The sequence below is a fragment of the Micromonospora sp. S4605 genome, assembly GCF_003176715.1.
Lineage (GTDB): Bacteria > Actinomycetota > Actinomycetes > Mycobacteriales > Micromonosporaceae > Micromonospora > Micromonospora echinaurantiaca.
Genome location: NZ_QGSW01000215.1, coordinates 1 through 55,496, shown reverse-complemented (window position 1 = coordinate 55,496; position 55,496 = coordinate 1). Strand labels below are relative to the sequence as shown.

Sequence of the window (55,496 nt, the reverse complement as noted above, 5' to 3'; positions counted from 1 at the left end):
GCCCCGCACGCCGCGCACGCCTGGTCGACGTCGTCGACCATCTCTTCCAGGGCGGCGGCGCGCAGCTCGGCCGCCGCCCGGCGCTGCTCCCGCTCAGTGCGGCTACGCCAGCACGGAATGCAGAGCGGGTCCGAGCCCTCGCCATCGCGGGGCAGGCCCTGCGTGTCCCGGCCAGCGGCGGCGCAGGACACGCACGGCTCCTGCACACCGGTGGGGTAGATCGGCCGGCGACGGGCACCGGCCGGCGCGACAAGGCGGGTCTGACCGGTGCGGGTCGTCTCCACCAGCAGCAGCGGCCGGGCCAGGTGCACCGAGCACCGGTCACGGCCCGGAGCGGCGAGCACGGCCCGGCCGACCGCGGCGCAGACCGGGCAGTGTCCGGCGGCGACCACCCGGTCCGAGGCCAGCGCATTGCGGTGCGGTGCCGTGATCATCGCGGCACCGTCGCAGACCGGACGGGCTTACGTCCCGAGCCAAGATCATCCGCAGCAATTGCGGCGGCAAAGGGGGATGGGACTGGGCGCGAACAGGCATCGCCGCGACACGCGGATAAGGTGTCGAGAGACAAGAGTGCACCCAGCCCGGAGGTGGGTGCTATGGTGTCCTCCGAGCTTGTTGGAGCCTCAGACCCTGGTATCCGCCGCCAAGCAAACACAGGGTGTGGGGCTCTCTTGCTGTCTGCAGTTAGGGGTTGAGCGCGGGCGCTCCCTCTCAAGATCAAATCAGGCGTATGACCCGTGGATCTTACGGTGAGTTTCGCGTCGGTAGGGGTACCAACACGCTCGGGATCATCTTGTCCTGTGTGGACTCCTACCCAATTTGCATACATATCGGGATGAGCCGGGCACCCTTGCGCAGCAAGGCTTTTCGGTCGCGAGCATGGTGACGGGCGGCCCGGCATGCTGGGCCGCACGTACGCGGCGTGGGGGAGGGTCACGCGGGCAGGTGGATGGTGTCGCAGTACAGGGCGGTGCCGTCGCCGTCGTGGACGTACAGCTCCCCGAACCGGTCGTCCGGGCCCTCGACGGCGGCGAGCAGCTTCTGCGCCTGGTCGGCGGCGGCGTCGGCGTCGCGGGCGGTGAAGTAGACGATCGTTGCGGGGTTGTCGACGTCGGGGTCGGTGACGACGTCGAGGCGGTACTCGTCGCTGGTGCCGACGACGAAGGTCTCGAACGGGCGGCGGCGGGTCACTGGGTCACCGCCTGCGGATCGTGGGGTGCGTAGCCGGTGGTGAAGGGCCCGTCGGCGTACGAGACGGTCCAGCGCAGCCGGCGGCTGGTGAGCCAGGAGCCGGCGCGGCCGGCGAGGTCGCGGTGCCAGCGGCGGATGCCCGGGTCGCCACCGCCGTCGCTGGTGAAGGCCAGCAGGGCGTAGCCGCCGGGGATGCCGGCGTCGGGCTCGCCGGGGTGCCGGCGGCCGTCGACGGGGAAGTGCACGCTGGCGAGGGCGGGCATGCCCTGCTCGGGCAGGGTCTGCAGCATGTGGACGCGCCCGTGGTCGACCAGGTGCCAGCGGCCGTCAAGCGGCAGGCCGAGCACGGTGCGGGCGGCAGCGAACAGCTCGTAGGCGTCGACGCGGTCCTGCACGACGATCGTGGTGGTCACCATGCCGATCACCGGCCCCAGATCGCCAGGGCGGCGGTGACGGCCGCGCCGGCGTACCCGGCGAGCAGCAGCGGCACGGCGCGGGCGATGGCCCGGTACTTGGCGCGTACGGCGCGGGAGAGCGACCACAGCTCCCGGGCCCGGGTCAGCGGGGTCATCTGCGCGACGTGCTCGGCGTCGCCTTCGGCGAGGCGGGTCAGCACGGTCTGCGGGTCGTCGGCGTCGGCGTAGGCCATGAAGCCGTAGCCGCCGGCCAGGCGGGGCCGGGAGGCCAGCAGCAGCAGGACCACGGCGGCGAGGACCACCGCGGCGGTGACCGCGCCGGCGAGCACCGCGGTAGCGGGCAGGTGGCCGCCGGCTCCGGCGCCGCCGAGCACGGCCAGGCCGGCGCCGAGCAGCACCCCGGCCATCTGCAGGTAGCCCGACGCCTTGGGGTCGACGCGCAGCATCTCGGCGCGGACGGTGGCGATCTCGGCGTCCAGGGCGGCGGTGACGGTGCCCCGCCCGCAGGCCGAGGCGTGGGCGCCGGCGCGGGCGAGGATCTCCAGCTCCGAGAAGTCGCGGTCGGTGGTGCCGCAGCCGGTGCACCGGGAGGTGCTGTCGGTGAGGCTGGTGGAGATCTCCACGAGCACGGCGTGGGCGCCGGCGGTGGGGATCTGGAAGTGGCGACGGTGGCCGCGCGGGTCGTAGGTGCTGGCGTACGGGGCGCCGAGCTGGGCCGAGTTCGCGGAATCAGGCACCATGGGTGGTGCTCCTCTCATCTGATGCGGATGGACAGGGGTGTGGCGGGCGGCCCCGGCGTTGGAAGGCAGGGGGCCGCCCGCGCCGCGTTAGCGGCCGGTGCGCGGGAAGGGCACCACGTTGGTGGGGTGTTCGCCGCCAGCCGGCGGCGTGCCGCCCAGGGCGGCGAGCAGGTCGGGCAGTTCGTCGGGGCGCAGCAGGACCTCGCGGGCCTTGGATCCCTCGGCCGGACCGACCACGCGCAGCTGGTGCAGGGCGTCCATGAGGCGGCCTGCCTTGGCGAACCCGACGCGCAGCTTGCGCTGCAGCATCGAGGTGGAGCCGAACTGGCTGGTGACGATCAGCTCGGCCGCCTCGCGCAGCAGCTCCCGGTCGGCGTCGTCCAGGTCGGCCGCGCCGCCGTCGACGGCGGCCGCGGTGACGCTGGCGGCCGGGCCGGCGGTGACCGTGGGGTCGTAGGCGGGGGCAGCCTGGCGACGCCAGTGCTCCACGACGGCGCTCACTTCGGCGTCGGACACCCACGCGCCCTGGATCCGCGCCGGCCGGTCAGCGCCCATGGGCAGGAACAGCCCGTCGCCCTTGCCGAGCAGCTTCTCCGCGCCGGGCTCGTCGAGGATCACCCGCGAGTCGGTCAGCGAGCTGGTGGCGAAGGCGAGCCGGGACGGCACGTTGGCCTTGATCAGCCCGGTCACCACGTCCACGCTGGGACGCTGGGTGGCCAGCACGAGGTGGATGCCAGCGGCCCGGGCGAGCTGGGTGATCCGCACGATCGAGTCCTCGACGTCGCGGGGGGCGACCATCATCAGGTCGGCCAGCTCGTCGACCACGACCACCAGGTACGGGTACGGCTTCAACCTGCGCTCGCTGCCGGCCGGGGCGGTGATCTCACCGGTGCGAACCTTACGGTTGAAGTCGTCGACGTGGCGTACCCCGTGGGCGGCCAGGTCGTCGTAGCGCATGTCCATCTCCCGCACGACCCACTCCAGGGCGTCGGCGGCCTTACGCGCGTTGGTGACGACCGGGGTGACCAGGTGAGGCACGCCCTCGTAGGCGGTCAGCTCGACCCGCTTGGGGTCGATCAGCAGCAGCCGCACCTCGTCCGGGGTGGCGCGGGTCAGCAGCGACACGAGCAGGGTGTTCAGGCAGCCCGACTTGCCCGAGCCGGTGGCTCCACCGATCAGCACGTGGGGCAGGGCGGCGAGGTTGGCGGTGATCGCCTTGCCGTCGATGTCCTTGCCCAGGGCCACGAGCAGCCGGTGCTGGTCGCGGGCGGCACGGGAGCGGATGACGTCGCCCAGGGTCACCGTCTCGCGGTGCTCGTTGGGCACCTCCACGCCGATGGCGCTCTTGCCCGGGATGGTGCCGAGCATCCGGACGTTATCGGTGCCCAGGGCGTAGCCGAAGGTCTTGGCCAGGCCGGTGATCCGCTCGACCTTCACGCCGGGACCGATGCTGATCTCGTGGCGGGTGACGGCGGGACCGCGCCGGTGGCCGCTGACGCGGGCGTCGAGCTTGAAGTCGGTCAACACGCCCTGCAGGGCCTTGGCCGCCGCGGCCGTGGTGGCCGCGTGGTCCTTGGGCCGCACACCGGCGGCGAGCAGGTCCAGCGGCGGCAGCTGGTACCGCGACCCGGTGCCGGCCGCCGACGGTGCCTCGGCCGGCCGGGTGGCCGCCGAGGTAGGCGCGGCGGGAGAGACCGGCCGCACGGCCTGCGCGGTCCGGACGGCCACTGGCGCGGGCGCCGGGTCGACGACCTCCCCCTCGATGGCCTCGCCGACGTCGACCTTGAGGTCGTCGGCGTCGGCGATCAGGTCGTCGGGGTCGACGTCGGGGTCGTCGTCGGCGTGGCGGGTCAGAGTGGGCCGGCGGGCGCCGGCCGGGGCGAGGCCGACGATGCGGGTGCGCAGCGTGTGCCTGGTGACGCCAGCGGCGAGCAGCAGCCCGCCGACCGCGGCGGCCAGCAGCAGCGGCACCGCGGCCCAGCCGGTGATCCCGGCGGCCAGAAGCCGCCCGGCGACGCGGCCGAGCAGCCCACCGGCCTCGCCGAGCGCGGCGTCGGGGATGCGGGCGGACACGGCCAGGTCGAGCAGGCCGGTCACACCGACGGCGGCCAGCAGGCCACCGCCGACTCCTCGGCGCAGCCGGTCCCCGCGCGGGTGCCGGAACGCCAGCACCGCGAGCACCGCGAGCAGGGCCGGCATCACCCAGGTGGCCAGGCCGACAAACAGCGCGCACAGGTCGGCCAGCACGCCGGGCACCGCGCCGGCCCACCCGCCGGGCCGCCACCACGCCCCGATCCCGAGCCCGACGGCGGTGACCGTCAGGGCCAGGCCGGTGCCGTCGCGGTAGCCGGACGGGGCGTCGACGGCCGGCTCGGCCACGCGGCGTACCAGCCAGCCGGCCCCGCCGGCGGCGCCCATCCAGCTGATCGCGGTGGCCTTGCCGGTGGCCTTCATGACGTTGGTCTTCTTCCGCCGGGCGGGCCGGCGGGCCGGGCGGCGGGTGCTGGTGGTGCGCCGGGCTCCGGCGCGGGTGGCGGTCACCGGGCCACCTCGGCGGCGGCGAGCCACCACTGGCCGTGGGTGACGGTGCGAGACACCAGGCTGGCCAGCCGGTCCCCGGGGTTGCGTCCGCGGCGCAGCTGGTGGTGCTCGATCTGAATCGTGTTCTCGGCCGAGACGCGGTTGGTGCTGGGCTCGATGGTGAAGGTGCCGTCGGGCCAGTCGTAGCGGACCGCGTACTCATCCCCGGGGCTCTCGGAGCGCCACGGCCCGAAGGTGACCTCCCGGTAGACCAGGTGGGCGCTGTCAGGCCGGGCACCGTTGTGCGACCGCACCGCGTTGTCGGCGGCGGTCTGGCTGGGGGAGGGCTCGCAGGTGCTCGCCCCGGACGGCAGGGTGATCAGCGCACCCCACTGCAGGGCGCTGGTGGTCTCGCCGGTCATGGTCAAGTCCTCTCGGGTGTCGGGTCAGCGGGCGGGGGTGGCCGATTCCGCGGAATCCGCGCCGGTCGGGCGGGTGATGACGACGGTGGTGTGCCGGGGAGCGGCGGCCTGGAAGGGTCCGCGGGCAAAGGCGGGCACGGCCAGCAGCGACCACACGGCCGCGGTGACGGCCACCGCGAGTTCGCGGTTGTCGGCCGGGCTGGCGGACCACACCATCGCCGCGGTGCTCACGCCGTGCAGGCACCAGCCGATGCGGGCGCCCCGGGCGCCGAAGCTGGCGGCGGTGAGCAGCACCACGCCGGTGATGAGCCAGCCCCACCGAAGCTGCTCGGCGGTGGCGGGCAGGCCTGCGGCGTGGCTGTCGAGGTAGGCGTGCACCGGGGCGGTGATGGTGCGGGTGATCGGGCCGGTGGCCACCCAGTTGGCGGCGGCGTGCCCGGCGTCGCCGGCGATCTCGCCGCCGGCGTCGAGGGCGGCGAGGATGCCGGTGAGCAGCTTCCACAGCAGCCACAGCGCTCCGGCGGCGAGGGCCGCCGCGACGGTGAGGACGCCGGCGACAAACCAGGTGTCGGACCTGGTGACCCACGCCGGCATCCGGCGGCGGGTGGTCGGGGTGGGGGAGGTGTCGGCGGGGGAGTCGATGCCGGCGTCGAACTGCGGGTCCACGAGGTTCTCCTTCGCGGTCGGTCGGGGAGGTCGGTCGGGGTAGGCGGGTCGGTGGGTTCAGGCGTCGATGTCGGCAAGGGCCTTGTCGAGCTGGTCGGCGGTGACGAGCACGGTGGGGGTTCCGTCGGGGCCGGCGGGGCCGAGGACGTCGGTCTCAGTCATGCGGTCGAGCAGCCAGGTGGCCTGCTCGGTGGTGACGTTCAGGCGGCGGGCGAGCATCGCCGGGGTGGGGATGCCGGTGGTGACCACGAGGGCGACGGCTTGGCGCAGCAGCTCGTCGACGGCGATGTCGGCGGCGTCGGTGGCGGGCTGGTCGCCGGCGAGGGCGTAGTGGCCGTGGCGGGCCTTGACGACATCGCCGCGGGCCATGAGTTCCGACAGGGCCTTGATGACGCCGCTGTCGGACAGGCCGGTGGCGGTGACGATGTCGCCCTTGCGGGTGGTGCCGGCCTTGATGGCCTGGAAGACGTCTCGCGCGGCGGGGGTCAGCCCGGCCGGCTCCGCGACCGTGGCCGGCGCGGGCACCGCAGCGGCCGGGGTGCCGGCGGCGGGGGCTTGCAGGTTGAGGGCACCGGGGAACGCGACGACCTTGCCGTAGCCGGCGGCCTGCCCGGCGTCGACCGGCGTCGTCTTGGGGTTGGCGAACTCGACGGCGTCGATGCGGCCGGCGATGAGGTCGTCGAGCTGGCCGCTCAGTTCGGCGCGGGCGGCCTCGACGGCGACGTTGCGCTCCGCGTACGGGGTGCCCAGCGCGCGCAGGGCGACCGGGTCGCCGTCGAGGGGCGCGTCGGGGTGGCGGGCGAGCCACCAGTGGGAGGTGCCCTCGCGGGGGTTGGCGCCGGCGTGCACGTCCTCGAGTTCGTCGTCGGTGAGCTCGTCGAGGTAGTACGACCGGAAGGGGGCGGTGCGCTCGGTGGTGCCGATCGCGGCGACGGTGTAGCCGTAGCCGGGCAGGTCGGGCAGCAGCGTCGGGTCGAAGTCGAGCTTGAGGACGCTGGCGGTCTGGGTGTTGGTGGTGCGCAGCACCACGGTGTTGCCCCGGCGGACTGCGTTGCGCAGCGCGTTGCTGCCGCCGAAGGTGGGCAGGTCGCCCTCCTGCGAGGCCAGGACGAGGGCGATGCCGAGCTTGCGGCCGACCCGGCCGATGCGCTCGCAGATGGCGGTGGCCTCGTCGCCGTGGACCTCGTCGCCGAGGATCATGTGGCACTCGTCGATCACCGCGACCACACCCGGGCGGGTCGGGCGCGGGGTGAAGCCGGAGCGGCCCTTGGCGGAGTTCTCGATGCCGCGCCAGTAGACGAGGCGGTCCAGGCCACGCAGCATGGCCATGATCTGCTCGTTGCCGCGGGCGGCCCAGGTGGCGTTGCTGGCCAGGGCGTCCGACGACGTGCCGCCTTGGGGGTCACCGTAGAAGGTGGTGACCAGCCCGGAGGCGCGCATGGAGCACAGCAGCGCCTCCAGCAGCCGGGACTTGCCCGAGCCGATGCCGCCGACGACCACGCCACCCCAGATGGAGTTGTGGCTGAACAGCTTCCACGGGGCCAGGCCCTCGCCGTCGGCGTAGGGGCCGAGGAACACGGTGCCGATGCCGGTGGCCGGGTCGTAGGCCAGCTGCGGGCCCCGGTAGGGCTGCGAGATCTTGATGGGGGACTTGCGGACCACGGTCAGCGCGACGCGCGAGGCGTCACCGGAGTCGTGGCGCTCCAGGACGATGTCCTCCTGGGCGACGTGCAGGCCGGAGGCGATCAGCGTCAGCGCGGACATCGCGGTGGCGATCGACTGGCGGCCGGCGCGCAGCTGCACGTTGTAGCGCTCCTTGGTGGCGCTGATCTCCGGATCGGTCAGGTACGACTCGGGCAGCGGGCCGCCCCTGGAGGCGACGTTGGCCGCCCACAGGGCGGGCACGCTGTCCAGGTCGAACGCCGGGGTCGGGGCGGTGGCCGGGGTGACGTTGGGGATGCGGTGCTCCCGCCACCAGGGAAGGGCCAGGCCGTAGCCGATGCCGGCCAGGGCGGCGGTCATGGTCCAGTCGACGCCGTTGCCGGCGGCGACGGTCAGCCAGGTCACGGCGGCGGCCAGGCACGTGTAGAGCCAGGTGCGGACCCGGCGGGTACGGCCGCGGCGCAGCACCATGGCGACGATGACGGCGGCCAGGCCGGCGGTGCCGGCGGTCGCGGCGGCCACGGCTTCGGCGTCGCCGGTGAGCCACACCGCGGCGCGGGCCAGCCACGCGGCGGACCACATGGCCACGAGGACTTTGTGCGGGGCGGTCTGGCGGCGCAGGCGGTAGCGCATCCGGTCGCGGCGGCGGGCCTCGACGTCGGCGCGGATCTGCTCGACGGTGCGCCCCATCGGCGCGGGTGCCGGGGGTGCGGTCATGGCCTCGACGGCGGTCAGGCCGGGCTTGGTGTGGACCATCGTGGACACTCCGGTTCTCGACGGGGCCTTGCGGGGGTTGCGGTGGGTCGCCGCCGCCCGGCCGGGCAGGTGCCCGGCCGGGCGGCCGGCAGGGTTACTCCTTGGTCATCCAGTCCTTGTCACCGGCGTCCTTGTTGGCCTGGTACGCCTCGCCGACGGCGTCGTGCTTGGCCAGGACGGAGTGCGCGGCCCGCAGCTCGGCGGCCATCGCGGTGGCCGACTCCTGCGCCTTGGCCAGGTGGCCGAGCGCCGGGCCACCGACCTTCCCGGCGGTCATCGAGGCGATGGTCTGCTCCAGGCTGGTGACCGCCGCGGTGGCGGCCTTGGCCATCGCGTCGGCGTAGTTCTTCGCGGACGCGTGCCCGCTGACCTCGGGGGTGTTGGAAACGGCCATCGGTGACTCCTCCTTGCTGGTGGGGGCCGCCGGCCCGGTCGGGCTGGCGGGGTTGGGCACGGAGGGGCGGGCGAACATCGCCGCCAGTTCCTCCGGGGTCGGCGTCGGGATCGACGCCGGGTCCTTGACGGCCGTGGCCGTGCCGGCCGGGGCCGGCTGTGCCTCGGCCGGACCGGCCACCGGGGCGGGGCCGGGGGTGGAGCGGTGGAGCTGGGTGCGCTGCTCGGCGGCGGCGGCGAGGGCGGCGTCGCGGGCGGCGACCTGCTCGGCGCGGGCCGCCTCGTACGCGGCACGTTCGTCGTCGACCCGGTCGGCGCGCTTGGTGTTGGCGTTGGACCACGCATCCGCCCAGGAGTCGAACAGGTAGCGGCGCAGCGGACCGCGGCTCCAGAAGCCGGTGGCCTTCGGACGCGGCTTGCCGGTGCGCTTCTCCCGGGCGGTCCACCGCTTGTCCCAGAACTCACGGCGCGGGCTGTTCTGGCCCTTCGAGGCGTGCATGACGTCCTCGACTGCGTTCTTGAGCACCCACACCAGGGCGATGACGAGCAGCAGTGGCAGGAACACGTCCATCACCACGCCGTCACGAGCGCGCTGGCCACGTCGGCGGCGCCCTCACCGACGGCGTTCATCGCGCCGTCGCCGGCGCCGGCCCACACCCCGCCGGCGACGGCCAGCAGCGTGGGAAAGGACAGGGCCAGCCAGGGCAGCGCCTTGGACGCCTTGGATGACTTGGTCGGCCACAGGTCGTGGCACAGCCAGAGGAACACGCCGAAGGCGATCGCACCGGGGACCGCCAAGCCGAAAGCCTTCGCGGTTCCGGCGGACGCGCCGCTGCCAATCAGCTCGCCGCCCTTACGCATGAAGTCGCCAGCCCAGCCGGCCGCGCCGGCGATGCCGCCGCCTGCGATGAGCATCAGCCAGCCGGTGAGCTTCGGGGTCTTCTTGCGCTTCCACTGGACCAGGCCAGCGACCAGGCAGAACACGGCGAGGGTGATCGCGGCCGACTTCAGCTCGGTCGAGTTGTCGTCCTTGGGTGCCGCCGCGGCCAAGAGGGTGAGAGTGGACATCAAGTGCCTCCCTTCGAGGCAGGTAGGTGGAACAGGGAATTCCGTGGAATGCGAGCGGGAGTGCTACAGCCAGCCGGGCCAGGGCAGCAAGGCACCGGGCGGGGTGTGGGCCAGCAGCCCGTACAGGACGGTGACGGTGGCGAGCCGGCCGGGGCGCTGCACGATCCAGGCCGCGTAGTACAGGACCGTGGACGCGGCGACCGCGAGCCACGAGTAGCCGATCCCGAGTGCGCGCACCGGCCCGATGCCCGCGCTGGTCCACTCGCCGGTGCGGGCGTAGGCGATCAGCTCCAGCAGCGTCGCCGGCGGATCCGCGACCACCGACGGGGGCCGCCAGTACTCCGCCAGACGCGCCTTGAGGCCGTCCCAGACCCCCGGCGAACCCGCCGGCTCGTGACCTTGCGTGAGTACGGTTTCCGGGGCTACCCTCGCGCGCGCACCCGCGCGCGCTGCGCTATTGGTCGCCTCGGCGGCCGGTCCTGCGGAGTGCGGAGTGGGGAGTGCGGTTTCACGCTCCGTCACGGGTACGGGCGAGGGACGACGCCGGGCCGGCGTGGCCTGCTCGCTGGTCGTGGTGCTCATGCCGATGCCTCCTTCAGCAGTTGCTCGGCGAGGTTCTTGAGCTGGTCGACGGTGTGGGCGGCGACCTGGTCGGCCCGCGCGGCGGGCAGCTCGGCCAGGGCGCTGGCCAGGAACGACGCGGCGGCGGACACCTTCTGACCAGGGGTTTTCGCGGCGGCGATCCGGATGCCGAACGCGGCCCGCTTGCGCTGCGGCCGGGACTCCGAACGCTTCGGCGCCGCCGGCAGCTCACCGACCACCGACCGGGCCGCGTCCCGCACGCGGCGCCGGCCGTCCCGGCTCTGACCTGCGGAAACACCGACGATTCGTTCGGCGGCGCGGGTCTTGCGATAGCCCGCCATCACACCTCCTAGTTGATCTTGTGGGGGAGAGGAGTTGTTGATCTTGCGGGTGGCCCGGCCGGAGCAGCCGGGCCACCCGGTCATGCGGTGAGTTCGAGGACCTGGCCGACGATTTCCGCCGGCACCGTGTTGAGGACCTTGCGGATGGTGCGGTCGGAAATCCCGGTGATCGCCGCCAGTTCGGTCTGCTTCGCGTCCGGGTTTTCCGCCCGAGCGATGAGGACCAGCGCGACCGTTTCCGGTCGGACCTTGTCCACCTCGGGCAGGTTGTCCGGCAACTGCGCCGGAACAGCGGCCAGGGATTTCCGGGCGGCGGGCCGCACGATTTCCGGCTGCCGACCGGAACTGGTTTCCGCCTTCTCCTGCGCCCTGGCGAGGGCTCGGCGGGTGCGCTCCAGCTCGTTGACGAGACCGTCGCGGGCGTCCTTGATCGCCTGCGCCTCCTGCTCCGCGAGGGCCCGAGCGGTGGACTGGCGCTCGGCGAAACGCTGTGCCTCGTCGAGCTGCGCGCGCAGTGCCCGGACCGTCTCGTCCAGCTCGCTGGCCCGGTCCTGGGCGGCCTGGGCGGTGTAGCGGGCCTCGGCCAGAGCCTGCTGGTAGTCGCGTTCGGCCTGCTCAGCGGCCTCGGTCAGAATCCGCACCTGCTCGCCTGCGGTCTGCTCCGCGAGCGTCCGGGCGGCGGCGGCCCGGTCAGCGGCGTCGCGGGCCTCGGCGAGCCGACCCTCGGCCAGGCGGGCCGCCTCGACCGCGGCGCCAGCTCGCTGCTCGGCGACCCGGACGGCCTCCCGGGCCTCAGAGGCGGCCTGGGCGTGGGCGGCGATTTCCGCCTCCGTGGCGGCCTCGATTTCCGCCCGCTTCTCCGCCTGCGCCTGTGCGGCCATTTCCGCTTCGGCCGCGCGGGTTTCCGCCTCGATGCGGGCGGCGGCTTCCGCCTCGGCTCGCGCCGTTTCCGCCCGCGCCGACCTTTCCGCTTCCGCCTGCGCCGCCCGCGCGGCGGCGGTTTCCGCCCGCGCCGCCCGGACCTCTTCCGCCCGCCGGGCCGCCTCCTCCGCCGCCGCGATCTCCTTTCCGGTGCGGCCGGTGAGGATCTTGACCCTGACGACCACGATCGGGGCGATGCAGGCGACCGCGACCACCAGGCCCCACGGCGTCTCCTCGCCCTCGGTGATGTAGACGGGGAGAAGGTGCACCGCGATCTGGCAGAAGATCATCAGCAGCATGCCGATGACCATGTCCTTCCACCTGCGACGGTGGAACGCGGTGATCACGTACACGTCGATCATCACCGGGAACATCCAGGCGATCCACGGCGAGAAGTGCGCCAGCACCGCCAGGTCGAACTCACCCTTGGCCGTGAGGATCACCGCGGCCACCATCGCGATCCACGGACCCCACGACACGGCGGCGAGCTTCTCCTTCACTGCGGGCCTCCCGCCGTCGCCAGAGCCCCGTGGATCGTCTGCGCCGGTGCGGGAACCCGCTCGTCGGCGATCAGGGCCTGCCCGGTGCCGAGCAGCTCCCGGGCGATCTCGTCCTCGGCGCACGACTGGTGGCACGCCGCGCCCTTGGCGTCGCGCATCTTCGTGGCGGTATCGCAGACCCGGCAGGGCAGCGACTTGTCGCGGTCGTAGTGGCCCGGACCGGTCCAGTCCAGGTGCACCCGCACCACCAGCAGCGCGGCCATCAGCACACCTCCCCGCGCGCCTGCCGCGCCGCCCGCACCCGGGCGAGCAGCTCCAGGCCGTACGGGTCGAGGTCGGCCTCGTCGATGTCGACAGCCAAGGGGTGCCGGCGGTCGTCGATCCACCGCGCGAGGCGGCCACCGCCGACTACGGCCGCGACCAGGCCGAGCACGACGGCCGGGGAGTACAGCAGGGCCTGCGGCACCTGGTCGGCGTACTCGGTGAGGGTTCTGCCGGCGAGCGCTGCGGCTGGGGCACCGGCGACCGCCGTACCGGCGACCGCGAGGGTCACCCGCGACCGGGCAGCCGGCGGAACCGGCTGGCGCGCGGCCTGCCGGCGCTCCCGCTCCGCGTCGACCAGGTGGCGCAGCTCGCCAGCGAGCCGGCCGGGCAGGGCCGCGACCGTCACCGCGCGGCGCTCCAGCTCCACGTCCGTCACGTCCCGCAGGCCGGCCTTGTACTGGTCCAGCAACGCGGTCATGTCCAGGGTGGTCGTCATGCCGGCCCCCCCCAGCGCGTTGGTCAGGGCGTTCAGCTCCCGCAGCCGCAGCAGCGGGCGCTGCTCGACCTCGGGCAGCGCGGTGAGCACGTCGTGCTCGACCAGGCCGTCACCGCCACGGGCCTTGGCCTCGTACGCGGCGGCGTCGGCCGCCGCCATGGCCCGAGCCCGGTCCTCACCGGCGGTCGCGTGGATCGCGCCGACGCTGGCCGTCACCGTCACCGTGACGCCGGCGGCTACCTCGATCGGCGCGGCCAGGGCCTGGATGACCTCCGCGCCGAGGTAGTGCGCCAGCGGCGCCGGCGACGGGCACGCGAGTACGAACTCGTCACCACCGATCCGGGCGACCACCGCGCCGTCGATCCCGTCCAGGCGGGCGCGCAGGCGGCGGGCGATCTCCACCAGCAGCCGGTCGCCGGCGGCGTGGCCATGGGTGTCGTTGACCGGCTTGAACTTGTCCAGGTCGACCAGGACCAGGTCGTAGGACTCGCCATCCAGGTCATCCAGCGCCCGGGCCAGGCCAGCCCGGTTCGCCAGGCCGGTCAGCGGATCGGTGGTCGCGTCCCGGCGGGCCTGCGCCAGCCGGGATCGCTGCGACCGGGCCATCTGCGCGGCCCACACGTGTCCGGCCAGCGACAGCGCCGCAGCGGCCGGGAGCAGCATCTTCAGCGCCTTCACCGGGTCACCTCCGACCCGGTCGCTGCCGCCCACGCCTGGACGACATTCCGCGGAATTCGGCCACGCTCGCGCACGGCGTAGCCGTTGGCCTGGGCCCACTGGCGGATCGCGGCGCGGTGCGCGGCGGCCTCCGGTCCGGTCCCCATCTTCTGCCGCAGCGCGGCGAGCTCGGCGGTGAGCCTGGCCTCCTTCTCGGCCAGCTCACGGCGACGAGCCTCGGCGGCCTGCTCGGCCTCCACCCGGCTGGTCAACTCCTGAACCAGGCTCGTGATCTTGTCAGCGAGCTGCCTGGTACGGCTGGCCTCGCTGCCCTTGGCCAGGGCCAGCAACTGCTCCAGCGACTGAGAGGCCGGGCGAGCCGGGATCTCCTGCGCGGTGTCGGCCGGCATGGGAACGGTCGGAGCCGTTGTGGTGCCGGGACCGGTGATGACCTTGATGCCCATCGGCATCCCCAGGGCCGGAGCGGCCGGGGTGCCCTTCGAGGCGCGCAGCAGCGCGGCCCGGTCGGTGCCGTTGGACGGGGTGATCGTCGGGGTGCTCATGCCGGCATCACCACCCCGACGGGCAGCAGACCACGCAGGGCCCGAAGGGCCTTGTGCTGGATGGCCTTGATCGCCGCCGGGGTCTTGCCCATCGCCTGGGCGGTCTCGTCGATCGACAGCTCCCGCAGGTACCGCAGCACGATGCACTGCCGCTGCGGCGCGCTGAGCTGGTCGACCCCGGCGATCAGGGCGGCGCGAGTCAGCCGCTCCACGGTCACCTGCTCAGGGCTTGCCACCCGATCCGGCTCGGCCCGGTCGCGGACCTCGGCCATCGGCACCTCGAAGCGGTTCCGGTGCAACGTCTGGTGGTTGATGATCAGGTTCCGGGCGATGTTGGTGATCCAGGCGCCGAAGTCCCCGCCCGGGCGGCGGAAGGCGTCGAGGTTCCGCAGCGCCCGCAGGAACGCCTCCGAGGTCAAGTCCTCGGCAGTCTGGCGGTCGCGCACCCGGCGCGACACGAAACCGAACACCTGGTCGACGTACCGGTCGTAGACCAGACCGAACGCCTCCGCGTCCCCGGCCTGCGCCCGCGCCACCAGCGCCGACACCTCGCCGGCCGTCGATCGCGAAGGAGCCTGCGCCGGATCGGCCGGGGCAGGGCTTACCCTCATTGCTGGCATCTGAGCCTCCTTGGGGTGGGATGCCGCAGGGCGTCGACGGGCCGCAATCCCGTCGACGCCCCCTGTGTTTTAGGCCCCTTTTCGCGCTTGTTTAGGGGGGTGGACTTAGGACACCACAGCCTTTACCTTCGGTCAAGCCCCCTTAATCAAGTCGTCTTGATAGCCCCCTAAACCGACCGTTGCTTGGCGGCCCGGCTGACCAACTACGCTCTTGTTAGCCCCCTCACCCGGAGTGGAGTACGCCGTGCCCGAACCAGAGGAAGCGGCGGCAGCGCAAGATCCGCTTGAGCGCGCCCGCCAGATCAACGCCCTCATCGATGACCACCAGCTGGCCATCGCCGACCTGTCGCGCGAACGGCGCGAGCTCTTCGAGGGGCTTCTGCACAACGGAATGACCCAGCTGCAGATCGCTGAGGCGCTGGGGATGTCTCGCTCGCGCGTCTCTCAGCTCCTGTCCGCCGGCGTACGGCCCGAACGGGCACTCCTTGGAACGGGGCGGCTGACTGTCGCGATCGGCGGCAAGCACGAGACGGGCCGGGCGGACGGGCAGCCGTTGGCGGTGCTTTCCGCCGAAGCTCTAGCCGCATACGACCGCATTGCCGAGTTGGCCAGGTCTGTCGGCCTCAGCGCGGATCACGAAATCGTGCCGCCGCCTGGCATGGTCAAGCTGAACCGGCCGAACTTGATCGTCCTCACCAGCCCGCGGCTGCTGCCTTTCGTCGGCCAGGTCCTGGAGTCTGACGAGCACCTTGGGTTCGCTGTTGACGAGCGCGGTTGGTACCTGGTCGACAAGAATGCGGGCAAGGAGTATCGATCACCCAGCGACAGCGGCGAGCCCGCGGACTACGCCTACATCGGCCGGCTCCCACGTCCCGACGGCAAGGGAACGTTCTTGTACCTCGCTGGTATTCATGGCCCCGGAACAGCGGGAGCGGCGCACTACCTGGAGGGCCATCTGTCCGAGATTTACCGCGAGGTCCGCGGGCGACGATGGTCAGCACTAGTCACCTGCAACTTCGACCCGGCTACACGACAAATCGTCACCAGCGACTTACTCACGCCGATCTATCGGCATGAAGGTGCATGACCGTATGCGGGTGCTAGCCACCAGCGATCCCGGCAGCAATGACCGTGCGAACGAAGACTGGTTCCACGCTGACGAAAACCTGCTGGCCGTTCTGGATGGCGCCACCGCTCGTACTGATACAGGTTGCCTTCACGGAGTGACCTGGTACGCCCACCGGCTGGGCGAGAACACCGTTGAGCTGGCGCGTGATCGATCCACGCCCCTGTCGAAAGTGCTTGCTGATGCAATCAGCCGGGTTGCCGGTGAGCATCGCAGCACATGCGATCTAGGGCACCCGGGTACGCCATCGGCCGGTATTGGCTTGGTGCGTTTTCGGCCCGGCGGACTCGATTACCTGGTCCTCGGAGACGTCTCGCTGGTGATCGATCAAGCCGACCGGTTGATTGTGGTCACCGACGACCGAGTGAGCCACACGGCTACTGAAGAGCGGGCGAAAGCGGACCGATATCCGATCGGTTCACCAGACAAGGCCGCCGCTTTGCTCGCCATGAAGCACGCCGAGTTGGCTGCTCGAAACATGCCCGGCGGGTACTGGATCGCCGAGGCTGATCCGGCGGCCGCGCAACATGCCCTGACCGGCTCTGCCCCCGTCGATGATCGAACGAAGGTGGCGATCCTTAGCGATGGCGCTGCTCGCGCTGTCACTCTCGGGCTACTCGACTGGCCTGGTGCTATGGCCCTTCTGCGCTCCGAAGGGCCGCAAGGGCTGATCGCCCGCGTCCGGCAGGCTGAGGCTAACGACCCGCACGGGACTCGTTGGCGACGCAACAAGCGCTCCGACGACGCGACCGCCGTCTACGTCGATGGCCTCGATTCAGTTGCAGGCTGACGTGGCCCCTAATGGCACGGTGTGGCTATTCCGGCATGTAGATGACGGGTAGGTCCCCGTCGCCGTACCGGTTCTCTCGGGTGAGGATTGAGGCGTCGTGCTCGAAGCTGGCCATGATCGTGGTAGCCAGGTCGGCGCGGCCGATGTAGCCGCGCCAGTAGGCCAGCTCGTGCCAGGTGTGACCGTCGGTAGACAGCACTAGACAGGCGTCGAGAGCCAGGAGCCGGTGGAGGGTGGCGCGGTCTTTCGGGTCATCGATGGCGGCCAGGGCTTCGGCGGCGGTGACGGCGGTGACGCCGAAGCGGTTGCGGTCGGCGATGACCTCGTGCAGCGGTTCGGCGACGTGGACGGAGCCGGCGACGTAGGCGAGCAGTGCGGACCGGTCCAACAGCAGCCGCACCGGTCGATCGTCGGTGCTCACGCGGCCGGCTGGTCGAGTGCGCCGGCGATCTCCTCCTGCATGTGCTGGCGGATCCGCTCGCGGACGGCTTGGCGGCGCTCGGCTGGCCATTCGGCTTCGACGGCGGCGCGGCGGGCGCGGGCGGCGGCTACGCCTTGCTCGGTGATCTGGATGCCGGCGTGGGCCAGCTCGGCGTCGAGGGCGTCCAGGCGCATCCGGTCGCGGACGGCCTGGGTGATGTAGGCACTGGCGTTGGGCTCCTGCTCCAGCCGCTCGGCGACGTCAGGGGGGACGGAGATCGACAGTTTCCTCACTGGCCTGGTCATACCCAGGAGGATACGCCAGTAGCACCCAGGCGGTCAGTGGCGAGGGCTGCCGGTGAGGTGCTGCGCGGCGGCGAAGATCGCGTCGGGGATGTGGTAGCCGATCCCGGCGGGGTGCTGGGCCAGGCGGCGGGCGGCGGCGCGAAGGATGACGGCTGGGCCGAACGTGCCGGTGGTGAACGGGCAGGTCGGGTCGCACGGGTCGCCGGGGCCTGCGGTTCCGCAGCCGATGCACTCGTTGTTGTGGTCGAACTCGGCGGGCGGGATGGCGTGCCGCTGGGCGGCCTCGTACTCGCGGATCAGGGTGTCGAGCACGTCGCGGACGTCGGGAGCCTTCCCGTTGGCCGTGCGGCAGTCCGCCGCGTACCGAGCCAGGTCCCACATGTCGAACCACTGCGTGCCGGCCGGAGTGAAGGTCACGTTGCGGTTGATGTACCCGATGAGGTGCTCACCGAGCATCAGCCGGCCCGGGTGCCGCCCGCTCCGGGAACGGGCCGCACGTCGGTGACACGCAGCTTGGTGTGGGGGACGACGAGGCCAGTGTGGGGCAGGGTGACCGGCTCGCTCGTCAGGCCCGCGTTGATCAGCTCGATGGGCCGTGGCTGGGTCCGCAGGCAGGTGCCGCAGTCGATGGGCTCCGTCACGGCCTCACCCGCGCGGACGTTGTCGCCGCTGCCGCTGGCTCCGCACCATGCGGCGACGTAGCGGGGGCTGCCGTCAGGGCCGGTGATGCTGCTCAGGCTGCCCAGGTGTACGGCCTTGCCGCGGCCGACGCGGGCGGGGGCGAGCTGGACGGGGCGGCTGGGGATCATGGTGGTTCTCCTTCTGCGCGCCCACCCGCGCACCGTGAGGCACGGGTGGGTTTTGCGCGGCCGATTGGCGTGGTGGCGGCCCGTCCGCCACGCTTTTCGGCGCCGTCACGGCCCCCGAGGCTCGCGGTCAAGGGGCGTAGAGCAAAAGATCTTGGCGTTCCTCAGCCAAGATCTTTTGCGTCCCCTTGACCGGGAGTGGGGCCGTGGCAAGCTGAGGCCGCGCCTCAGCCAGAGCAGGCGCGTAGCGCCTTCCTTATCGCCGGCTTGCCGGCAGCCTTTCAGCCCGTAGGGCTGTCGGAAACCCGCGAGCCCGGATGCGGCAAATGGGGTGTCGGCTCAGGTCGTGGCCCGGATCTCCCTCGACGCTTCGTGCCGGGCCTGACTACCGTGGGCGGGGAGTCGATCACTACGGGGGCACGATGACCGACGAATCCGCGCAGCCTGAGCCACTGCGGACTGTGGACAGCACGATCGCGGGCTTGCAGGACCAGATCGACCAGCTCACGTCCACGTTGGAGTACCACCAGCGGCTGTTCGAGCGGCTGCGTGCCCAGGGAGTGCTGGCAGCGGGTGAGCCCGACGACGAGCGGGCGTCATGACCACGCCCGGGCAGCCCGGCGACCTGGTCGCGGCTGAGACCGCCGAGCGCGTCGACGCGGCCCGTGATCGGGCGGCGGCGTTGGCGCTGCGGGCGGCGTCGCTGCACGCCCAGGTCACGCCGCACCCCTCCGCGGACCCTCTCGTGAGTTCAGCGGAGCGGGAGCGGCTGCTGGCGGCGCAGGAGGTGGCGGCCCGCTTCTACTGGGCGCAGCTTGACGGGCCGGACGGCGCTGGGCCACGCCGGTGGCTGGCCGGGCAGGGAGTGCCGGTCGACGGTCGGTGGGTGCTCGGATACGCGCCGGGCCGCCCGACGGCGCTGGTCAACGAGCTGCGCCGGGCTGGCTTCACCGACACCGAGATCCTGGCCTCGGGGCTGGCCTCGACGGGCCGGGGTGGGCTGCTGGTCGACCGGTTCCAGGACCGTGTGATGGTCGGGGTGCGTGAGCACCGGGCGCCGCACGCGGTGGTGAGCTTTGTCGGCTACGCCCCGCCGGGTGCCGACGAGTCGGTGCCGCCGGTGCTGCACGGCCCGGCCACCGCGATCCACCGGCCGGCTGACGTGCTGGTCGGACTCGCCGAGCAGCCGGACCGGGCCGGCCGGCCAGTGGTCGTGGCCGCCACAGCGTTGGAGGCGATCGCCCGGTCCGCGGCGGCCGGAGAGGACGTCCCGGTGGTCGTCGCGCCGTGCGGGCCGACGCTGACACCGGGCCAGGTCGCCGTGCTGACCGAGCAGACCGACGTCGCCGCGGGCGTGACGGTGGCCATCGGCGCCGGAGACGCCGGCCGACGTGCGGCGGAGCGGGCGTATCACCTGCTCGCCCCTGCCGTGCAGGCTCACCCGACGGCCGGCGGGGCGCTGCGGGCGGTCGGCCCCCGGCCGCAGGACCGCGTACGGCCGTTGCTGGAGGCCGTGGTCACCGCCCGGGTGGACTGGGCGACGCGCACCTACCAGACCCCCGCCGGCCGGGCCGGCGTCGCCCGGTCGGCGCGGTCGATGCTGCGCTACCAGGTCGGCGCGAGCGGGGTGGACATCGCCGCGTTGGAGGCGTACGTCGCCCAGCGCCTGGACCCGGTTCCCGGCCCCGAGGTCCAGCCGGCACCGCCCGTGGTCGACGTGCCGGCTCCCGCGCCTGCCGTCCTGGGCGGCGCGGCCACGGCGCACGCGCCGCCGGTGGTCGACGCGGATGGGGCGGCGACCGCCGCCCCGTCCGTCGACCGTGACCAGGACGGCCCGGCCGATGCGGAGGAGACGGATGAACCACTACGGGGCGCAGGCCCAGCGGCACTGGCAGACGTACCTGCCCCAGCGGTACGCAACCATCGAGGACCCGAACAGCTTCTTCTCGACTTTGGGGGAGCAGGCGGCTCAGCAGATCGAGCAGCGGACGCGGGAGCTGGCCGGTCCGGATCAGCCGGGCGAGGGGTACCTCGGCAAGCTGGGCCGGCTGAACGCGGCGAAGCAGATGGCGGAGGAGGAGATCCTCCCCGAGCTGATCCTGATCGACCCGGAGATCGACAGCCCGACGGACGAGACGTCGAGCGCGCCGACGACGGCGGACCCGGCGTGGACGCCGCTGGTGGAGGACCCGACCGACCCGTGGTGGCAACGGGTCGCGGAGGAAGAGGACGACGAGGACGATCCGGCGACGCCGGCCCGGTAGCCGCCCCGGCCGATGACGCCGGCGCGACCGAGCCCAGCGAGACCGGGCCGGCCACCGCGGTGGCGCAGCCCGATGCCGTGGAATCCGACGCCGCGGTGGTTGATGCCGCGGAATCGTTCCGGCCGGGCGGCCAGCAGGATCTCGCGCCCGCCGGCGAGATGGCCAAGCTCCGCGCGAACCTGGCGGCGCTGCGGACCCTGCGGGCGGTGCAGGCCGCCGGGCGGCCGGCCACCGTCCAGGAGCAGGCCGTGCTGGCGCGGTGGGCGAGCTGGGGTGCGGTGCCCGGGGTGTTCGAGTCGCGTACCAACCACCCCGATTACGCCCGGTTCGCCGAGCAGCGCGCCGAGCTGCGGGACCTGCTGTCGCCGGCGGAGTACGCCGCAGCGGAGTTGACCACCCTCAACGCCCACTACACCGACGCGGCCTACGTCCAGGCGATCTGGAGCGCGGTGCGGGAGCTGGGCTTCGACGGCGGGATGGTGCTGGAACCGGGCTGCGGGTCGGGCAACTTCATGGGCCTGGCCCCGCCCTCCGCGCGGATGGTCGGGGTGGAGCTGGACCCGGTGACCGCTGGCATCGCTGCGGCCCTGTACCCGCACGCGGAGATCCGCGCGGAGAGCTTCGCCGACACCCGGGCTCCGTCCGGCGCGTTCGACCTGACGGTGGGCAACGTGCCCTTCGCGAACGTGCGACTGACCGACCGGCGGCACAACGCCGGCCGGCACGCGCTGCACAACCACTTCATCATCAAGTCGCTGCACCTGACCCGGCCCGGCGGGCTGGTCGCGGTGCTGACGTCCCGCTTCACGATGGACGCGGCGAACCCGGCTGCCCGGCGGGAGATGGCGGCGCTGGCTGACCTGGTCGCGGCGGTGCGCCTTCCGTCCGGGGCGCACCAGGTCGCCGCCGGCACGCAGGCCATCACCGATCTGCTGATCCTGCGGCGCCGCGAGCCGGGCCGGGAGCCCGGGCCCGTTGCCTGGGAGCAGACCCGCCTTCTGGACCTGGACATAGCCGCTGAGCAGGCCGACCAGGTCAACGAATACTTCGCTGACCGGCCGGAGCGGGTGCTCGGCGAGATGACGCTCGGGCGGGGCATGAACCGCGACGGCGAGCTGATCGTGCGGTCGACCGGCGACACCGGCGAGGCCCTGGCGCGGGTGCTGCGCGACGTCGTCGACGAGGCCCGCCGTGAGGGCCTGACCATGACGCCGCGCGTCGACGGCGACCGGCCGGCCGAGCCGGTGGCGGTGCTCGCGTCGACCGACCGCGCCGAGGGGCACATCGAGGCCCTGGATGATGGCACCTTCTCCACCGTCGCTGACGGTCAGGTGGTGCCGCACGAGGTGCCCGCGACGCAGGCTGATGAGCTGCGGGCGCTGCTCGGGCTGCGGGACACCGTGACCGCGCTGCTGTCGGCGGAGGCGGCCACCGTTGACGACGGCGACGAGCACGGCGGCGCGGCCGCGCAGGGGTCACCGGCGGCGCTGCGCGCCGAGCTGAACGAGCGGTACGACGCCTACGTGGCCGTCTACGGGCCGCTCAACCGCTACACCCTGCGCCGCACCGGCCGCACCGATCCGGAGACGGGCGAGCCGAAGATGGCCCGGATCAACCCGCCGATGGGCCGCTTCCGGCAGACCGACCCGCACGCCGCCACCGTGTTCGCCCTCGAGCACTTCGACGACACCACCCAGACCGCGACCAAGGCCGACATCTTCGCCCGCCGGGTGATCCTGCCCCGGGCCCCGCAGCTCGGCGCGGACACCCCGGCCGACGCCCTCGCGATCTGCGTGGACAACCACGGCGAGGTGCGGCTGCCCGAGGTGGCCCGGCTGCTCGGGGTCAGCGAGCCGGAGGCCCGCGCCGCGCTCGGCGACTTGGTCTACGACGAGCCCGGCACGGGCCGGCTCGTGGAGGCCCCGGAGTACCTGTCGGGCAACGTGCGCGTCAAGCTGCGCGCCGCCCAGGCCGCCGCCGAGACGGACCCGCGCTTCGAGACCAACGTGCGCGCCCTGCAACGCGTCGTGCCCCGCGACCTCGGGCCAGGGGAGATCGACGCCGCGTTCGGCGCCCCGTTCCTGCCCGCCCCCATCGTGGAGCAGTTCCTGCAGGAGACGCTGCGTGACCCGGGGCTGCGGGTGGAGCACGTCGGCGGATCCGACTGGCGGGTCCGCGGCTCCCGCACCGGCGTGCTCGCGCGCTCGACCTGGGGCACGCCGGGCATGGCCGCGCCGGACCTGGCGCAGCGGCTGCTGACCAAGACCCCGATCCGGGTCTTCGTGGAAGTGGAGGAGGGCAAACGCGCCCTCGACGTCGAAGCCACCGCCGCCGCACAGGCCAAGGCAATCGAGCTGGAGGAACGGTTCAGCGCGTGGGTATGGGAGGACCCGGACCGCGCCGAGCAGGTCGCCACCACCTACAACGAGATGTTCAACGCCACCGTGCCGCGCAGCTACGTCGGGGTGACCCGGTCACTGCCCGGCATCGCGGTGGGCTTCACGCCGCGCCCGCACCAGGTGGAGGCGGTCGCTCGCATCGTCGCCGAGCCGGCGGTCGGGCTGTTCCACGCCGTCGGCGCGGGCAAGACCGCGGTGATGGCAATCTCCGCGATGGAGCAGCGCCGCCTCGGCCTGGTCAACAAGCCAGCCATCGTGGTGCCCAACCACATGCTGGAGCAGTTCACCCGCGAGTTCCTACAGATCTACCCCCGAGCCCGGCTGCTGGCCGCCGGCCGCGACGACATGAGCACCGACCGGCGCCGCCGGTTCGTCGCCCGCTGCGCCACCGGCGACTGGGACGCGATCATAATGGCCGCCAGCTTCTTCGAGCGGCTGTCGCTGTCCCCGGAAGAGCAGCGCCGCTTCCTCGACGAGGAGCTGCAGGAGCTGCGCGACAAGATCGTCCGCGCCGGTGAGCAGGCCATCGCCAACGGCGAGGACGCCAAGCGCTCCAGCAGCGTCAAGCGCCTGCAGAAGGCGTTGCTGCGCAAGGAAGAGCGGATAAAGGAGAAGCTCGACAGGGTCAAGGACCCCGGGGTCACGTTCGAGCAGACCGGCATCGACTTCATCTACCGTGACGAGCTGCACGAGCTGAAGAACGACACCATCACCAGCTCCATCCCCGACGCCGGCAACGACGGCTCCGACCGGGCCGTGGACTTCCGGATGAAGCTGTCCTACCTGCGCCGCCAACGCGGCATGCGCGTGGTGTGCGGGGCCACCGCCACCCCGATCGCCAACAGCGTCCGGGAGCTGTACGTGGCGACCCGGCAGCTCCGCCCGGACCTGTTGGAGGCAACCGGCACCACCGACTTCGACACCTGGGCGGCCACCTTCGCCAAGGTCGTCACCGCCATCGAGGTGTCCCCGACCGGGCAGGGCTTCCAGATGCGCGCCCGGCTGGCCAAGTACGCCAACGTGCCCGAGCTGTCGCTGATGATGCGCACCTACGGCGACGTCCGCACCCCCGAGGACCTGGCCCTGCCCACACCCCTGCTGACCCGCCGCGAGGACGGCGAACGCGCCCCGCACATCGTCACCCTCGACCCGTCACCCGAGCTGGAGGAGTTCATCTCCGGCCTCGACGAGCGAGTCGAGCGGATCCGCAACCGCCAGGTCGACCCCAGCGTCGACAACATGCTCAAGGTCAGCGGTGAGGCCCGCGCCGCATCCCTGGACCTGCGCCTCATCGGGGAACAACAGAACACCCCCAGCAAGATCCACGCCGCCGCCGAACGGATCGCGGCGATCTGGCGCGACACCCGCGACACCGTCTACCTGGTCAACTCCGACGCCGAGACGCCAGTCGAGCACCCCACCCCGGGTGCGTTGCAGATCGTCTTCTGCGACCAGTCCACCCCGAACCCTGAGCGCTGGAACGTCTACGACGCCCTGGCCGACCTGCTCGTCGAGCGGGGAATGCCCCGGGAGAAGATCCGCTACATCCACGAGGCCGACACCGACGCCAAGAAGGCCAGCCTGTTCGCCGCCTGCCGCTCCGGCGACGTGGCCGTGCTCATCGGCTCGACGGCCAAGATGGGCGTCGGCACCAACGTCCAGGCCCGCGCGGTCGCGCTGCACCACCTCGACTGCCCGTGGCGGCCAGCCGACGTCACCCAGCGCGAGGGCCGCATCCTGCGCCAGGGCAACCAGAACCCCGAGGTCAGCATCTACCGCTACGTCGTCGCCGGATCCTTCGACGCCTTCTCCTGGCAGACCGTGGCGCGCAAGGGCACCTTCATTGACCAGATCATGCGCGGCACCTCCGCCCGGGAGATCGAGGACGTCAGCGACGAAACCCTGCAAGCGCACCAGATCAAGGCCATCGCCACCGGCAACCCGCTGCTGATGGACCGCGAGCAGGTCGCCCAGGACCTCACCCGCCTGGAGCGTGCCGACCGGACCCACCACAACACCCAGGCGGCGCTGCGCCGGCAGGTCGGCGAGCTGAAGGCGTGGATCGTCAAGGACACCCGCCGCGTCGAGCTGCTCGACGACGTCATCGCCCGGCGCCAGGACACCCGCGGCGAGAAGTTCGCCATGACGGTGGCCGGTCACCGGTTCACCAAGCGCGCCGAGGCCGGCCGGGCGCTGCAACACGCTCTGACCGCCAGCGCGCAGGGCGTCGCCTCCACCGACCGGCGCGAGGTCGCCGGCGTCGCCCAGCTCGGCGGCTTCGCCGTCGACGCGGTGTTCTGGTCCGGCCGCGACGGGATGCTCGTCGCGCTGCGATTCGATGGAATCCCCGACTCCTCCACCACCATCGGCCTCACCTCTGCTCTGGAGGGCGACCCGACCGGCCTCGTCCGCCGCCTAGAGAACCAGCTCGCCGACCTGGACAGCACCCGGGCCACGGTACAGGCCCGCATCGCCGGTCAGCAGGAGGAGATCGCCCGGGCCACCGAGCAGCTCGACCAGCCGTTCCCACGCCGCGACGAACTGCTCGACACCCGTCGCCGGCTCCGCGCGATTAACGCGGTCATCGACCTGATGGCCGACACCACCCCACCACCGTCGGCCGCCCCGCCCGCCGTACCTGTCACGGTCGACAACTGGATGCCGACGGACCTGTGCGACAGCCTGACCCCCGACGAACAGGCATGGCTGGAACGGCGCGTGCAGCACGTCGCCGGCGGCGGCGCCGTGCAAGACTCGGCCCGCACCAGCGACCTGGCTGCCTTCTCTGCCCCGTTCGACAAGGCGCTCACCCACGCCCTCGCGGACCCCGGCAACACGGAGATGGCCGTCGCGGTGATGCTCAAGTGCGACGACCCGGCCTGGCGCCGCGCCCTCTACAGCGCCGCCGAGCGGGCGGTGCACCAGGCAGTCCGTGACGCCCCGCCTCCACCCTCCCTATCAGCGACGCCGACCGCGACGCCCACGGTCGCGGCCGGGCAGCACCAACCAGCGGACCCACTGACACCTGCCGAGATCGTCGCCGCCACCACCCCCGAGGACCGGGCGCTGCTGGACGCCTGCAGCAAGCAGGCGTTCCGCGCCGACGATGTCCAAGCGGCCATTCACGCCCACGATCAGGTCGCGTTCGCCACCGCGTACGGCACCGCGATGACTACAGCAATCAGCGAGGTCGACGACCCGGCGGCCGTGGTACGCCTCGCCGAGCTACACGGTGACGAGTCGTTCCGCACCGGCCTGACCAACTTGGTCTGGGACAACCTCGCGCCGCTCCTTCGATCCGAGCGCCAAGCCGTGCCCGCCTCGGCGGTCGACTCGGCCTCGGTCGCCGCCAAGGCGTTCCTCCCCGTTCCTCGCGCGGCGTCGACGAGCGGCCCGGCCGCCGCGCCTGTCTCACCGGCCCCGACCAGCACCTACCGCGCCGCCGACCACGACCACGCCCGCTGATCCGCCAGACGATTGCCGGCTCCATTGACGCTCTTGGCCCCGATGCCGGAATAAACGATCACACCCTCGGCGCTCCTAGACTGAACGACCGTCGATAGCTGCCGCCGCCAGGCGGATCATGAGCGCACCCGGACCAGAGACATCTCTATGTAGGGGCGTCCGCGGGGGAGGAAATGAAACGGCGTCCTGCGGTGAGCCACGGCCACGGCGTCCGCGATGTGCGGGGCCTGGATCGTGCTGCCTGGGTCGAACTCGCCAAGGGCGCCGTCGTCGACCTCGTTGAGGCCGAGTTCGCTGTGCCGCATGCAGAGCTGGAAGCCCGGCTGTGGGAGCGAGTGTGGGAGGAACCTGGAAGCGGTCGGCGTGCCTCCTTCTTCCCGCACATCCTCAGCGAGGCGGTACGGGACCTCACCGCTGAGGAGCAGATCCAGACCTGGGAGCACCCGACCAAGGGTGGGGTCACCACCGAGCTGATCATCCCCGGCAACGTCGACGGCCGCTGGACATACATCGAGCGGGTCATCCGGCGTAAGGCCATGCTCTACGCCCGTTTCCTGCGGTGGAGCAAGACTGAGTTCGGCCCGGCGGGCGAGGCCGTCGTGCGTGCCTCGCTCACCGACGCGATGCACCGCGGCTTCGTACCGATCACGCCAGGCTTCGGAGAGGTGGGCACCCTCGGCACGGCCAGCGTGAGAGGTCCACTGGACTCCGGCGCGTGGATGCTCGTCAACGACCCGGTGGCGAGACTGCCCGTTCCGCACGCCGTCCTGTTCGAGATCAAGAACCGGCGGTTGACCCTCTACCCCCGACACGCCGAAGTGCACCAGCTCCTCTACAAGGCCGCCCACTTCCAACAGGAGCTGCCCGGTCAGCGGATCGTTCCGGTGCTGATCTGCCGACGCGCCCACAAGTGGCTGTTCTGGATGGCGAAGGATCTCGGGTTCATCGTCCACGACACCAAGAAGCAGTACCTGACGCTGCCCGACAAGACCGATCCCCGTCTGCTGGAGGAAGTCCGCGCCGGCCTCGCGCTCGATGACCTGCAGCTGGTCTCCAGTACCTCCCAGCCACGCATCCACAACCTCTTCCTGGAGGTGCTTCCCGCTCAGGCGCGCGCCGTCGCAGAACGATGGGCGCAGGCCGGCTCGACCCTACTCAAGCACTACCAGACGATGCGTGACGACAGGTTGAAGCCATGGACCCGGACCGAAGCCCTCGCCGACCTCCGCGCCGACGCCGCCCTCGCGCTCGACGCCGCCGGAGTACCTCCCGACGAGCAGATCCTGGCCTGGGCACTGGAGGAAGACACCGACACTCCCGAAGGTTACTGAACCACCAGCGCAGCAGCCCGAAGCGCAGCGCCGATCAGAAGGGCGGCTCCTCGTCGAAGTTGCCACTTGCGGGGGCGACGTCGGCCCAAGGGTCCTCGAAGTTGCCACGAGGCGCCGGCGCCGACGGCGGGCTTGGCTTGGGCGGCAGCGTCGGTACGTCGCCCTCGTAGTCGTCGAGCACAGCGTTCCAGCGCTTCTTCAGCTCACCCCGCAGAGTCACCTCGGACCAGTTGTCCTCGGGCCACCGGTCTTCGTCCGGGCTCCGGTCCGCCAGGGCGCAGAACGCCTGGAGAATGGCATCAACGGTTGCCCAGGTACGCGGCACAACGGCACCAGCCAGCACGCGGCGGATGGTCTCGGTGCTCGCCGTACCCGGCAGGTCCTCGTTGTCCCGGATCCAACTCTCGATCTGCCGCAGTGTCGGCCGGCCAGCCTCCCGGTAGTGCGTGAACAACTCCTCGACGAAGGCGCGGCGAGGACCGTCCGGCAGCACGTCCTTCGACGGCATCCTCAACGTTCTCGGCACGCCCGCCCCCGCTCGGAAGTCACGCTTTGACAACCGAAGTCTAGAGACCACCACCCACGACTCACTTTCCCAACATCACGACAACGCTGGAACAACCATGAGCCCAAGTCGACGTCCGGAGATCAACCGCTCTGAGCAGGCCTAACGATGGATTCACCAGCAAGCTCGACCGTCGAAAGGCTGCCCGTTGACCACCCTGACCGTCCGCGGCATCTGGCTCGCGATCGCCGCCCTAACGGCCGTCCTCGTCGGCGCCACCGCTGGCCTGCTCGCCTGGGCCGGCGGCCTCAACCCGCCCACCGCCGTGCTGACGGGCGGTGCTGGCTTCGGCGGCACCCTCCTGCTCATCCTCACTGCCGTCCGGTTCACGGCCGGCGAGACGCAGTGAGGCAGGGAACCTCTTGATCCAGCCCCCGCGGGCCTCGCTCGAGTACCCGCTCCACCGAGGCGGCGCGGACTTGCGCCTTCGAGTGCAGTGGTCGCCGCCCGCGCCAGTCGCGGCGACGTCCCGGCCAACGCGTACCGGCGCGAGCCCGTCCCGAGTCGTCAGTCGGTGGGGGCGGTTGAGATCGCCCACCAACCGTTACTCGGAAGGCTCACTGACGTTGCGCCGAGGCCGAGATTGCAGAGGGGGTGTGTCCCTGTCGCAACCTTCCCGCGGTACCATCTGTCCTACTTGACCTAGGGCCGGGCCGCTGCCGGATCACAGCCCGGATCGGGGAGGACGTGATGACGCCAAGGCTCACGCCGGGCGGACAGGGCCCCGCCCGGCGCTCGGGACAGCGGCGCCGGGCCGCGCCATCGCGGACCGGACGCCCGGTGGCCCGGGGCGCCACAGCCAATGAGAGCGCCGACACCCGCCGCTCCGCCAACCGCCCAGCAGCTCGCCGAACGATGGTCCGCCGTACCAACGTACCGCAGCCGCGCCACTTCACCGGCCGCGCCACCGTGCTATTGGCGGTGCTAGTCGCGCTCGCGCTCGCCTACACCTATCCGGTGCGCGTCTACCTGAGCCAACAATCAGACATCGCACGCATGGAACAGGCCCAGGCCGAGCAACGCCAGCGGATCAGCGACCTGAGCAAGCAGGCAGCCCTCTGGAAGGACAAGAAGTACATCGAGACCCAGGCCCGCGAGCGCTTGCTCATGGTGCACCCCGGCGAGCGCCTCCTCGTGGTCATCACCGCCCCCGAGGGCGCCACCCCCAACCCGGAGAACCCGGCCGACACGAGGAAGAGCCCGCCAGCCGACCCCTGGTACGAAACCCTGTGGTCCTCCATCCAGGCCGCCGACGCGGAGAGCGACAAGTGACTGACCACACCGGCCGACCGCGAACGTGATACGGGCACAGCTCGGCCGCCGCCGCACGGCACCTGGGACGGTGGAGTCGGCCGGGTTAATGGACGGGATGGAGGCACGCCTAGCCACCCGATCCCGACCTGGCGAAGCGGTACCCGGACGGCGACGAGGACTACCTGGGCCTGGCGCGAGGAGATCGAGGGTACGTCAGCGAGCGGCATGCTGGTGCGGGTCAAGTGCTCTCCACCTGGCATATCTGGGCACGCGCTTGGCGCAGGCCGAGAGCGGCTCCAAGGATCCCGCGAGACTCCCATCCTTGTCCTGAACTTCCACAGTGGACTGCCTGTCGACACCGACGGTCGCAGGCGCGATCGTCAGACCGACTGCGCAGCGCCTGTCACGACAAGAATCCGTTCGTGATCTATTCCGTCGTGGGCCCACTGCTGGTGGCGACGCCCTTCGGCATCACCACCAGCAGCAAGACTCGGTTCGTCAGTCGCGCACGCCCATGCCCCGGACAACCAAGCGAGACAACGCACCTATGAACAGGGGCGTGTGTACGTCCCGCATTTCCAAGCCGGCTCTAGCGCTAAGCCCATTTACCACCTCGACGACACGGTAGTCACTGTGTGTGACGCCCGTAGTTGCCGCGGTGCGGGTACGTCGAATTGCAGTCCTTCCTGGAGTGGTTTCCGGGCGACACCCAGGAGCCATAGTACGTCGCGGATTTATTATAGTCGTTCCAGCAGGTTATCCATACCCGGTACTGCCCGGTGCCACCGTAGCAAATAGTCGTAGCACCGGGATATGTGGAATATGGATAATCCCTAGTGGCCAGGTGGCAGTCTGTTGGCGCGGCTGACGCCGCCGCAGGAGTTAAAGTGACGGCCGTGGCCACCGCGGCCACAACCAAGGCCAGCTTCCCCACCACAATTCTGGGTACACCGGCCACGGCAGACAGCAATGCCTTCCGCCCTCGCACGCGTCCACGCAATGTCTTGTCCTTCCGCTGTACGGACAAAGAAAGCCGCACCGCACAATCATGCAGGTGCGACATACACGCGGCCGACCGCAAGCGCTGCTCGAAGCCTAGTTTGACTAGGCGTTGCACTCAAGCCCTTCGTTTACGGATGCAAGTTGATCAAATACGCTACGTAGCACTTGATCTTAACTGCAGAGACATTTCCGCAGATGCATGTGTAGCTCCCTTTCTCATGCGGTCACGGTCCGGTGCCATCTCGTGCGGAGCTGTGAAGAAGGTCACCCGTGGGGGCGGTCGCGTCGGGGTGTTACGGCGCCTGCTCTCGACACAGCCGTCCATGCCGCCGGGAACTGGTCGGGATCGCCGGGACCGAGCGGCACGGCGGTTCCCGCATCCACGAGATCACCACAGGGCCACCGTGCGCCCGTAACGGGACCTGACGGCTGGCCGGCGAGAAGCGCTCGGCGCAGGTCGCGAGGGCTGGCAACGGCGCGTTACGGCTGGTCGACAGACCGCCGTCGTACGCCCGGCCGCCGTCATACGTGACCGAACCTCGGCGAGGGCTTCGGTCACCGGGGTCCGCCTGGTGCAGACCACCGCCGGGCTGCGCGACTTCAGGTCAGTCGGCCGCCAAGATCGCGCTAGCGGCCGCGTGGTCGCCGTGGGCGGCGGCGAGGGCGGCGCGGCGGGCGCTGCCAGTGCCGGCGCGCTCGGCGGCCGCGGCGGCGTCGCGCTCGTTCAGCCGACCCGCACGGTGGCCAGTCCGGCCGCCCGTCGCGGCGGCCTGGTCGACGACGTCGCCCCGGCACGGCCACCTCCTGGACGTGCCGCTCGCGGCGGCGGGCCGGGGTGCGGCGGCTCCTGCTCGCCGGTCAGCGCCTCCTGAGGAGCGACCACAGGTAGCCCAGCGGCCGCTGGTCAGCAGCTCCCGGCCACCTCGAGACCCGGTCGACCACGGCGAGCATGGCCTCGACGTTCAGTCCGGACCGAGCTGCGCCCCCGATCTTGGCGGCCACCCGGGGCAGAGGCGCGGCCTTCAGCCAACTCCAGCGCCCGCTAGCCCAGCCCGCTAGATAGTTGATCTTGACTAATGCTGGACGTGGACGTCCGGCCGTCGAACCCTATCGGCCGGGCGACGGGTCAACCACACTTGCCGCGGCCGACCGCGCGGTGGGCTGCTGCGCCCTGGCCGACGGAGGGGCCGCCGTGGTGTCGACCACGACGGACTTGGTCGACTGCGGGAAGGCATGGGCGGCGAGCTGCGCCGCGTGGACATCACGCTCCGCAGGGCCGGCCAGGGGCCGGCCCGCGTCGACGCGCTCGTCCTGGGTGTGCTCGGTGGCGGCCTCCCGCCACGCACCGTCGAGCGTGGCCGAGCGGCGTTCCTCGCCACCGTTCGCGTCGGTCCGCGCCACGGCGGCGGCCTGGTCCGTGGCGTAGTCGTGGACTACGCGGAACGCGTACGCGGCGGGGGTGTGGGCCCGGTCGACGAAGCCAGGCACCTGCCGCAGCAGAGCGCGCACGTCGTGCCCGCCGCGTTCCAACTGGTCGAGCTTGTACGCCAGCGCCGGCCACGCCTCCGACCCGATGACCCGCTCCGCCCGGTCGGCGGTCCACACCTCCCGCACATGCACCGCCATCGCCTCCTGACGATCCTGGGCGGTGCGACGCCGCTCACCGGCGCCGGCGGCCCGTGGGTCCGCCGACCGATCCCCGTCGTCCAGGGCGGCCCGATCGAGTTGGTCGGACAGCCACCCCGCGTCCCCTGGCCGGGCACCGGCCGCGGGGTTGACATGGACACCGCGCTCGGCGAGTCGCACCACCATGACCCGCTGCGCGGCACCGGCCCGGGGGTCGACAGCCGCCCACCCGGCGCTGGCCCGCCAGGCCCGGGCGATGTCGTCCGCGGACGCCTGCCGCCACCACGACGGACGGGTCGCCGGCCGCCAGATCGCCGCGTCGGCCTGCTGCGCCGCGCGGACCTGGGCGCGGATGCGGCGCGCCCGGTCGTCGCTGGCCCGGGCGGTTCCCTGCAGCTGGGCGATGCGGACGTCGATGAGCACCTGCGCCAGTTGCCCGGCGGCCTGGATCACGGCGGCGACCGCCGCGGTGGCCCGCTGGTGGATCTCGTCCATCTCGTTGTCGGGCACTACCTCGTCCTCCTCAACGCTGCGGTTCCCGGTCGACGCTAGGGTTGACACGGGGTCGGACCGGGCCCGGCACGGTGTGGATCCGCCGCTCCGGTGAGCTGGCCCGGGGCTGTACGTGCGCCTGGTCGACGAGCCGGACGCCCGGCTGCAGCAGGGGCATCAGGTGCGCCGCGGCGGCGGCAGCCGCGCCGGCGGCGTGGGCCTGCTGCTGCGCGCCGCGCAGCTCGGCCAGCGCCACGACCAGCCGCGCCGCCTGCACGACCACAGCGAGCAGGACGGCCGCCTCACCGCCGTCGCGGGCGTACCCGGCGACCAATAGCGCATCCGCCACACGGCCCAGCTCCCCGGCCACCGACGACGCCGCTGGCGCCGGCGCACGGCGCGGTGGCGCTGCCGCACGAGCCAGGGCATCGGCCGCCCGGGTCACCGGACCCCGCCCCGACGGTTCGGCGGCCGCCGCCACGCGCGCCAGCAGCTCGACGCTGGCCCGGGCCACCGCCGGCCACTGCGGCGAGTCGGGGGCGACACCGGCCAGCCGGCCGCTGATCGCCTCCAACGCCGCCGCGCTGGACCGCCACACCGCCATCCGGTCCTCGCCGCGCAACAGCTTCGATTCCGCGGAATCCGCCGCCTCCCACTGACCGGCCGAGGGTCGCTCCGCGTCGGGCCACCGTGTGCGGACCTGGGGAAGGCTGAGGTCGCCGTCCAGGCTACGCCCGGCGTACCAGGTCGGCTTACCCGCCCCGGCCGGCCGCAGCGCGACCGCGTACCCGACCACCTGGTCCGGGTCCTTTGCCGCGGTGCGCGCCGCCACCAGCAATCCCGCGCCCTTCATCCGCGCGACCCACTCGGCTTCGCTGCCCGCCCCGGCCAGGGCCGCCCGAACCTGGCGGCGCAGCAGCTCCCGGTCCGGCGCCTGACCGCTGCGCCGGGCCCGGTCCACCTCCGGCCGGTTCAGCTCGGGCCGCTTCGTCGCCCCGCTCCGGCCGGGCGTCCACTTGCCCAGACCGAACTCGTCCTCGATGAGGTCGGCAACCTGCTGGCTGCGCCGCTTGTCCTGCCGCAGCCACACCGGCGCCCCGTCCTCGGTGGCGAGGGTGACGACCAGGTGCACGTGGTCGTTTCCCTTGGCCGACAGGCCGTGCCGCACAGCGATCCACCGGCACCCGGCCCGCTCGGCGTCGCCGGTGAAACCCATCTCGGCCACGAACCGGGCCGCGATACGACCCCACGTCGCGTCGTCGAGCTGCCCCTCCTGCGCGGGTAGGCTCAGCGAGCACTGCCACACGTACTGCTTCACCCCGCGCTCACCGGCGGCGATCTGCGGCGCGTCCAGCCGCGCAGCCAGCTCCTCCAGCGACCACCCGCCGCCGTCACGCTCGCGGCGTCCCGGGGCGAGCACGGACACGTCGTCGTACCCGGCCACCAGATGCGGATCGACGTGTTCCTCAGCCTTCCCCGGCCCCCACAGGTACTCCAGCAGACCGCGCACCCGGCTGCCGTAGGTGACCTTCGGGATCATCGCCGGCCCGTCTGCGCGGCGGCGATCGCGGTCACCAGCTCGTCAGCGCGCGCCGCCACTCTCGCCAGATGCGCCGCCGCGGCGGCCAGGTCCCCGGCCGGCTCACCGGTGGAGTGCAACCGCGCCACCGCCTGATTCAGGTTGTGCGCCGCACCCCGCACCTGCCGATGTACGCCCATCAACTCGACCAGCAACGGCCCCGTCTCCGCAGCACCGTCCGGGCCAGCCGGGGCGGGCACCAGCGGCGCCGATCCGACCTCCGCCAGGTACGCCGAGGTGGCCATCCGAGCCGCCGCCGCATTCGCCTCGACCGCCGCCATCTCCGCCTCAGAAAACCGCACAGTCACCCGATGCACACGCGGATCGTCGTCGCTGTGAGCCCGCCGCCGGCGCTGGCTCGCACCGAACCGGACCACGCCGACCTGCGCCGAATCAGCCACGTCGACCACCCTCCCGACGAGCGTCGCCCGCCGCATTCTGGCCGGCCGCAGCGCGGCCCGTCTGACCAAAAGTCAGACTTTTACTCCAACTTGCTCCGACGAAGAAGGCCGGTCGCGTGGCTACGGCCTGGGTGCGCCGCAGCGCAGAGCGCGCCCGACGGCGCGCGTCGGAGCCCCACCCCGTGGTGGCTGGAGACGATAGCCGGCCGCCGCCCAGCGTCAAGGGCGCTTTGCGTCGCTGCGCGATGGGCCTGCGGCCCACCCTTAACCCTGGTCGACGTCCTCGGCTGACGTGAAGGGCGCCCCCACCGGCCGGGGAGAAGGGTGGAAAAGCGGTACCGCGCGGGCGGATCTTGGCGGCTAAGCTCGGCGTCCACACCCACCAGAGCGCAGTAATCCTGGGGAGGACTTCATGGCCGAACAGAGCGCCAAGGCGGTGCGCAGCGAGACCGAGAAGGCGGCACTTGCGCTGCTGCGCGAGCGCGCCAACCTGGTCGGTGAGGCCGCCACCGCGCGGCACGAACGTGACCAGCTCGCCGAGGCCCTGCGCGAGGCCAACGCCCGCTACAGCGCCCGGTACACCGCCGCACTGCAGGGCGGCTGGACCGCTGACGAACTGGCCAAGCTCGGATTGGACGCGCCGGAGTCCGGACCGGCCCGGCGCCGCCGTCCGACCCGGTCGGCGTCGTCGCCCGTGCCCGGTGAGCGGGTAGCGCCGCCCGCCGAGGCCGGACAGCCCTAGGTAGGGTCCGCTCGCTGGCATGTCGACGGCCTTCTCCGCTGTGGCGGGGGAGGCCGTCACGCTGGTCCCGATCACGTGCTCGACCCCAGCAGAGCACCGCGGGCCCGCATGAACGGCACCGGGTCGACGGCGTTGCTGCGGTCGGCGTTGTACGGCCCCGACGGCACGTTAACGTGCACCTCGAAGTGCAGGTGCGGTCCGGAGCTGCCGCCGCTGTTACCCACGAACCCGATGACCGCCCCGGCGGCGACGCGCTGGCCGATGGACACCTCGGGTCGCTGGATCATGTGGCAGTAGCGGGTGACGATGTTGCCCGGATGGCGGATGTCGACGTACCAGCCGCAGCCACGCTCGCTGGTGTTGCCGTCACGGTCGCACGTGGTGTACCAGTCGCACTTGACCTGCTCCACCACGCCCGTCGACGCCGCGCGGATCGGGTCGCCGCGCACGTCGGCCTTCGACATGTCCACGCCGGCGTGGAAGCTGCGCCCACGCGGACCGAAGCCACTACCGACGATGGCCCGGATCGGTTGCACCCAGCCGCCCGGGCCGACCGGCACCGGCCCCAGGTCGTCGACGCCGCACGGCGCGGTCGGTGCGCCGCCGCCGATGTCGTCGATGTTCGGCAGGCCGAGCACCCGGGCGGCGAGCTGCTCGGCGTCGTCCTCCCACTTCTGGTACTCCTCCGGGTAACCAGAATTCTGCACCGCCTGCGCCGCGTCGGTCAGCCGCATCCGCTGCCAGCCGTCGACGCGCAGCAGCGCCTCGTAGAACTTCCCCGCCGCGTACGTCGGTGTCATCCGCTCGCGCACACTGCCCCACCCGGGGCGCTGCTGGAACAGCCCGACCGAGTCGTGGTCGCGGCCCACGCCCTCGTGCGGCAGGCTCAGCGACTCAGGCACGTTGGCGTTGGCCAGGTTGCGCAGCGTGGACTCCTGCATCGCGGTCGCCAGCGCAATGACGTACCCGCGCGGCGGCACCTTGCGCTGCCGTCCGACCGCGACGATGGTGGCGGCGTTGGTGGTCTCGACGCTGCCCCACGAACCGATCCCCGGGACTGGTGAGGATCCCGGCAAGGACGGCACCTCGCACGCCGCGGCTTCCGCATCGGCTTGACCGAACATCACCAGCGGCAACCCAACCGTGCCGCCGCACACCAGCGCGACGGCTGCCAGCACCGCCACGGCGAGGGTGGTCGTTCGGCGATTCATGGGCTCACCGACCGGGTGAAGTCGTTTCCGGTCACCAGCCAGCGGCCGTTGACCGCGGCGAGGGTGACGGTCAACCCGCCCGCGTCGGTAGCCACCTCGTACACCGCCGCGCCGTCTTTCGGTGCCTGCTTCTCCACCGGACGACCCGTCACTCGGGTCGCCGGCACCCTAGATGGGTCGACGGTCCGCAGCGCTTGGGCGAACCCCTCGTCGCAGCGCACTGCCACCCCCTGCCACCACGCCAGCGGTGGCAGGTCCGGCCGCGCCCACGCTGCGGCGAACGCCGCCGCCACCGGAGCGGCCTGCGCCGGCGGCGGTGGGTCCGCGGACGGTTGCTCGTGATCGTGGTCGTCGCGGCCCGGCTGCTCACCCGCCGGCGACGGCGATCCCTGATCGGCGGCGCCTGTCGGATAGACAGGGCCGCTGCGCTCCAACGCGGGAGCGTCCGCCTCGCCGGTGGGCGTGCAGCCGACCATCAACAGCCCGGCGAGGACAAGGCCGTAGGCGATAAGGGCCGACCAACTGGACTCATCAATGCACGCGGATGCGCGTGCTCTGCGTGCCAATCGACGCCCTCCCCCGTGGTGCCTTCGCGTCCTAAAGCGGCAGAGCAACACCATAGATCCACTCGGAAACGCAGTGCTACTGTCTGACACTCGTCGGTGACCTTGAACGCGGGGGAGGCATCGGATGACGGGAAGTAACTATGTGCGCTGGTGGGGTCGCCGGTGAAGGCAGTGGCTGTCCGGCCCTCGCGCACACGCCCTGGCCCCGCTCCCGAGATGCCGCTCGCGCTGATTCCGCAGAATCTCGATGCCTGGCCGCCGGTGTGGTGGGTCGGGTGTCACGGCGGCGCTGGGGCGAGCACGCTCGCCCGGCTGGTTGGCTTCGGGTTGGACTTCGGCAGCAAGGGCTGGCCGATAGTGACGCCGGCGATGCCGGCGACCAACGTGGTCCTGGTCTGCCGGATGTCGGCCTCCGGCACTTGGGCGGCGACCGGCGCGATCGAGCAGTGGCGCCGCCGCTCCGGCATGTCCGGCCTGATAACGGTGCTCGGGGTGGTCGCGGTCGCCGCCTCACCGCGGCGGCCACCGCGCATTGCCACCGAACGGCTGCATCTGCTACGCGGGTGGGCACCGCAGGTGTGGCGCATCGGCTGGGTCGACGCGCTGCTCGCCGCCGACGACCCGCGCGACGTCGGCGCTCCCCCGGACATCGAGGCGCTGCGCACCGCGATCTGGCAGAAGGTACACACACCCCGGGAAGGGATGCGATGACCCTGATCGACCACCTCCAGACCGTGCTGGCCGCAGCGCCCGTGCCGGACCCGGGCGGCGGCGAGGCACCTCCCGGCGTGGGCGACAAGATCCTCACGATCCTGAAGTGGATCGCCTACCTGGCCACCGCCGCCTGCGTCGGCGGGGTGCTCTACACCGCGGCGAAGATGGCCCTGGCCCACCGCCGCGGTGACGACACCAACATCTCCCAGCTCGGCTGGGTGTTCGCCGCCTGCATGCTCATCGGTAGCGCGTCCGCGGTGGTCTCCGCGCTGATCTAGGAGGAACGCCGATGCCGCGCTCGTCTGCTCTCCAGGACTTCGCCGACCGTCCGCCGTGGACACGGCCCGGCTTTGTCGCGTCCGCGGCGCTGATGCTGCTCGTCGTCATTGCCGGGGTGCTGATCGCCGTGCTCGCTCCCGGGGGCGACGGCAACGACGTCGGTGACGGTAGGTCGCCGGCGAGCCCCGCACCGGCTGAAAGCGATCCGGAGCAGTCGCTGCCCACCGCCATGCCGACCACCGCACCAGCAGGGGTGCAGTGGGAACTGGTCGGTCCGCTCGCCGTACCGGCCAGCGCCACCGCCGGCCCCAAGCAAATCACCGGAACCAGCGCATCCGGCTTCGCGCACACCCCTGAGGGCGCCCTGATCGCCGCAGCGCAGATCAGCACCCGCGCCAGCTACTCCCTCGGCCGGGACTATTGGGAACCCACCATCGAGAGCCAGTTCGTTCCCGGCCCCGACCGGGACCGGATGTTGGCCGAACTACGGGCCAGCGACACCAGTCCCGCCGATCTCGGCTCGCAGAGCCAGATCGCGGGCTTCAGCTACCAGTCCTACACCCCCGACACGGCGGTGATCGGGCTCGTGCTCCGCGCCCCGTCAGCCGGAACCCCGCGCTACCACGTGCTATCACTGACCCTGCTCTGGCAGAACGGCGACTGGCGGATGCAGGCACCCCCAGGTGGCGCCTGGATCTCCGTCAACCGCGTGACCAGCGACCTCACCGGCGTCGTCGAGTGGGGGCCACAGTAAATGCCCTGCAACCCGCTCGATCCGCGCTGCATCCCCGGCCAAATCCTGGACAACACCGCCGGCCGCTTCCTCGACGAACTCGCCGAGCAGTCGTCGCAGGCCGCCGCCGAAATGCTCAAGACGTTGGTCACCGGCTGGCTGTCCATCCCCACCCCGGTGGTGTCGCAGAACTCCGGCGTCGTCAAGCACCTGCAGGCCTACACCGGCTGGGCGGTCGCCGCGATCGCCGTCGGCTCCGTCCTGGTCGCGGCGATCAAAATGACGCTGGAACGCAACGGCCGGGAAGCCGGTACGTTCGCCAAGAACCTGGTGACACTCGTCGTGCTCGCCGGCGCCGGCGTGCCCGCGGTGCAGCTGCTCATCGAAATCGGCGACGCCTACGCCGACTGGATCCTCAGCGCCTCCGCCAACGGCGACCTCGGCAAACGGCTCCTGCTGCTCGTTCCCGCGACCCGGATCACCGGTATGCCGCCAGTGGTGGTGATCGGCATCTCGTTCATGGTGTTCCTGTCCACCATGGTGCAGCTCCTGCTGCTGCTGGCCCGCAACGCCGGCCTGGTCCTGCTGACCGGGCTGCTGCCGGTCGCCGCCGCGGTGGGCGGTTCTGTGCGTAACCGGTACCTGACGTGGCTGCTCGCCCTGGTGCTCTACAAGCCAGCCGCCGCCACCATCTACGCCGCCGTGTTCTGGCTCGGCCAGGGGCAGACCCTGACCGACCTGCTCACCGGCATGGTGATGTTCTGCATGGCCATCGTGGCGCTACCCGCCCTGATGCGACTCATCGCCCCCGCCGTGGCGGTGCTGTCCACCGGAGGGTCCAGCGGCGCCGCGGTCGCCGCCACGTCCGCCGCCGGACAGCTCGCCTCCGGCGCGGTGCGCCTCAGCGGCTCCAGCGGCGGATCCCGGGGCAGCGCAGACGCGGGAGCCTCCAGCGGTCCGGTCCGCCCGGGCGGCGCGAATCCGTCCGCACCGGTCCCCCGCCCTGCCGGCGGCGGTGCCGGGCCGGGCACCTCGGCCGGACCGACAACCGCCGCCGGACCGGCAACTACCGCGGCCGGCTCGACAACCGCCGCGGCCGGACCGGTCGGTCTCGCCGTCGCCGCCGGGGTGGAGGGGGCAAAGGCTGGGCCTGCGGTGGTGCGCAAGGTCGGCGGCACGGCGTCCGGAGCGGTGGACGGTGAGAGCGCATGAGCACCGGAGTGAAGGAGCGGGCCAGCGAGCAGCAGCCCACCTACGGCAACTGGCGGCTCGGCCGCGGCGCCGGCCTGTTCGGGCTCGGCCCGGCCGGCACCATCGCCGCGTTCCTGGTCATGGTGCTCGCCGCCGCGATGCTGCCGATCTCCACCCTCGCGGCGCTGATCACCGCCGTCACCGGCGTCCTGGTCCTCGCGCCGCTGGCAATCCGGATCAACGGGCGAACCGGATTCCAGGTCATCACCGCCCGGGTGGCGTGGTGGCTGGCCCGATCCCGCCGCCACCATGTCTATGTCTCCGGGGTCGCCTCCCGGGTCGCCGCCGCCCACCAGCTTCCCGGGGTGCTGGCCCGCTCCGAGGTGTACGAGGTGGAGACCGGCCGTTCCGGGATGGTGGCCGTGGTGGTGGTTCCGCAGAGCCGGCACTACACCGTCACCCTGCGCTGCGCCCCGGAGGGAATGGACCTGGTCGACCAGGCCGTCATCGACGGCCGCGTCAGCCACCTGGCGACCTGGCTGGCGGCGCTGTCCCGGGAGCCGCAGCTCGTGCAGGCCCAGGTCACCGTCGAAACCACACCGGACCCCGGCACCCGACTGGCCGCCGAAGTAGCCGCCACATCCCGACCCGACGCGCCGTCGCTAGCGCTGCAGGTCCTCAACGACGTCGTCCAGTCCTACCCGGCCGGGTCCGCGACCGTGGACACCCGCGTGTCGCTGACCTACACCGCCCCACCCGGCCGGTCGATGTCGCACGAGGACGTCTGCCGGGAGGTCGCCGCCCGCCTGCCGCACCTGCACGCCGGGCTGACCGGCGCCACCGGTGACGGCATCAGGCCGATGTCCGCCCGCGGCCTGACCGCGGTGGTGCGCGCCGCGTACGACCCGGCCGCCGCCCTGGACCTAGCCCGGGACCCGCACCTCACTCCCGACTGGACTCAGGCCGGGCCGGTGGCCACCCGGGAGAGCTGGGACTCCTACCGGCACGACTCCGGCGTCTCCCGGACCTGGTGCCTGGTCGAAGCGCCCCGCGGGGTGGTGTACTCGCGGCTGTTCGCCCGGCTCACCGACCCGGACCCGCAGTTGCTCCGCAAACGGGTCACCATGCTCTACCGGCCGTACTCGCCGGGCGAGGCGGCCCGGCTGGTCGAGGCCGACAAGCGCGACGCACGGTTCCTGGCCAGCAAGAAGCACCGGCCCAGCGCCCGCGACCTGACCGACCTGGCCGCCGCCGAGCAGGCCGCCCAGGAGGAAGCCGCCGGCGCCGGGATCACCCGGTTCACCGTGCTGGTCACCGCCACCGTCGCCGATGAGAAGCAGCTCGACGAGGCCACCGGCGTCATCCGGGCCCGCGCCGGAGAGGCCCGCCTGGTGCTGCGCCCAATGTACGGGTGTCAGGCCGCCGGGTTCGCCGCCGGCCTACCGGCCGGCGTGGTCCTGCCCACCCACGCCACCATCCCCTTCTGAGGACGCCGGCATGACCGTCAGCACCCGCAGCGCCACCCCTCCCCCACCCCGTCGACCAGCCGGCCGCCGGCCCGGCCGGCTCGGCCACACCGGGCCCGGCGGCGGCCGGTGGTCCTACATCGAGCCGCCGACGGAGTACCGGGGCACCACGGTGCAGGTCTGCGGCCTGTTCCCGTTCGGCACCGGCGCGTCGACGCCGATGATCGGGGTGCCGCTCGGCCGGCACCTCTACACCGGCTCGGCGGTGTGCTTCGACCCGATCTCCTGGTACACGAGAGCCAGGTTGATCAATAACCCGTCGGTGTGGATCGAGGGCGAGCCCGGCATGGGCAAGTCCACCGCGGTGCGGCGGATGGTCCTCGGCCTGACCGCCCAGGGCGTGACCCCGCTGATCCTCGGTGACCTCAAGCCCGACTACGCGCAGCTGGTCCGGGCCCTCGGCGGGCAGGTGCTGCGCGTCGGGCCCGGCCTGGACCGGATCAACCCTCTCGACGCCGGCCCGTGGCGCCAGGTTCTCGACCGGGTCGACGAGCGCACCGGTTCCGTGGTGCGCTCCGCGGTCACCGACCGGCGGCTGAACATGCTGGTCGCGCTGGCCACTCTCGTGCGGCGCGGGCCCGTCACCTCCGACGAGACCACTGTCCTGTCCGCCGCGCTGCGCTACCTCGCCGAGCGGGAGGGCGATACCCAGCCCGTGCTCTCCGACGTCCTCAACGTCATCCGTGACGCCCCGCCGGAGGTCCGCGCGGTCACCCTCTGGCAGGAGGAGCACGACCTGCCTCGTTTCCGGGAGGAGACCAATGGGCTGCGCCGTACCCTGCTGGCGCTGCTGCACGGCCCGCTCGGTGACACCTTCGAGGGGCAGACCACCACCGCGATCCGCCTCGACACCCCCGCCGTGTGCGTGGACATCTCCAGCATCGACGACACCGACGAGCTGCGCACCGCCGCGACCCTGCTGTCGACCTGGTCCTACGGCTTCGCCCAGGTGGAGGCCGCGCACCTGATGGCCGATCTCAACCTTGCCCCCGCCCGGACCTTCTTCACCGTCCTGGACGAGCTGTGGCGGGCGCTGCGGGTCGGGCACGGCCTGGTCGACCGCGCCGACGGGCTCACCCGGCTCAACCGGCAGAAAGGCACCGGCACCGCGTTCATCACCCACTCCCTGGCTGACCTGGAAGCGCTGCCCACCGCCCACGACCGGGCCAAGGCCAGAGGCTTCGCCGAGCGGTCCGCGGTGCTGATGATCGGCCCCTGCTCGGAGCAGGAGCTGGACTCCGTCTCCCGGGTCCGGCCGCTGTCCCAGGCCGAGCGACGGGAGGTGCTGTCGTGGTCGGCGCCGCCGTCCTGGACGGCCGCCGAGGGCAGTGACACCGTCGGCCGGGGAAACTTCCTGATCAAGGTCGGCTCCCGTCCCGGCATCCCCGTGCACCTGGAGCCCACCGAGACGGAGAAGCAGCTCGGCAACACTGACTTCCGCTGGACGATGACGTGAGCCGCCCCGCCGGCCCGCGCGGCGGCCACGACGACGCCGGCCTGATCGTCGGCGGCATCGCGGCCCTGGCCCTGGTCCTGGCCAGCGCGGCGTGGCTGCCGGTCGTGCTCACCCGGCCCTCCGGGTACACCGGCGGCGGCCCGATCCGAGTAGCCACGGCGGTGCTACGCGGTGAGATCACCTGGACCACCGCGTGCACCGTCGTCGTGGCCATCGAGGTCGCCGTCCTGGTGCTGCTGGGCACCGCGGTGATGGCGGCCCGGCGGTGGGCACGCCGGCGCCGCACCCGGGTCGACTCGGTCGCACCGCGGATGGCCACCCGCAAGGACCTCGCCCACCTCGGACCCAAGGGCATCGCGGACAGCGGCCGGCGGCTGCGGCCCAGCCTCGCCGACGTCGACCGGCCCGAGCCCGACCAGCTCGGCGTGCTGATCGCCTACACCGTGACCGGCGGGATGCCGCTGCGGCAGTCCTGGGAGGACATGGCCGTCGACATCTGGGGCCCGCGCACCGGCAAGACCACCAGCCGCGCTATCCCCGCCATCGTCGCCGCACCCGGACCTACCCTGGTGACCAGCGTCAAGGGCGACATCGTGGATGCCACCCGCGAGGTCCGCGCCACTCGTGGCCAGGTGTGGGCGTTCGATCCGCAGCACATCCTCGGCGCCGAGCAGGGCATGTGGTGGAACCCGCTGCGCGCCGTGGCCACCATCACCGACGCCCGCCGCCTCGCCGAGCACTTCGCCGCCGCCGAACGCGAGCCCGGCATCAGCCGCGACGCCTTCTTCGACCCCAGCTCCGAGGAACTGGTGGCAAACCTGCTGCTGGCCGCCGCCTGCTCCGGCCGGGACATCCTCGCCGCCTACCGATGGGCCGTCAGCCCCCGCGACGACGAACCCGCGATGCTGCTGCGCGAGCACGGCTTCCCGCTGCCCGCCGACGCGGTCTCCGGGGTGGTCCACATGCCCGACAAGACCCGCGGCGGCATCTACGCCGGCGCCCAGAAGATGCTCATGTGCCTCACCGAGCCCGCCGTCACCGCCTGGATAACCCCACCCACCCGCGGCGGGGTCCTCGAGTTCGACCCGGCCGCGTTCGTCGCCTCCACCGACGTGCTCTACCTGCTCTCCCAGGGCGGGCCCGGCTCCCCCGCCCCGCTCGTCGCCGCGCTCACCGACGCGGTCCTGCGTGCTGGCGAGCTGCGCGCCCGGGCCTCGGCCGGCCGGCGTCTGGACCCGCCGCTGCTGAGCATCCTCGACGAGGCCGCCAACATCTGCCGGCTGCGCCAACTTCCCAACCTGTACTCGTACTACGGCTCGCACGGCCTGCCAATCATCACGATCCTGCAGTCCTACCCCCAGGGCGTCGACGTGTGGGGCCGCGAAGGCATGCGCAAGCTGTGGTCCGCCGCGAACGTCCGCACCTACGGCGGCGGCGTCGCCGACCCCGACTGGCTCGAAGAACTGTCCAAGCTCATCGGCGAACACGACGTCACCACCCGCTCGACCAGCAGCAGCGGATCCGGGTGGGGCCAACGATCGGTCTCCCACGCCACCCGCCGCCAACGCATCCTCGACGTGTCCGACCTACACGCCCTGCCCCGCGGCCGGATGATCGTCTACGCCTCCGGCGCACCACCCGCGCTCGCCCGCACTGCCCCCTGGCAGGACGGCCCCTACGCGGAAGCGATCCGCGCATCGATCGCCCGCTGGGACCCCACCGGCCGCACCGACTGGACCCTCACCCCCGACGCCCCACCGGAGCCCGCCGCATGACCACCCCCACCACCGACCCGGCCGCCGAGGCCGTCGCCGACCTCAGCGCGCTGCTCGGCCAGATCGCCAGCGACCCGGCGCCGCCGGCGGCCGAGCCTCCCGCCGGTGCGCAGGCCGACGCGGAGCCCGTGTACCGCAACGTGGAGGCGTTCGTCGGGGACTACCTGGCCCACGTCGTCGAGAGGCGACTGGCCTCCGGGCCGAACTCCGGGCTGAACTGGTGCCCCCGGTGGTGGGCCCACCCCGAGGCGATCTCCCGCCTCTACGCACTATGGCGAGCCTGGGAGACGCTACGGGTCAGCGACCCGCAGACCGGCATGAGCATCTGGTGGCGCGACCACCTCGACCCCCACCTCGCCGCCCTGACCGCCGAGTACGGACCGTTCAACCGGTGCAACCCAACCAAACACACCGATCCCCGGCCGCTGCCGGTCGACCCGGCACCACCGGAGGTGCTCGCTCAGCTTCCTGACGCTGACCGCTGATTCCGCAGCATCACCGCACCGGTCACGCCGCCGCCAGGGGCGGCCAGTAGGTGGGGACTCGACAGACGGAGCAGATCCAGGTGTGGTGACCGCGCTGCGTGGTCGGCGCCGGGCACGGGCAAAGCGCACAGGACATCGGAAGCGGCCAGCCGTCAGAGGGTGCCGGCCAGGTCCCAAGCAGTAGGCCGGGGCCGGGTTGCAAACTGGCGCTGCATGGACGACGGCCGCGAGCCGCCGGGCCGACCACCGGCACCGGCACCGGCCCGATCTGATCTGATCTGATCTGATCTGATCATGCACGTTGGGTAGCGAGTGGCGCACGCCCGGTCTTGACTCCATTGATCGATGCAGCTATATGTTGTTCCAGGGTGCGGGTCGCGTAACTTTCCGCCACGAAACGGGGGGCGACTGTACATGTCAGAACCTGGCCGCCAGGACACCTCGCAACACGTGGTGGACATTGATCTCGTGATGGAGTTTTGTGACCAGCATTTCCGAGACGTCTTTACCGCAGCGGCAGTTGGCCGGGGAGGCGTCATCGAAATATACCGAACGGTCGGCGTCGATCTCGATGATGCGGTTAGGAAACGCTTCCCCCGTGGCCGTTTCGCCTTTGCCCGGGCGCACAGGAGTGCACCTGAAGTCGATGCGGTCATGCGACTGCTCTCCGATGATCATGAATACTTTTGCCATCGCGGCCTGAAAATCTTCTCCTTTGGACCAGACCTGGAGGGTCGCATCATAGTCGAAGTCGACAACCCAGAGCTTGGCCGCAGCATACTTGTGGATCGCCATCCCGAGTCGGTTTTCGAAGTCAAGCGAGGCTGGCCAAAGACCCCCGTTTAGCCAAATAACCGACCGGCGTGAAGTTCGACCTAGAAAACCTGGGAGGTACAAGCGTGCAACTGAGCAAGCTAAAGCGTTCGGTGGTCATTGGGATCGCAGGATTGCTCGCCACCACCCCCACAGCAGTAAGCGCTGCGGAACCCACCAGTCCGCCGAAGACACCGAACCTTTATACGCCTAGCGCTGATGAAGCTTCCCTCGCTCGGCTTCAGGACGCCATGGACGCGGTAAATGATCAGATTCGCCAAACCATCGAAGATAGCTCACTTAAGGGTCTCGGGGCCATTCAGTACGACCTTCCGGGGAAGCGCCTCGTGGTGTACTGGAAGGGAAATGTGCCCGCCAAGCTAACGGAACAAGCCGTCGCGCTTTCCAAATCAGCCGAGGTTGAATTCAGGCAGGCCCGATACACGGAGGACCAGCTCGAGAAGGCGAAAGCCCACATCACTGCCCGAGTGCAGAGTGGTCGACTGAAGGCAAGACTTGTCGAAGTTGGGCCCGCCGCTGACGCCAGCGGCCTCAACGTAGGCGTTGCGCCCGGCGAGGCAGCTTCCGCTAAGGCTGAGCTGGCCAGCGACGTAGAGTTGTCATTTTACGAGCGCCCGCTTCCCGAGCCGGCATACTCACGGTGGGACGACACCGCTCCATACTACGGCGGTGGTGGCATCGAAAATCTTACCGAAGGTAACTGGTGCTCGACCGCATTCGGGGTGAGAAGCAACGCAACGGGCGCCGGTGGGATGTTGACGGCCTCACACTGTGGTGCGCTGAATTCCAACTGGGCTACGATCTGGAGCCTGCGCACATATGGAAAAATGACCGCTCGGCGTCAGGATATCGACTCTGCGGTTCTTACGGGGCAGTCGTATAGCGGGTACGTTTACACGGGCAACGCGGCCGCAGGCTCGGCGGCGCTTCCGGTCTCCGGCTCCCGCGCTCCTGCCGTCGGAAAGTCTGTATGCGTGTCCGGCTCCTTCTCGGGATACAAGTGCAACGTCAGAATCACGCATATCGGTTTGACGATCTACATCCCCTGGGCCGTAAATAATGTCTTCCGCACCGAGGATCAGGACGAGCAAGGAAGCGTAGGCCACGGGGACAGCGGCGGCCCTGTTATCCAATTGACCGACAATGGCACTAAGGCTGGCGCCATCGGGCTTATCAGTGCCATCGAAGGTAGCATCGGGGCGAAGCGTCCGTGCTTGGGTATTACCGAGGCTGATATTCCAGGCCGGGAATGTAGCTGGATTGCGTACCATGTGAACATGACCAGCATTCTAAGCCTGCACAATCTATGGCTACTCACGGCATAGCGGTGGAGCCGTACCGGGACCGCGGCCGGCCACTCGTCGTACCAATCGCCCACTGACCGGCGCTAGACCCCCACGCACCTCCTGTTTGAAGGGCCGACCCGATTCGGGTCAGCCCTTCAAACAGTGCAGCGAAGCTGCCCGGCGATTCCACTCCCCGTCGTTGACCCCAGGGCAGGCCACACCACCTCGGCTAATACCCCCTTTGGCAGAGCCAGCACGACCGGCAGCGGATACTGATACATCCTCGTCGACAACTTCCTCACGTGTCGCACGGTGCCTGAAGACGGTCTACACGGTGAGGTCGGGCGCGGGCCGGGTGTCGGTGGGCAGGGCGGCGATCTGTGCGGCGAGGCGTTGCTGAGCCAACTGTGGCGGCAGCAGTTCGGGCAGCGCCTTGTAGATGGTGCTGCGGGAGACGCCGACGAGCTTGGCGATCGCGCTAATCGACCGCTCCGGCTCGTCGAGGAGCTGGCGGGCGTAGGCGACCTTCTCCGGGGTCATCGCCGGTGGCCGGCCCAGGCGCTGGCCGCGGGCTCGGGCGGCGGCCAGACCCTCGTTGGTGTTGGCCACGATGATCGTGCGGATGAACTCGGCCAGGGCGGCGAAGACGTGGAAGACGAACATGCCGCCAGCGGTGGTGGTGTCCAGCTTCTCGTGCAGCGACAGGAACCCCACCCCCTGGCGTTTGAGTCGACCCACGATGGTGATCAGGTCTTCCAGGGACCGGCCGAGCCGGTCGAGGGACACCACGGTCAGGGCGTCGCCGGGTCGGATGTAGTCGAACATCCGGGCCAGCTCCGGCCGGTTGGCGTTCTTGCCCGAGGCCTTGTCGAAGAAGCACCGCGCGCAACCGGCCGCCGTCAGCGCGGCCTCCTGGCGGGCGAGGTTTTGCTCGCGGGTCGACACGCGGCCGTAGCCGACGAGTACACCGGCGAGTGGAGCGGGCGCGAGAAGGTCCAACGGAGCGGGTGCGGAGGTGGGGGCAGGGGTGGTCATGTCGTCCAGGGTGCCCAACAAACCCTGCGGCGGGTTCTTGGACACGCCGGTTTTCTGGACAGGTTTGTTGGACAGTCCTCACCGACCGCCGGTACATTTCTTGATCTTGTTCGGGAAACGACCGATTCTCAGACAGCCGGAAAACGTCGCCTCACGAGCCGGAATGCAGAAGACCCTAACTTTTGCGCTCATCGCAAAACAGTGCGCAGAATGTAGGGCATGACTCGACGGGACATCTTCACCGACGTAGCCGCGATCCTCTACCCGATCCCGCAACCCGAACCCGGCGAGGAGCACGACGACGGCTTCCTCGCCGCGCGGGACGAGGCCGCCGAAGACCAAGAACGCACCGCCGAGAACCTGCGGATCGCGTGGGACGCAGGCGACCAGGACCCACTGATCGGCGCGCTGGCCGCCGCACGCCTCGCAAAGGAGGAAGCCGAGCAGCGAATCCGCGAGCTGATCGCCTACGGGCGCGAGTTCGTCCAACCCCGCCCCTACACGCTGGGTGACCTGGCCGCAGCCGCCGGCATGTCCATCTCCGGCGTGCGCACCGCCTACAGCCACCGCGACGTCGCCCAGGTCGCCAACGTCACCCGCGCCAAGCCGCGAGAGTGGCGAGCCCCCGATCCCGAGGACGGGCAGGCAACGGCATGACCACAGCGGCCTGCACCTGCCCGATCCGCTGGCGACGTCTCTACACGACGATCGAAGGCATCCGGTACGAGGTTAAACCGGCTCCCGCCGACACCCCAACCAGCCTGCTGTTTCGAGCCTGGTGCGCCGGCTGCGGCGCCGAATTCACCTACCCGTTCCGCGTCGACCCCGCCCATGACCAAGCAGCCTGACGTGCCGACCACTCTCGCCACCTAGATCAACTCTTTAGGTTGATTTTTCGCTGGAAGCTACGGACAGGCCCCTGAGCGCCGCCGCCTATCGCACGTAGATCGCACGCGCCGCTCTGGCGGGTCGGATCTGGAAGATGGTCCTTGGGCTGGCCCGGGCGCTAACGTACCGTATGCCAGTTATTGACTTGGATGCGCCGCCGCGCAGCTCGCCGCCTCTGCGGCGCCCGCACCCTCGGTTTGTCATTGCCGCCGGCGTGATGCTGGGCCTTGGCTTTCTCACCGGCGAGCCGGCGGAACGACCCTTGCAGGTGGATACGACGTGGTATACGACGTGGGTTTGCGGGCCTCCTACGGTTGAAGCAGACAACACGGCGACTCCAACAACCGTGTGGCCGAGGGGGGTCGAGCTCACCATCGATCCTCAGGCCGGCCGTATCGTTTCGGTGCGGTGCCACACTCCTTAGCTCGCTGCGACCGAGGCCGCTTGCGCACGGGGGAAGCCTCGGAGCAGATCGCCACGGCAGACTACGGTCGACAGACCGTGAAACGTGGCAGGGCCCGAACGACCCGGGCCCTGCCACGTTCCCGCTCGTCAGATGAGGTCACCGTCGAGCGATGTAGGTGATCGTCTCCGGGGTCGTGAGGTTGATGGTGATGTAGGCAGCGTGCGTCCAGTCGAGACCGTTGTAGCGGAACGTGCCGGTCCTGTCGCCGGTGGCGTACCGGTACACGCTCGACCATGTGCCGTACAGGGAACCAGTGCCGATGTAGCCGTTCGGGACGCTGTTCAGCATGCAGAGACTGGTCGTAGAGCACCCCGGGCCGAGGCGGGTGAGCGCGGACGGGGTGAACGTGCTCTCGGTGTCGATTGCGGCCAGGATCTTGCCGGCCTTGGGGTCAACGAGCAACTGGACCTTGTGTCCGGAATTCGCGATCCTGTCGATCTCTTCCTCGCTCTGCGACCCGGCGAGAGACCACAACATCTCTGTGTAGTCGGGCACGAGGGTCGACTCGCTGACCGGGGAAAGCCCGTCGTCGACGCTCGCGCTGGCGGGCGAGACGAACGAGAACCCAACCATCGTCGCTGCTGTCGCCAACACCACCAGCTTCCGCAACCCAGATTTGAACACGTTCTGATACCTCCCCGTTACAGCAAGCAATGAAGACGCCAGTCTGCCCTAGCCTTGATCAGAGATCAAGGCCATCGGTGAAACTTGATGACTGCACTTGCATGCCTTGTGGGCCCGCCCGTAGCTTCCAGCCAAGAACAACGCTAGAAGTTGATCTAGCGCGAGGACCGCCAGCGGCTGTTCGACAATCGATCGATTGCCGGACACCGCGACAACGCGCCCACCCACAGAACCGCGTCCCATTCACATCTACCGCTGCGAACCCGTCACCACCGGCAGCGCCTGATCGATACACATGGCGAGGGGTCGCGCCGTCGACGTCCACGTGCCACCTCTGCCGCACCGCATCGTCGACGACGCACAGCACGGCCGGCACCCGGGGGGTGGGTGCCGGCCACACGCTATTTCGGCCCCCTGGCGCTCGCACCCGGCACCGGCCGCCCCGCCTACATCAAATCCTTGGAGTTGTTTTTGGGCCGGAGGCTACGGCCGGACCTTCAGGCAATGGCGAGCCATTGGGTCACTTTGTCGGTGAGGACCACCTCGTAGGGGAGGCCTCGCAGGTCTTGCTCGGTCACGTTCAGGCCGCGGGCCCGAGCGAGGTCGGCCAGCCACGACCACGGGTGGTCCTCGGTGTCGTCCTCGTCGTCGGGCAGCACGACGTTCAGCACGTTTTGGGTGATGCTGTCTCGGGTCTCGCCGGCCGGGGCAGCGCCAGTGCGTGGGTCGCCGGTTGAATTCCAGCCGATGGTGAAGCCGCGATCTTGGTGCAGGGTCACCCGCCGGCCGTCTTCCAGGGTGACGAACTCGCTGACGGAGAAGCTCTGTGAGTCTGTTTCGCCGGGGCGCTGCGGCCTCAGGTCGCAGATGGCGCCGAGGCCTACGACGCGGCCGGGCTCGACAGGGGGAAGATCCGTCCGGTCGTCGACGGCGTCCGGGTGCGCGCGCCAACCGCCTTCCACGCCGCTCCCCTCTCCGCTGTCGAGCCCCATGTGACCTCTTGGGTGGTTCTCGGCGAACCATGCAGCCCTGGCCACTACTAACTACGTCATGACCAGCGTATTCGTGGTCTACCGCATCTGGCTGAGACACTCGCTAACCGGCACGAGCCCGCCGTGGGTATCGGATCGGTGAGGGGTGTCAGGGGCTGCACGAGAGGTTCTTGATGGCTGAGTAGGTGTAGCCGGAAGGGTCGATGACTCCGTTGAGGTCGACGTCGACGAAAGCGCGCCAGCCGACTGTCGAGCTGTTCGCGCAGGCCTTCCTGGCGGTGGCGCGTTTGCCGGAGCCGCCTCCTGCGGAGTAGTCACCCGATCCGGAAGCGACCGAGATCCACCCACATCCAGTGGAACCACAGAAGTAGGCCTGCAGGTACACGTCGACGTTCGCAGTGCTGGGGCATGTGCCGGAGATCTTCAGCCACCACCCGTGCGCGGAGGTCTCACCGCCGGAGGGGTGCGGGTCGTCGACGGCCTGCCGGTACGTGCAGGAGCCGGCTGTGATGTTGCCCGACTCCGCCTGGGGAGCGACGTCGCCACCGGGGTAGGGAGCGAAATAGCCGGACGCCGTACCGGACGATGACGCGGGCGGGGACGCCTGCGCGGTGGCGGGCAGGGCGCCGACGGACATCAGGGCGGCGCAGGCGACAGCCACCGACGTGCGCCGTAAGCGCCGGATCGCGTGAGCCTTGAAGATCATATCGAGCACCTTCCATGAGACGGGTACGTGACTCGTCGTACACCCCAGCGCTACAGCCTGTCAACTTATGCGGGGCCGCGCGGTGGGGCGGGGGGTTCCGAGCGCCGGTCTCAGGGGCTGGCTTACTGGACGGACCCTCGCCTGGAGGAAGGCGGCCCACAAACACCGCCATCTATCCCTACACTCTGCGGCCATGAGATTGCGGAAGGTGGCCGCTTGCGGAGTGGCGGTCGTAGCGTTGGCCGCCAGCGGGTGCGCGGCGTCGTACGAGGATCGGATGAAGTACCTGGACGAGATAGCCCAGAAGGGCATCGACTACCGGGCCAAGCTGTACGAGCAGAAGACCGAGCCGTCGACCGAGGCATGCAAGATCGGCTTTGATCTTCTCAAGGCAAACCCGCCCCAGGACCAGGACGGCGGGGGCACCAGCTCAAAGTGGAAAGAGCAGGTCGAAGAGGCATACATCAAGAGCTGCGTCACCGGCGAGTTGAAGCCCAAGCCCGATGTGGAGGGCGTTGACGCTGTCACGCCGGTCCCGGTGACCGCGCCTCCGGGACCGTCCGGGTCGCCGTCGGCGTCCGCTTCGCCGGCTACCTGAGCGCATTCCGCCGGCAAGTTGACGGGTCCAGGGGGTCAGGCCCGACCCGACCCCCTGGATGGGACTCCGCTGAGGGTGCCGCAACGGTGGGAAGCAGCTCGCCCGACAGGACGGTTACTGCCGTGTCCTCCGCTGGCGTTGTTCGGCGCGCAGGCACGCCGGGTGCCAGCGGGCGTACCGGACGCCGTCGTCATCGACGGTGGGCACCGGTAGGGCCTCGTCGAGTGGCACGTACTGGCCGCAGCCGGTCCGGCCGCACCGGTTGGCCGGATCGACCCGGTCCAGGGCGTCCAGGTCGACCGGCGGCAGTTCGACGTGCAGGTACACGGTGACGCCGTCGCCGGAGCGGCGTCGACGGGGCGGGCTCTCCCGGGTGACGGTGAGGACCCGGCCGATGGCCAGCGCTGCGGCGTCGGCCTGGTCGACGTCGCCGGCGACGATGCGGACCTCGATCGTCATCGGCGGGCCATCGCCTTCGGGGTACGCGATGGTGCGGTCATGGCGCACAGCAGTTCGTAGGCGGTCTCGCAGTCGCCGCGGGCCCGGTGCCCGCCGCCGAGGGGCAGCCAGCGGCGCACGAGTTCCCAGTCTGAGCGGCGGCCCATCAGGCACGACCAGGTGCCGAGGTCACCGAGGTGCGCCGGGTCCAGGCCGTCACGGCCGGCGTGCCGGGCGATGGTGCCGTGGTCGAACTCGGCGTTGTAGGCCAGCACCTCCTTGCCGGCGGTGACCTCCAGCAGCCGGGGCAGCACCTCGGCCAAGGGCGGGGCGTCGGCCAGCTCGGCGTCGCTGATGCCGTGCACCCACCGGGCCTCCGGCTCCACCTCGCAGCCCGGGGCGACCAGGGTGTCCAGCAGCGTCTCACCGGTGCAGGCGTCGATCACGGCGATCTCCACGAGGTAGCCGGCCAGGCCGGTGGTCTCGGTGTCGAGGATGACCGCCGCTTCGGGCTCGCGCATGGCCCTCGCCCAGCGGATCGCCGCACCGGCGTCGGTGGCCACCGCGATCTCGTGCCGGTGCTCCTTGAGGTACGGGTGGGTGGCGATCGCCTTGCGGACCTCTTGCTCCGTCGGGGCGCCATCGACACGTTCCCAGTCGACCTCCCAGCGGCCCGCGCCGGGATGGAACCAGGCCCAGACCTCGATGCCGTGCCGGTCGCCCAGCTCGGCCACCCACCGGCGCACCACGGCAGCCCGGTCAACCGGTCGGCGGGCCAGCTCCCGCAGCGGGGACGGCTCCCCGCGGCGGACGGCGTGCACGGCCTCCCAGTCGATCGCTGGGTGCTCGCGCAGCGCTTCCAGGTCACCCACCCGGTACAGCGGCACGCTCACCGACCGGTACCGGCTCACCTCCACCGAGGTGTGCGTGCGTGGGGCCAGCAGATCGCTGGCCACGAGGTACTTGAAATCGGTCGGGCGGATCTCCAGGAACGTCGCGGCCTGGTGGCTCATCAGCAGCCGGTCCTGGCGCACCTGCTCGACCAGATCCTCATCGCCGGCCAGCGCGTCCAGGTCCGCCGTGGCGTACCGGTCCTGCCGACCCAGGCGCAGCCCGCGCTCTTTGGCGACCCGCTCGAACTCGTCGCGCCGCCACCCGAGGTACGCGGGAGCGTCCCACTTGCTGACGCTCGCGGCGATCCACGCCTGCCGCTCGGCCACCACCGCGCCGAGCTGGTCGACGTCGACCGAGTCCAGGGCCCGGCAGTCCCACAGCGGGAACTCGTTGTACCAGCCGGCCACCCGCAGCGCCCCGGCGTCGGCCAGGGCCTCCACGTCGACCTTCTCGACGTCCAAACCGGTGCGGGCGGCCAGTCGTTGGGCGGCGCGGTGCCCACCGATCGGGGCCTCGGTACCCACGACGGCCACGATCTCCTCGCGCCGCGCGGCGACCTGGTCGGCCAGGGCGACCGACCACCGGCCGCCGCAGTCCGCGGGCGGGATCAGCCCGGCCGTGGTGCCGGCGTCCCACTGCCACTCGGCCAGGCCGGTGTGCCGCAGCACCTGGATCGGACCCAGGTCCGCTGGCGGGGCCTTGGGCTTCGGTGCCTTGCGGGCGCGGGTCTTCGGCACGGCGGCGGACTCGGCCGCCACGTCGTTCTCGCTCACCAGCTCGTGTCCTTTCGCAGGTGGGGGCAGGGAGAGGGACGGCGCATGGTGTGCCCGGACGGGTCGTCGAGCACGGGCGCGAACCCGGCCCGGCTCAGTGCCCGCACCAGGAGGCGTCGGTCGGAGCCGTACGAGTCGGTCGGGGTGCACACCACATCCAGGCCGCGAGCGTCCGCGGCGGCCAGGATGGCCAGCAGCATCCGCGGCCCGTGCCAGCCACCTCGGGCGTCGACCGGCACCCGCAGGATCCCGATGGCCAGCGCCCCGTCGTCGGTGATGTCCAGGGCGAGCAGCACCATCCCGGGCAGCGAGCTCCTCAGCTCCCACTCCAGCCGGGCGATCCAGTCGTCGGCGTCGACGGTGCTCACGCCGGCACGCCAATCGCCTCGGCGAAGGCGGCGACCCGCGCGTACTTCGTGGCGGTGCTGTGCCCGTCCCAGCCGACCGGGTGGGCGGGCAGGTGCCAGGACACCTGGCCGGTGGGCAGTTCCAGGTAGACCACGACCGGGCGGGGGTCGGCGGCATCGTGGCCGACGCCGGCGGGAACGCCGGCGTCGGCGGCCAGGGCCAGCGCGGCCCAGATCAGAGCGTTGCGGCGGGTGTAGGCGGCAGTGATCTCCGGAGTGTCCGGGCCGGTGTGTCCGAGCCGGGACGGGTCGACCGCGGCGATGTCTACCAGG

At 71.2% G+C, this 55,496-nt stretch carries 57 protein-coding genes and 1 pseudogene (1 of these 58 running past the window's edge); 22 read left to right on the top strand and 36 right to left on the bottom strand.

Annotated elements, in window-relative coordinates; all coding sequences use genetic code 11:
- The 17 genes from DLJ47_RS18145 to DLJ47_RS18060 all read right to left on the bottom strand — a co-directional run.
- Positions 1-434: the 5' end (the start) of a hypothetical protein gene (locus DLJ47_RS18145; protein ID WP_233257881.1), read on the bottom strand. 1,582 nt of this gene lie to the left of the window's left edge; 434 of the gene's 2,016 nt are visible here — the first part of the coding sequence; it begins with the start codon at positions 432-434; its stop codon lies off the left edge, out of view.
- A 499-nt stretch (positions 435-933) separates the two neighbouring features.
- Positions 934-1,191: a hypothetical protein gene (locus DLJ47_RS18140; RefSeq protein WP_109901138.1), complete on the bottom strand. Its 258-nt coding sequence runs from the start codon at positions 1,189-1,191 to the stop codon at positions 934-936.
- On the bottom strand, positions 1,188-1,607 hold the full coding sequence (locus DLJ47_RS18135; RefSeq protein WP_146228123.1) for a hypothetical protein: 420 nt from the start codon (positions 1,605-1,607) through the stop codon (positions 1,188-1,190). The genes DLJ47_RS18140 and DLJ47_RS18135 overlap by 4 nt, the downstream gene beginning before the upstream one ends.
- A gap of 5 nt (positions 1,608-1,612) precedes the next feature.
- Positions 1,613-2,347 carry a Pycsar system effector family protein gene (locus tag DLJ47_RS18130; RefSeq protein WP_109901136.1) on the bottom strand — a complete coding sequence of 245 codons (735 nt, stop codon included), beginning with the start codon at positions 2,345-2,347 and terminating at the stop codon, positions 1,613-1,615.
- Positions 2,348-2,434: 87 nt separating this feature from the next.
- Positions 2,435-4,888: a DNA translocase FtsK 4TM domain-containing protein gene (locus DLJ47_RS18125; protein ID WP_446723577.1), complete on the bottom strand. Its 2,454-nt coding sequence runs from the start codon at positions 4,886-4,888 to the stop codon at positions 2,435-2,437.
- Positions 4,885-5,289 (bottom strand): hypothetical protein, encoded by a 405-nt coding sequence (locus DLJ47_RS18120; RefSeq protein WP_109901135.1) that lies wholly within the window; start codon positions 5,287-5,289, stop codon positions 4,885-4,887. The genes DLJ47_RS18125 and DLJ47_RS18120 overlap by 4 nt, the downstream gene beginning before the upstream one ends.
- Before the next feature lie 24 nt (positions 5,290-5,313).
- Positions 5,314-5,955 (bottom strand): hypothetical protein, encoded by a 642-nt coding sequence (locus DLJ47_RS18115; RefSeq protein ID WP_109901134.1) that lies wholly within the window; start codon positions 5,953-5,955, stop codon positions 5,314-5,316.
- Between the two features lie 57 nt (positions 5,956-6,012).
- Positions 6,013-8,373, bottom strand: coding sequence for a hypothetical protein (locus DLJ47_RS35795; protein ID WP_158289835.1), 2,361 nt, complete (start codon positions 8,371-8,373; stop codon positions 6,013-6,015).
- Positions 8,374-8,467: 94 nt separating this feature from the next.
- Positions 8,468-9,331, bottom strand: a complete 864-nt coding sequence (locus DLJ47_RS18105; protein WP_146228122.1) for a hypothetical protein — start codon at positions 9,329-9,331, stop codon at positions 8,468-8,470.
- A 5-nt stretch (positions 9,332-9,336) separates the two neighbouring features.
- Positions 9,337-9,834 (bottom strand): hypothetical protein, encoded by a 498-nt coding sequence (locus DLJ47_RS18100; RefSeq protein WP_109901132.1) that lies wholly within the window; start codon positions 9,832-9,834, stop codon positions 9,337-9,339.
- A 63-nt stretch (positions 9,835-9,897) separates the two neighbouring features.
- Positions 9,898-10,416 carry a hypothetical protein gene (locus DLJ47_RS35400; protein ID WP_146228121.1) on the bottom strand — a complete coding sequence of 173 codons (519 nt, stop codon included), beginning with the start codon at positions 10,414-10,416 and terminating at the stop codon, positions 9,898-9,900.
- Entirely contained in the window at positions 10,413-10,757 is a 345-nt protein-coding gene (locus DLJ47_RS18090; protein ID WP_146228120.1) for a hypothetical protein, read from the bottom strand. Before DLJ47_RS18090 ends, DLJ47_RS35400 begins: the two co-directional genes overlap by 4 nt.
- Before the next feature lie 80 nt (positions 10,758-10,837).
- Complete coding sequence (locus tag DLJ47_RS18085; RefSeq protein ID WP_109901156.1) at positions 10,838-12,133, bottom strand: hypothetical protein; 1,296 nt, start codon at positions 12,131-12,133, stop codon at positions 10,838-10,840.
- A 41-nt stretch (positions 12,134-12,174) separates the two neighbouring features.
- Positions 12,175-12,441: a hypothetical protein gene (locus DLJ47_RS18080; protein WP_109901154.1), complete on the bottom strand. Its 267-nt coding sequence runs from the start codon at positions 12,439-12,441 to the stop codon at positions 12,175-12,177.
- On the bottom strand, positions 12,441-13,616 hold the full coding sequence (locus DLJ47_RS37765) for a GGDEF domain-containing protein (RefSeq protein ID WP_342447637.1): 1,176 nt from the start codon (positions 13,614-13,616) through the stop codon (positions 12,441-12,443). Before DLJ47_RS37765 ends, DLJ47_RS18080 begins: the two co-directional genes overlap by 1 nt.
- Positions 13,613-14,158 (bottom strand): Lsr2 family DNA-binding protein, encoded by a 546-nt coding sequence (locus DLJ47_RS18065; protein ID WP_109901129.1) that lies wholly within the window; start codon positions 14,156-14,158, stop codon positions 13,613-13,615. Before DLJ47_RS18065 ends, DLJ47_RS37765 begins: the two co-directional genes overlap by 4 nt.
- Positions 14,155-14,778 carry a sigma-70 family RNA polymerase sigma factor gene (locus DLJ47_RS18060; RefSeq protein WP_233257880.1) on the bottom strand — a complete coding sequence of 208 codons (624 nt, stop codon included), beginning with the start codon at positions 14,776-14,778 and terminating at the stop codon, positions 14,155-14,157. Before DLJ47_RS18060 ends, DLJ47_RS18065 begins: the two co-directional genes overlap by 4 nt.
- Before the next feature lie 244 nt (positions 14,779-15,022).
- Here DLJ47_RS18060 and DLJ47_RS18055 point away from each other — a divergent pair, with 244 nt between their 5' ends.
- Positions 15,023-15,865 carry a sigma factor-like helix-turn-helix DNA-binding protein gene (locus DLJ47_RS18055; RefSeq protein WP_233257879.1) on the top strand — a complete coding sequence of 281 codons (843 nt, stop codon included), beginning with the start codon at positions 15,023-15,025 and terminating at the stop codon, positions 15,863-15,865.
- Complete coding sequence (locus tag DLJ47_RS18050; protein WP_233257878.1) at positions 15,852-16,694, top strand: protein phosphatase 2C domain-containing protein; 843 nt, start codon at positions 15,852-15,854, stop codon at positions 16,692-16,694. Before DLJ47_RS18055 ends, DLJ47_RS18050 begins: the two co-directional genes overlap by 14 nt.
- Before the next feature lie 25 nt (positions 16,695-16,719).
- Here the strand turns inward: DLJ47_RS18050 and DLJ47_RS18045 are convergent, their stop codons facing one another.
- From DLJ47_RS18045 to DLJ47_RS18030, 4 genes are read right to left on the bottom strand one after another with little or no spacing between them, the layout of a single operon-like run.
- Positions 16,720-17,094, bottom strand: a complete 375-nt coding sequence (locus DLJ47_RS18045) for a hypothetical protein (RefSeq protein ID WP_446723576.1) — start codon at positions 17,092-17,094, stop codon at positions 16,720-16,722.
- Positions 17,095-17,111: 17 nt separating this feature from the next.
- Positions 17,112-17,420: a hypothetical protein gene (locus DLJ47_RS18040; protein WP_109901125.1), complete on the bottom strand. Its 309-nt coding sequence runs from the start codon at positions 17,418-17,420 to the stop codon at positions 17,112-17,114.
- 33 nt (positions 17,421-17,453) lie between these two features.
- Entirely contained in the window at positions 17,454-17,876 is a 423-nt protein-coding gene (locus DLJ47_RS18035; protein ID WP_109901124.1) for a hypothetical protein, read from the bottom strand.
- Complete coding sequence (locus DLJ47_RS18030) at positions 17,876-18,229, bottom strand: hypothetical protein (RefSeq protein WP_233257877.1); 354 nt, start codon at positions 18,227-18,229, stop codon at positions 17,876-17,878. The genes DLJ47_RS18035 and DLJ47_RS18030 overlap by 1 nt, the downstream gene beginning before the upstream one ends.
- A gap of 595 nt (positions 18,230-18,824) precedes the next feature.
- On the opposite strand from DLJ47_RS18030, the pseudogene DLJ47_RS37900 reads away from it, so the two are divergent.
- The 4 genes and pseudogenes from DLJ47_RS37900 to DLJ47_RS18005 all read left to right on the top strand — a co-directional run.
- Positions 18,825-19,301, top strand: a pseudogene (locus DLJ47_RS37900) (hypothetical protein); the annotation flags it as partial.
- Between the two features lie 781 nt (positions 19,302-20,082).
- Positions 20,083-20,490, top strand: coding sequence for a hypothetical protein (locus DLJ47_RS18015; protein WP_109901152.1), 408 nt, complete (start codon positions 20,083-20,085; stop codon positions 20,488-20,490).
- Positions 20,491-20,567: 77 nt separating this feature from the next.
- The gene (locus tag DLJ47_RS18010) at positions 20,568-26,354 is read left to right on the top strand and encodes a helicase-related protein (protein WP_233257876.1); all 5,787 of its coding nucleotides are present in this window, start codon (positions 20,568-20,570) and stop codon (positions 26,352-26,354) included.
- Positions 26,355-26,545: 191 nt separating this feature from the next.
- A complete protein-coding gene (locus tag DLJ47_RS18005) occupies positions 26,546-27,685 on the top strand; it encodes a hypothetical protein (RefSeq protein WP_109901122.1) in 1,140 nt (379 codons plus the stop codon).
- A 34-nt stretch (positions 27,686-27,719) separates the two neighbouring features.
- Here DLJ47_RS18005 and DLJ47_RS18000 read toward each other — a convergent pair whose 3' ends face one another.
- A complete protein-coding gene (locus DLJ47_RS18000) occupies positions 27,720-28,193 on the bottom strand; it encodes a hypothetical protein (RefSeq protein ID WP_109901121.1) in 474 nt (157 codons plus the stop codon).
- Between the two features lie 205 nt (positions 28,194-28,398).
- Between DLJ47_RS18000 and DLJ47_RS17995 the strand changes: the two genes are divergently transcribed.
- From DLJ47_RS17995 to DLJ47_RS35790, 3 genes are all read left to right on the top strand, one after another.
- Entirely contained in the window at positions 28,399-28,599 is a 201-nt protein-coding gene (locus DLJ47_RS17995; RefSeq protein WP_109901120.1) for a hypothetical protein, read from the top strand.
- A 341-nt stretch (positions 28,600-28,940) separates the two neighbouring features.
- Positions 28,941-29,522: an FtsB family cell division protein gene (locus tag DLJ47_RS17990; protein ID WP_109901150.1), complete on the top strand. Its 582-nt coding sequence runs from the start codon at positions 28,941-28,943 to the stop codon at positions 29,520-29,522.
- Positions 29,523-31,078: 1,556 nt separating this feature from the next.
- A complete protein-coding gene (locus tag DLJ47_RS35790) occupies positions 31,079-31,378 on the top strand; it encodes a hypothetical protein (protein WP_158289834.1) in 300 nt (99 codons plus the stop codon).
- A 235-nt stretch (positions 31,379-31,613) separates the two neighbouring features.
- Here DLJ47_RS35790 and DLJ47_RS17985 read toward each other — a convergent pair whose 3' ends face one another.
- Genes DLJ47_RS17985 through DLJ47_RS17975 form a run of 3 tightly spaced genes read right to left on the bottom strand, consistent with a single transcriptional unit; the run spans position 31,614 to position 34,613 of the window.
- Positions 31,614-32,642: a hypothetical protein gene (locus DLJ47_RS17985; RefSeq protein WP_109901119.1), complete on the bottom strand. Its 1,029-nt coding sequence runs from the start codon at positions 32,640-32,642 to the stop codon at positions 31,614-31,616.
- 13 nt (positions 32,643-32,655) lie between these two features.
- Positions 32,656-34,164, bottom strand: coding sequence for a relaxase/mobilization nuclease domain-containing protein (locus tag DLJ47_RS17980; RefSeq protein ID WP_109901118.1), 1,509 nt, complete (start codon positions 34,162-34,164; stop codon positions 32,656-32,658).
- Positions 34,161-34,613 (bottom strand): plasmid mobilization protein, encoded by a 453-nt coding sequence (locus DLJ47_RS17975; protein ID WP_233257875.1) that lies wholly within the window; start codon positions 34,611-34,613, stop codon positions 34,161-34,163. Before DLJ47_RS17975 ends, DLJ47_RS17980 begins: the two co-directional genes overlap by 4 nt.
- A gap of 403 nt (positions 34,614-35,016) precedes the next feature.
- On the opposite strand from DLJ47_RS17975, the gene DLJ47_RS17970 reads away from it, so the two are divergent.
- The gene (locus DLJ47_RS17970; RefSeq protein ID WP_109901117.1) at positions 35,017-35,346 is read left to right on the top strand and encodes a hypothetical protein; all 330 of its coding nucleotides are present in this window, start codon (positions 35,017-35,019) and stop codon (positions 35,344-35,346) included.
- A gap of 71 nt (positions 35,347-35,417) precedes the next feature.
- On the opposite strand, the gene DLJ47_RS17965 is transcribed toward DLJ47_RS17970, so the two are convergent.
- Both DLJ47_RS17965 and DLJ47_RS17960 read right to left on the bottom strand, forming a co-directional pair.
- Entirely contained in the window at positions 35,418-36,557 is a 1,140-nt protein-coding gene (locus DLJ47_RS17965; RefSeq protein WP_199235892.1) for a M23 family metallopeptidase, read from the bottom strand.
- Positions 36,554-37,123 (bottom strand): hypothetical protein, encoded by a 570-nt coding sequence (locus DLJ47_RS17960; RefSeq protein WP_233257874.1) that lies wholly within the window; start codon positions 37,121-37,123, stop codon positions 36,554-36,556. The genes DLJ47_RS17965 and DLJ47_RS17960 overlap by 4 nt, the downstream gene beginning before the upstream one ends.
- 216 nt (positions 37,124-37,339) lie before the next feature.
- Here DLJ47_RS17960 and DLJ47_RS17955 point away from each other — a divergent pair, with 216 nt between their 5' ends.
- Genes DLJ47_RS17955 through DLJ47_RS17920 form a run of 8 tightly spaced genes read left to right on the top strand, consistent with a single transcriptional unit; the run spans position 37,340 to position 45,282 of the window.
- A complete protein-coding gene (locus tag DLJ47_RS17955; protein WP_233257873.1) occupies positions 37,340-37,834 on the top strand; it encodes a hypothetical protein in 495 nt (164 codons plus the stop codon).
- Positions 37,831-38,115, top strand: coding sequence for a hypothetical protein (locus tag DLJ47_RS17950; protein ID WP_109901115.1), 285 nt, complete (start codon positions 37,831-37,833; stop codon positions 38,113-38,115). Before DLJ47_RS17955 ends, DLJ47_RS17950 begins: the two co-directional genes overlap by 4 nt.
- Positions 38,116-38,126: 11 nt before the next feature.
- Entirely contained in the window at positions 38,127-38,870 is a 744-nt protein-coding gene (locus DLJ47_RS17945) for a hypothetical protein (RefSeq protein ID WP_109901114.1), read from the top strand.
- Positions 38,871-40,061, top strand: coding sequence for a hypothetical protein (locus DLJ47_RS17940; RefSeq protein ID WP_109901113.1), 1,191 nt, complete (start codon positions 38,871-38,873; stop codon positions 40,059-40,061). It abuts the gene before it with no gap.
- Positions 40,058-41,527: an SCO6880 family protein gene (locus tag DLJ47_RS17935; protein WP_109901112.1), complete on the top strand. Its 1,470-nt coding sequence runs from the start codon at positions 40,058-40,060 to the stop codon at positions 41,525-41,527. Before DLJ47_RS17940 ends, DLJ47_RS17935 begins: the two co-directional genes overlap by 4 nt.
- 10 nt (positions 41,528-41,537) lie before the next feature.
- The gene (locus DLJ47_RS17930; protein ID WP_109901111.1) at positions 41,538-43,022 is read left to right on the top strand and encodes an ATP/GTP-binding protein; all 1,485 of its coding nucleotides are present in this window, start codon (positions 41,538-41,540) and stop codon (positions 43,020-43,022) included.
- Complete coding sequence (locus DLJ47_RS17925) at positions 43,019-44,797, top strand: type IV secretory system conjugative DNA transfer family protein (RefSeq protein ID WP_109901110.1); 1,779 nt, start codon at positions 43,019-43,021, stop codon at positions 44,795-44,797. Before DLJ47_RS17930 ends, DLJ47_RS17925 begins: the two co-directional genes overlap by 4 nt.
- Positions 44,794-45,282 (top strand): DUF4913 domain-containing protein, encoded by a 489-nt coding sequence (locus DLJ47_RS17920; protein ID WP_109901109.1) that lies wholly within the window; start codon positions 44,794-44,796, stop codon positions 45,280-45,282. The genes DLJ47_RS17925 and DLJ47_RS17920 overlap by 4 nt, the downstream gene beginning before the upstream one ends.
- 417 nt (positions 45,283-45,699) lie before the next feature.
- Here the strand turns inward: DLJ47_RS17920 and DLJ47_RS17915 are convergent, their stop codons facing one another.
- The gene (locus DLJ47_RS17915) at positions 45,700-46,077 is read right to left on the bottom strand and encodes a hypothetical protein (protein WP_109901108.1); all 378 of its coding nucleotides are present in this window, start codon (positions 46,075-46,077) and stop codon (positions 45,700-45,702) included.
- 104 nt (positions 46,078-46,181) lie between these two features.
- Between DLJ47_RS17915 and DLJ47_RS35395 the strand changes: the two genes are divergently transcribed.
- Positions 46,182-47,441 carry a S1 family peptidase gene (locus DLJ47_RS35395; protein WP_146228119.1) on the top strand — a complete coding sequence of 420 codons (1,260 nt, stop codon included), beginning with the start codon at positions 46,182-46,184 and terminating at the stop codon, positions 47,439-47,441.
- Positions 47,442-47,729: 288 nt separating this feature from the next.
- Here the strand turns inward: DLJ47_RS35395 and DLJ47_RS17910 are convergent, their stop codons facing one another.
- Entirely contained in the window at positions 47,730-48,437 is a 708-nt protein-coding gene (locus tag DLJ47_RS17910) for a recombinase family protein (protein ID WP_109901146.1), read from the bottom strand.
- A gap of 219 nt (positions 48,438-48,656) precedes the next feature.
- Between DLJ47_RS17910 and DLJ47_RS17905 the strand changes: the two genes are divergently transcribed.
- Entirely contained in the window at positions 48,657-49,094 is a 438-nt protein-coding gene (locus tag DLJ47_RS17905) for a hypothetical protein (RefSeq protein ID WP_109901107.1), read from the top strand.
- Positions 49,091-49,285, top strand: a complete 195-nt coding sequence (locus DLJ47_RS17900) for a hypothetical protein (RefSeq protein WP_109901106.1) — start codon at positions 49,091-49,093, stop codon at positions 49,283-49,285. Before DLJ47_RS17905 ends, DLJ47_RS17900 begins: the two co-directional genes overlap by 4 nt.
- Before the next feature lie 602 nt (positions 49,286-49,887).
- Here DLJ47_RS17900 and DLJ47_RS17895 read toward each other — a convergent pair.
- The 3 genes from DLJ47_RS17895 to DLJ47_RS17885 form a co-directional block, all read right to left on the bottom strand.
- Positions 49,888-50,415, bottom strand: coding sequence for a hypothetical protein (locus DLJ47_RS17895; protein WP_146228118.1), 528 nt, complete (start codon positions 50,413-50,415; stop codon positions 49,888-49,890).
- A gap of 497 nt (positions 50,416-50,912) precedes the next feature.
- A complete protein-coding gene (locus DLJ47_RS17890; protein ID WP_199235891.1) occupies positions 50,913-51,407 on the bottom strand; it encodes a hypothetical protein in 495 nt (164 codons plus the stop codon).
- A 148-nt stretch (positions 51,408-51,555) separates the two neighbouring features.
- On the bottom strand, positions 51,556-52,113 hold the full coding sequence (locus tag DLJ47_RS17885) for a hypothetical protein (RefSeq protein ID WP_146228117.1): 558 nt from the start codon (positions 52,111-52,113) through the stop codon (positions 51,556-51,558).
- Positions 52,114-52,306: 193 nt separating this feature from the next.
- On the opposite strand from DLJ47_RS17885, the gene DLJ47_RS17880 reads away from it, so the two are divergent.
- Entirely contained in the window at positions 52,307-52,711 is a 405-nt protein-coding gene (locus DLJ47_RS17880; protein ID WP_146228116.1) for a hypothetical protein, read from the top strand.
- Positions 52,712-52,825: 114 nt separating this feature from the next.
- On the opposite strand, the gene DLJ47_RS17875 is transcribed toward DLJ47_RS17880, so the two are convergent.
- The 4 genes from DLJ47_RS17875 to DLJ47_RS35785 all read right to left on the bottom strand — a co-directional run.
- Positions 52,826-53,170, bottom strand: a complete 345-nt coding sequence (locus DLJ47_RS17875; protein WP_109901102.1) for a hypothetical protein — start codon at positions 53,168-53,170, stop codon at positions 52,826-52,828.
- Positions 53,167-54,816, bottom strand: coding sequence for a 3'-5' exonuclease (locus DLJ47_RS17870; protein ID WP_109901101.1), 1,650 nt, complete (start codon positions 54,814-54,816; stop codon positions 53,167-53,169). Before DLJ47_RS17870 ends, DLJ47_RS17875 begins: the two co-directional genes overlap by 4 nt.
- Entirely contained in the window at positions 54,813-55,184 is a 372-nt protein-coding gene (locus tag DLJ47_RS17865; protein WP_109901100.1) for a hypothetical protein, read from the bottom strand. The genes DLJ47_RS17870 and DLJ47_RS17865 overlap by 4 nt, the downstream gene beginning before the upstream one ends.
- Positions 55,181-55,496 (bottom strand): hypothetical protein (locus tag DLJ47_RS35785; RefSeq protein ID WP_109901099.1); only part of this gene is annotated, 316 nt, incomplete at its 5' end. The genes DLJ47_RS17865 and DLJ47_RS35785, both read right to left, overlap by 4 nt.

Excerpts from the sequence above, each read along its gene's own strand:
- DLJ47_RS18135 (WP_146228123.1), bottom strand. The coding sequence starts at position 1,607 with ATGGTGACCACCACGATCGTCGTGCAGGACCGCGTCGACGCCTACGAG.
- DLJ47_RS18130 (WP_109901136.1), bottom strand. The coding sequence starts at position 2,347 with ATGGTGCCTGATTCCGCGAACTCGGCCCAGCTCGGCGCCCCGTACGCC.
- DLJ47_RS18120 (WP_109901135.1), bottom strand. The coding sequence starts at position 5,289 with ATGACCGGCGAGACCACCAGCGCCCTGCAGTGGGGTGCGCTGATCACC.
- DLJ47_RS35795 (WP_158289835.1), bottom strand. The coding sequence starts at position 8,373 with ATGGTCCACACCAAGCCCGGCCTGACCGCCGTCGAGGCCATGACCGCA.
- DLJ47_RS18100 (WP_109901132.1), bottom strand. The coding sequence starts at position 9,834 with ATGTCCACTCTCACCCTCTTGGCCGCGGCGGCACCCAAGGACGACAAC.
- DLJ47_RS35400 (WP_146228121.1), bottom strand. The coding sequence starts at position 10,416 with ATGAGCACCACGACCAGCGAGCAGGCCACGCCGGCCCGGCGTCGTCCC.
- DLJ47_RS18090 (WP_146228120.1), bottom strand. The coding sequence starts at position 10,757 with ATGGCGGGCTATCGCAAGACCCGCGCCGCCGAACGAATCGTCGGTGTT.
- DLJ47_RS18085 (WP_109901156.1), bottom strand. The coding sequence starts at position 12,133 with ATGGTGGCCGCGGTGATCCTCACGGCCAAGGGTGAGTTCGACCTGGCG.
- DLJ47_RS18080 (WP_109901154.1), bottom strand. The coding sequence starts at position 12,441 with ATGGCCGCGCTGCTGGTGGTGCGGGTGCACCTGGACTGGACCGGTCCG.
- DLJ47_RS18065 (WP_109901129.1), bottom strand. The coding sequence starts at position 14,158 with ATGAGCACCCCGACGATCACCCCGTCCAACGGCACCGACCGGGCCGCG.
- DLJ47_RS18060 (WP_233257880.1), bottom strand. The coding sequence starts at position 14,778 with ATGCCAGCAATGAGGGTAAGCCCTGCCCCGGCCGATCCGGCGCAGGCT.
- DLJ47_RS18050 (WP_233257878.1), top strand. The coding sequence starts at position 15,852 with ATGAAGGTGCATGACCGTATGCGGGTGCTAGCCACCAGCGATCCCGGC.
- DLJ47_RS18040 (WP_109901125.1), bottom strand. The coding sequence starts at position 17,420 with ATGACCAGGCCAGTGAGGAAACTGTCGATCTCCGTCCCCCCTGACGTC.
- DLJ47_RS18035 (WP_109901124.1), bottom strand. The coding sequence starts at position 17,876 with ATGCTCGGTGAGCACCTCATCGGGTACATCAACCGCAACGTGACCTTC.
- DLJ47_RS18030 (WP_233257877.1), bottom strand. The coding sequence starts at position 18,229 with ATGATCCCCAGCCGCCCCGTCCAGCTCGCCCCCGCCCGCGTCGGCCGC.
- DLJ47_RS18015 (WP_109901152.1), top strand. The coding sequence starts at position 20,083 with ATGAACCACTACGGGGCGCAGGCCCAGCGGCACTGGCAGACGTACCTG.
- DLJ47_RS18000 (WP_109901121.1), bottom strand. The coding sequence starts at position 28,193 with ATGCCGTCGAAGGACGTGCTGCCGGACGGTCCTCGCCGCGCCTTCGTC.
- DLJ47_RS17990 (WP_109901150.1), top strand. The coding sequence starts at position 28,941 with ATGACGCCAAGGCTCACGCCGGGCGGACAGGGCCCCGCCCGGCGCTCG.
- DLJ47_RS17980 (WP_109901118.1), bottom strand. The coding sequence starts at position 34,164 with ATGATCCCGAAGGTCACCTACGGCAGCCGGGTGCGCGGTCTGCTGGAG.
- DLJ47_RS17970 (WP_109901117.1), top strand. The coding sequence starts at position 35,017 with ATGGCCGAACAGAGCGCCAAGGCGGTGCGCAGCGAGACCGAGAAGGCG.
- DLJ47_RS17965 (WP_199235892.1), bottom strand. The coding sequence starts at position 36,557 with ATGAATCGCCGAACGACCACCCTCGCCGTGGCGGTGCTGGCAGCCGTC.
- DLJ47_RS17955 (WP_233257873.1), top strand. The coding sequence starts at position 37,340 with ATGCCGCTCGCGCTGATTCCGCAGAATCTCGATGCCTGGCCGCCGGTG.
- DLJ47_RS17950 (WP_109901115.1), top strand. The coding sequence starts at position 37,831 with ATGACCCTGATCGACCACCTCCAGACCGTGCTGGCCGCAGCGCCCGTG.
- DLJ47_RS17945 (WP_109901114.1), top strand. The coding sequence starts at position 38,127 with ATGCCGCGCTCGTCTGCTCTCCAGGACTTCGCCGACCGTCCGCCGTGG.
- DLJ47_RS17940 (WP_109901113.1), top strand. The coding sequence starts at position 38,871 with ATGCCCTGCAACCCGCTCGATCCGCGCTGCATCCCCGGCCAAATCCTG.
- DLJ47_RS17935 (WP_109901112.1), top strand. The coding sequence starts at position 40,058 with ATGAGCACCGGAGTGAAGGAGCGGGCCAGCGAGCAGCAGCCCACCTAC.
- DLJ47_RS17930 (WP_109901111.1), top strand. The coding sequence starts at position 41,538 with ATGACCGTCAGCACCCGCAGCGCCACCCCTCCCCCACCCCGTCGACCA.
- DLJ47_RS17920 (WP_109901109.1), top strand. The coding sequence starts at position 44,794 with ATGACCACCCCCACCACCGACCCGGCCGCCGAGGCCGTCGCCGACCTC.
- DLJ47_RS17915 (WP_109901108.1), bottom strand. The coding sequence starts at position 46,077 with ATGGCGATCCACAAGTATGCTGCGGCCAAGCTCTGGGTTGTCGACTTC.
- DLJ47_RS17910 (WP_109901146.1), bottom strand. The coding sequence starts at position 48,437 with ATGACCACCCCTGCCCCCACCTCCGCACCCGCTCCGTTGGACCTTCTC.
- DLJ47_RS17905 (WP_109901107.1), top strand. The coding sequence starts at position 48,657 with ATGACTCGACGGGACATCTTCACCGACGTAGCCGCGATCCTCTACCCG.
- DLJ47_RS17900 (WP_109901106.1), top strand. The coding sequence starts at position 49,091 with ATGACCACAGCGGCCTGCACCTGCCCGATCCGCTGGCGACGTCTCTAC.
- DLJ47_RS17890 (WP_199235891.1), bottom strand. The coding sequence starts at position 51,407 with ATGGGGCTCGACAGCGGAGAGGGGAGCGGCGTGGAAGGCGGTTGGCGC.
- DLJ47_RS17885 (WP_146228117.1), bottom strand. The coding sequence starts at position 52,113 with ATGATCTTCAAGGCTCACGCGATCCGGCGCTTACGGCGCACGTCGGTG.
- DLJ47_RS17880 (WP_146228116.1), top strand. The coding sequence starts at position 52,307 with ATGAGATTGCGGAAGGTGGCCGCTTGCGGAGTGGCGGTCGTAGCGTTG.
- DLJ47_RS17875 (WP_109901102.1), bottom strand. The coding sequence starts at position 53,170 with ATGACGATCGAGGTCCGCATCGTCGCCGGCGACGTCGACCAGGCCGAC.